Source organism: Mesocryomonas lacus (assembly GCF_055730135.2).
In genome coordinates, this window is the sequence record NZ_JBUZWE020000011.1 from 162,471 (window position 1) to 213,793 (window position 51,323).

54 protein-coding genes, 1 tRNA gene and 1 pseudogene (1 of these 56 only partly in view) are annotated in these 51,323 nt (G+C 66.8%); 27 read left to right on the forward strand and 29 right to left on the reverse strand.

Features of this window, described 5'->3' with window-relative positions:
* A protein-coding gene (locus tag ACZLZY_RS17805) for an addiction module antidote protein (RefSeq protein WP_472935543.1) crosses the window boundary here: on the forward strand, nt 1–195 show its 3' portion. The gene continues 144 nt to the left of window position 1, outside the view; the window shows 195 of its 339 coding nt (coding positions 145–339); its start codon lies beyond the left edge, outside the window; the stop codon is at nt 193–195.
* A gap of 9 nt (nt 196–204) precedes the next feature.
* Here ACZLZY_RS17805 and ftsY read toward each other — a convergent pair whose 3' ends face one another.
* The 6 genes and pseudogenes from ftsY to ACZLZY_RS17835 form a co-directional block, all read right to left on the reverse strand.
* Complete coding sequence (gene ftsY / locus ACZLZY_RS17810) at nt 205–1,995, reverse strand: signal recognition particle-docking protein FtsY (RefSeq protein WP_472935544.1); 1,791 nt, start codon at nt 1,993–1,995, stop codon at nt 205–207.
* A gap of 102 nt (nt 1,996–2,097) precedes the next feature.
* Complete coding sequence (gene mtaB, locus ACZLZY_RS17815; RefSeq protein WP_472935545.1) at nt 2,098–3,354, reverse strand: tRNA (N(6)-L-threonylcarbamoyladenosine(37)-C(2))-methylthiotransferase MtaB; 1,257 nt, start codon at nt 3,352–3,354, stop codon at nt 2,098–2,100.
* Between the two features lie 16 nt (nt 3,355–3,370).
* Nucleotides 3,371–4,273: a diaminopimelate epimerase gene (gene dapF, locus ACZLZY_RS17820; RefSeq protein ID WP_472935546.1), complete on the reverse strand. Its 903-nt coding sequence runs from the start codon at nt 4,271–4,273 to the stop codon at nt 3,371–3,373.
* 78 nt (nt 4,274–4,351) lie between these two features.
* Nucleotides 4,352–4,597, reverse strand: coding sequence for a BrnA antitoxin family protein (locus tag ACZLZY_RS17825; protein WP_472935547.1), 246 nt, complete (start codon nt 4,595–4,597; stop codon nt 4,352–4,354).
* 96 nt (nt 4,598–4,693) lie between these two features.
* Nucleotides 4,694–5,797, reverse strand: a pseudogene (locus ACZLZY_RS17830) (MBL fold metallo-hydrolase).
* A 50-nt stretch (nt 5,798–5,847) separates the two neighbouring features.
* Nucleotides 5,848–6,072, reverse strand: a complete 225-nt coding sequence (locus ACZLZY_RS17835) for a hypothetical protein (protein ID WP_472935548.1) — start codon at nt 6,070–6,072, stop codon at nt 5,848–5,850.
* A 106-nt stretch (nt 6,073–6,178) separates the two neighbouring features.
* Here ACZLZY_RS17835 and ACZLZY_RS17840 point away from each other — a divergent pair, with 106 nt between their 5' ends.
* Nucleotides 6,179–7,048: a LysR family transcriptional regulator gene (locus tag ACZLZY_RS17840; protein WP_472935549.1), complete on the forward strand. Its 870-nt coding sequence runs from the start codon at nt 6,179–6,181 to the stop codon at nt 7,046–7,048.
* 47 nt (nt 7,049–7,095) lie between these two features.
* Here the strand turns inward: ACZLZY_RS17840 and ACZLZY_RS17845 are convergent, their stop codons facing one another.
* Nucleotides 7,096–7,413: a type II toxin-antitoxin system RelB family anti-toxin transcriptional regulator gene (locus ACZLZY_RS17845; protein WP_472935550.1), complete on the reverse strand. Its 318-nt coding sequence runs from the start codon at nt 7,411–7,413 to the stop codon at nt 7,096–7,098.
* Entirely contained in the window at nt 7,397–7,762 is a 366-nt protein-coding gene (locus ACZLZY_RS17850; protein ID WP_472935608.1) for a type II toxin-antitoxin system RelE/ParE family toxin, read from the reverse strand. The genes ACZLZY_RS17845 and ACZLZY_RS17850 overlap by 17 nt, the downstream gene beginning before the upstream one ends.
* 314 nt (nt 7,763–8,076) lie before the next feature.
* On the opposite strand from ACZLZY_RS17850, the gene ffh reads away from it, so the two are divergent.
* Together ffh and rpsP are read left to right on the forward strand one after the other, a co-directional pair.
* Entirely contained in the window at nt 8,077–9,636 is a 1,560-nt protein-coding gene (gene ffh, locus ACZLZY_RS17855) for a signal recognition particle protein (protein ID WP_472935551.1), read from the forward strand.
* Between the two features lie 60 nt (nt 9,637–9,696).
* Entirely contained in the window at nt 9,697–10,164 is a 468-nt protein-coding gene (gene rpsP / locus ACZLZY_RS17860; RefSeq protein ID WP_472935552.1) for a 30S ribosomal protein S16, read from the forward strand.
* A 79-nt stretch (nt 10,165–10,243) separates the two neighbouring features.
* On the opposite strand, the gene ACZLZY_RS17865 is transcribed toward rpsP, so the two are convergent.
* Nucleotides 10,244–10,552, reverse strand: a complete 309-nt coding sequence (locus ACZLZY_RS17865) for a BrnA antitoxin family protein (protein WP_472935553.1) — start codon at nt 10,550–10,552, stop codon at nt 10,244–10,246.
* Nucleotides 10,553–10,748: 196 nt separating this feature from the next.
* Between ACZLZY_RS17865 and rimM the strand changes: the two genes are divergently transcribed.
* The 4 genes from rimM to ACZLZY_RS17885 all read left to right on the forward strand — a co-directional run bounded on the left by rimM (nt 10,749) and on the right by ACZLZY_RS17885 (nt 13,913).
* Nucleotides 10,749–11,324, forward strand: coding sequence for a ribosome maturation factor RimM (gene rimM / locus ACZLZY_RS17870; protein ID WP_472935554.1), 576 nt, complete (start codon nt 10,749–10,751; stop codon nt 11,322–11,324).
* Complete coding sequence (trmD, locus tag ACZLZY_RS17875; RefSeq protein ID WP_472935555.1) at nt 11,321–12,004, forward strand: tRNA (guanosine(37)-N1)-methyltransferase TrmD; 684 nt, start codon at nt 11,321–11,323, stop codon at nt 12,002–12,004. The genes rimM and trmD overlap by 4 nt, the downstream gene beginning before the upstream one ends.
* A gap of 472 nt (nt 12,005–12,476) precedes the next feature.
* Nucleotides 12,477–13,013, forward strand: coding sequence for a 50S ribosomal protein L19 (gene rplS / locus ACZLZY_RS17880; protein ID WP_472935556.1), 537 nt, complete (start codon nt 12,477–12,479; stop codon nt 13,011–13,013).
* A gap of 78 nt (nt 13,014–13,091) precedes the next feature.
* Nucleotides 13,092–13,913 (forward strand): class I SAM-dependent methyltransferase, encoded by an 822-nt coding sequence (locus ACZLZY_RS17885; protein ID WP_472935557.1) that lies wholly within the window; start codon nt 13,092–13,094, stop codon nt 13,911–13,913.
* A gap of 344 nt (nt 13,914–14,257) precedes the next feature.
* Here ACZLZY_RS17885 and ACZLZY_RS17890 read toward each other — a convergent pair whose 3' ends face one another.
* Nucleotides 14,258–15,184 (reverse strand): manganese catalase family protein, encoded by a 927-nt coding sequence (locus ACZLZY_RS17890; protein ID WP_472935558.1) that lies wholly within the window; start codon nt 15,182–15,184, stop codon nt 14,258–14,260.
* Between the two features lie 225 nt (nt 15,185–15,409).
* Nucleotides 15,410–15,802 (reverse strand): GFA family protein, encoded by a 393-nt coding sequence (locus ACZLZY_RS17895; RefSeq protein WP_472935559.1) that lies wholly within the window; start codon nt 15,800–15,802, stop codon nt 15,410–15,412.
* A gap of 320 nt (nt 15,803–16,122) precedes the next feature.
* On the opposite strand from ACZLZY_RS17895, the gene leuC reads away from it, so the two are divergent.
* The 5 genes from leuC (at nt 16,123) to sdhA (ending at nt 21,046) form a co-directional block, all read left to right on the forward strand.
* Entirely contained in the window at nt 16,123–17,532 is a 1,410-nt protein-coding gene (gene leuC / locus ACZLZY_RS17900) for a 3-isopropylmalate dehydratase large subunit (RefSeq protein ID WP_472935561.1), read from the forward strand.
* A gap of 184 nt (nt 17,533–17,716) precedes the next feature.
* On the forward strand, nt 17,717–18,184 hold the full coding sequence (locus tag ACZLZY_RS17905) for a GNAT family N-acetyltransferase (RefSeq protein ID WP_472935562.1): 468 nt from the start codon (nt 17,717–17,719) through the stop codon (nt 18,182–18,184).
* Between the two features lie 214 nt (nt 18,185–18,398).
* Complete coding sequence (gene sdhC / locus ACZLZY_RS17910; protein WP_472935563.1) at nt 18,399–18,788, forward strand: succinate dehydrogenase, cytochrome b556 subunit; 390 nt, start codon at nt 18,399–18,401, stop codon at nt 18,786–18,788.
* Nucleotides 18,789–18,799: 11 nt separating this feature from the next.
* On the forward strand, nt 18,800–19,177 hold the full coding sequence (gene sdhD, locus ACZLZY_RS17915; RefSeq protein WP_472935564.1) for a succinate dehydrogenase, hydrophobic membrane anchor protein: 378 nt from the start codon (nt 18,800–18,802) through the stop codon (nt 19,175–19,177).
* A 3-nt stretch (nt 19,178–19,180) separates the two neighbouring features.
* Nucleotides 19,181–21,046 (forward strand): succinate dehydrogenase flavoprotein subunit, encoded by a 1,866-nt coding sequence (sdhA, locus tag ACZLZY_RS17920; protein ID WP_472935565.1) that lies wholly within the window; start codon nt 19,181–19,183, stop codon nt 21,044–21,046.
* A gap of 90 nt (nt 21,047–21,136) precedes the next feature.
* Here the strand turns inward: sdhA and ACZLZY_RS17925 are convergent, their stop codons facing one another.
* Complete coding sequence (locus ACZLZY_RS17925; protein WP_472935566.1) at nt 21,137–21,991, reverse strand: cycloisomerase; 855 nt, start codon at nt 21,989–21,991, stop codon at nt 21,137–21,139.
* 209 nt (nt 21,992–22,200) lie between these two features.
* Between ACZLZY_RS17925 and ACZLZY_RS17930 the strand changes: the two genes are divergently transcribed.
* The 4 genes from ACZLZY_RS17930 to ACZLZY_RS17945 all read left to right on the forward strand — a co-directional run bounded on the left by ACZLZY_RS17930 (nt 22,201) and on the right by ACZLZY_RS17945 (nt 25,649).
* Nucleotides 22,201–22,788: a hypothetical protein gene (locus tag ACZLZY_RS17930; protein ID WP_472935567.1), complete on the forward strand. Its 588-nt coding sequence runs from the start codon at nt 22,201–22,203 to the stop codon at nt 22,786–22,788.
* Between the two features lie 167 nt (nt 22,789–22,955).
* Nucleotides 22,956–23,735, forward strand: a complete 780-nt coding sequence (locus tag ACZLZY_RS17935) for a succinate dehydrogenase iron-sulfur subunit (RefSeq protein ID WP_472935568.1) — start codon at nt 22,956–22,958, stop codon at nt 23,733–23,735.
* A gap of 192 nt (nt 23,736–23,927) precedes the next feature.
* Nucleotides 23,928–24,449, forward strand: coding sequence for a DNA starvation/stationary phase protection protein Dps (gene dps / locus ACZLZY_RS17940; RefSeq protein ID WP_472935569.1), 522 nt, complete (start codon nt 23,928–23,930; stop codon nt 24,447–24,449).
* 90 nt (nt 24,450–24,539) lie between these two features.
* Entirely contained in the window at nt 24,540–25,649 is a 1,110-nt protein-coding gene (locus tag ACZLZY_RS17945; protein ID WP_472935570.1) for an FAD-dependent oxidoreductase, read from the forward strand.
* 71 nt (nt 25,650–25,720) lie between these two features.
* Here the strand turns inward: ACZLZY_RS17945 and fsa are convergent, their stop codons facing one another.
* The gene (gene fsa, locus ACZLZY_RS17950; RefSeq protein ID WP_472935571.1) at nt 25,721–26,371 is read right to left on the reverse strand and encodes a fructose-6-phosphate aldolase; all 651 of its coding nucleotides are present in this window, start codon (nt 26,369–26,371) and stop codon (nt 25,721–25,723) included.
* Between the two features lie 191 nt (nt 26,372–26,562).
* Here fsa and ACZLZY_RS17955 point away from each other — a divergent pair, with 191 nt between their 5' ends.
* The 8 genes from ACZLZY_RS17955 to ACZLZY_RS17990 all read left to right on the forward strand — a co-directional run bounded on the left by ACZLZY_RS17955 (nt 26,563) and on the right by ACZLZY_RS17990 (nt 34,672).
* On the forward strand, nt 26,563–28,773 hold the full coding sequence (locus ACZLZY_RS17955) for a primosomal protein N' (protein ID WP_472935572.1): 2,211 nt from the start codon (nt 26,563–26,565) through the stop codon (nt 28,771–28,773).
* 148 nt (nt 28,774–28,921) lie between these two features.
* The gene (locus tag ACZLZY_RS17960; RefSeq protein WP_472935573.1) at nt 28,922–29,323 is read left to right on the forward strand and encodes an AGROH133_08824 family phage infection protein; all 402 of its coding nucleotides are present in this window, start codon (nt 28,922–28,924) and stop codon (nt 29,321–29,323) included.
* A 244-nt stretch (nt 29,324–29,567) separates the two neighbouring features.
* Nucleotides 29,568–30,128, forward strand: a complete 561-nt coding sequence (locus ACZLZY_RS17965) for a F0F1 ATP synthase subunit delta (RefSeq protein WP_472935574.1) — start codon at nt 29,568–29,570, stop codon at nt 30,126–30,128.
* Nucleotides 30,128–31,657: a F0F1 ATP synthase subunit alpha gene (gene atpA, locus ACZLZY_RS17970; RefSeq protein WP_472935575.1), complete on the forward strand. Its 1,530-nt coding sequence runs from the start codon at nt 30,128–30,130 to the stop codon at nt 31,655–31,657. Before ACZLZY_RS17965 ends, atpA begins: the two co-directional genes overlap by 1 nt.
* A 44-nt stretch (nt 31,658–31,701) precedes the next feature.
* Nucleotides 31,702–32,580 (forward strand): F0F1 ATP synthase subunit gamma, encoded by an 879-nt coding sequence (locus tag ACZLZY_RS17975; RefSeq protein ID WP_472935576.1) that lies wholly within the window; start codon nt 31,702–31,704, stop codon nt 32,578–32,580.
* 28 nt (nt 32,581–32,608) lie between these two features.
* A complete protein-coding gene (atpD, locus tag ACZLZY_RS17980) occupies nt 32,609–34,066 on the forward strand; it encodes a F0F1 ATP synthase subunit beta (RefSeq protein WP_472935577.1) in 1,458 nt (485 codons plus the stop codon).
* A 2-nt stretch (nt 34,067–34,068) separates the two neighbouring features.
* On the forward strand, nt 34,069–34,275 hold the full coding sequence (locus ACZLZY_RS17985) for a glutathione S-transferase (protein WP_472935609.1): 207 nt from the start codon (nt 34,069–34,071) through the stop codon (nt 34,273–34,275).
* On the forward strand, nt 34,268–34,672 hold the full coding sequence (locus ACZLZY_RS17990) for a F0F1 ATP synthase subunit epsilon (RefSeq protein WP_472935578.1): 405 nt from the start codon (nt 34,268–34,270) through the stop codon (nt 34,670–34,672). Before ACZLZY_RS17985 ends, ACZLZY_RS17990 begins: the two co-directional genes overlap by 8 nt.
* A 109-nt stretch (nt 34,673–34,781) precedes the next feature.
* On the opposite strand, the gene ACZLZY_RS17995 is transcribed toward ACZLZY_RS17990, so the two are convergent.
* The 14 genes from ACZLZY_RS17995 to rplU all read right to left on the reverse strand — a co-directional run bounded on the left by ACZLZY_RS17995 (nt 34,782) and on the right by rplU (nt 47,454).
* A complete protein-coding gene (locus ACZLZY_RS17995) occupies nt 34,782–35,297 on the reverse strand; it encodes an RNA pyrophosphohydrolase (RefSeq protein ID WP_472935579.1) in 516 nt (171 codons plus the stop codon).
* 72 nt (nt 35,298–35,369) lie between these two features.
* A complete protein-coding gene (locus tag ACZLZY_RS18000; protein ID WP_472935580.1) occupies nt 35,370–36,551 on the reverse strand; it encodes a divergent polysaccharide deacetylase family protein in 1,182 nt (393 codons plus the stop codon).
* Nucleotides 36,552–36,699: 148 nt separating this feature from the next.
* On the reverse strand, nt 36,700–38,043 hold the full coding sequence (locus ACZLZY_RS18005; RefSeq protein ID WP_472935581.1) for a S41 family peptidase: 1,344 nt from the start codon (nt 38,041–38,043) through the stop codon (nt 36,700–36,702).
* Nucleotides 38,033–39,589: a murein hydrolase activator EnvC family protein gene (locus tag ACZLZY_RS18010; protein ID WP_472935582.1), complete on the reverse strand. Its 1,557-nt coding sequence runs from the start codon at nt 39,587–39,589 to the stop codon at nt 38,033–38,035. The genes ACZLZY_RS18005 and ACZLZY_RS18010 overlap by 11 nt, the downstream gene beginning before the upstream one ends.
* 262 nt (nt 39,590–39,851) lie before the next feature.
* A complete protein-coding gene (gene rlmH, locus ACZLZY_RS18015) occupies nt 39,852–40,334 on the reverse strand; it encodes a 23S rRNA (pseudouridine(1915)-N(3))-methyltransferase RlmH (RefSeq protein WP_472935583.1) in 483 nt (160 codons plus the stop codon).
* Between the two features lie 107 nt (nt 40,335–40,441).
* Nucleotides 40,442–40,897 carry a ribosome silencing factor gene (gene rsfS / locus ACZLZY_RS18020; protein ID WP_472935584.1) on the reverse strand — a complete coding sequence of 152 codons (456 nt, stop codon included), beginning with the start codon at nt 40,895–40,897 and terminating at the stop codon, nt 40,442–40,444.
* Nucleotides 40,898–40,940: 43 nt separating this feature from the next.
* Complete coding sequence (locus tag ACZLZY_RS18025; protein ID WP_472935610.1) at nt 40,941–41,561, reverse strand: nicotinate-nucleotide adenylyltransferase; 621 nt, start codon at nt 41,559–41,561, stop codon at nt 40,941–40,943.
* Nucleotides 41,562–41,581: 20 nt separating this feature from the next.
* The gene (locus ACZLZY_RS18030) at nt 41,582–42,862 is read right to left on the reverse strand and encodes a glutamate-5-semialdehyde dehydrogenase (protein WP_472935585.1); all 1,281 of its coding nucleotides are present in this window, start codon (nt 42,860–42,862) and stop codon (nt 41,582–41,584) included.
* 10 nt (nt 42,863–42,872) lie between these two features.
* Complete coding sequence (gene proB, locus ACZLZY_RS18035) at nt 42,873–44,021, reverse strand: glutamate 5-kinase (RefSeq protein ID WP_472935586.1); 1,149 nt, start codon at nt 44,019–44,021, stop codon at nt 42,873–42,875.
* Nucleotides 44,018–45,073, reverse strand: a complete 1,056-nt coding sequence (gene obgE / locus ACZLZY_RS18040) for a GTPase ObgE (RefSeq protein ID WP_472935587.1) — start codon at nt 45,071–45,073, stop codon at nt 44,018–44,020. Before obgE ends, proB begins: the two co-directional genes overlap by 4 nt.
* Before the next feature lie 152 nt (nt 45,074–45,225).
* Nucleotides 45,226–45,810 carry a DUF3833 family protein gene (locus tag ACZLZY_RS18045; protein WP_472935588.1) on the reverse strand — a complete coding sequence of 195 codons (585 nt, stop codon included), beginning with the start codon at nt 45,808–45,810 and terminating at the stop codon, nt 45,226–45,228.
* Nucleotides 45,811–45,815: 5 nt separating this feature from the next.
* Nucleotides 45,816–46,388, reverse strand: a complete 573-nt coding sequence (locus ACZLZY_RS18050; RefSeq protein ID WP_472935589.1) for a GNAT family N-acetyltransferase — start codon at nt 46,386–46,388, stop codon at nt 45,816–45,818.
* A 130-nt stretch (nt 46,389–46,518) separates the two neighbouring features.
* Entirely contained in the window at nt 46,519–46,788 is a 270-nt protein-coding gene (gene rpmA, locus ACZLZY_RS18055) for a 50S ribosomal protein L27 (RefSeq protein ID WP_472935590.1), read from the reverse strand.
* 192 nt (nt 46,789–46,980) lie between these two features.
* Nucleotides 46,981–47,454: a 50S ribosomal protein L21 gene (rplU, locus tag ACZLZY_RS18060; RefSeq protein WP_472935591.1), complete on the reverse strand. Its 474-nt coding sequence runs from the start codon at nt 47,452–47,454 to the stop codon at nt 46,981–46,983.
* Nucleotides 47,455–47,808: 354 nt separating this feature from the next.
* Here rplU and ACZLZY_RS18065 point away from each other — a divergent pair.
* Nucleotides 47,809–47,898, forward strand: a tRNA-Ser gene (locus ACZLZY_RS18065).
* A 102-nt stretch (nt 47,899–48,000) separates the two neighbouring features.
* A complete protein-coding gene (locus ACZLZY_RS18070) occupies nt 48,001–49,515 on the forward strand; it encodes a DUF6538 domain-containing protein (RefSeq protein WP_472935592.1) in 1,515 nt (504 codons plus the stop codon).
* Between the two features lie 920 nt (nt 49,516–50,435).
* Here ACZLZY_RS18070 and ACZLZY_RS18075 read toward each other — a convergent pair.
* The gene (locus tag ACZLZY_RS18075; RefSeq protein ID WP_472935593.1) at nt 50,436–50,636 is read right to left on the reverse strand and encodes a hypothetical protein; all 201 of its coding nucleotides are present in this window, start codon (nt 50,634–50,636) and stop codon (nt 50,436–50,438) included.
* Between the two features lie 23 nt (nt 50,637–50,659).
* A partial coding sequence (locus ACZLZY_RS18080; protein WP_472935594.1) for a methyl-accepting chemotaxis protein occupies nt 50,660–51,323 on the reverse strand: 664 nt, incomplete at its 5' end.

Sequence of the window (51,323 nt, forward strand, 5' to 3'; positions counted from 1 at the left end):
GCCCGGGCGCGGGGCATGGCGCAGGTCGCCGACGACTGCGATATCAACCGCCAGAGCCTCTATGCGTCCCTCGGCAAGGACGGCAATCCCGCTTTCCAGACCATCCTGAAGGTGATCCGGTCACTTGGAATGACCTTGTCGGCTAAGACCAGCGACGCATCGGGTCCCGTTGAGGAAGACTTTGGCACGCGTTGACGCCCCTCGTCAGGCGGTCCGCCCCGCGATCGCCGTCGCGAAATCCCGCGCCTTGAACGGCTCGAGGTCGTCGATCCCCTCGCCGACGCCGATGAAGTAGACCGGCAGTTTGAACTTCGCCGCAATGGCGACGAGGATGCCGCCGCGGGCGGTGCCGTCGAGCTTGGTCATCACCAGCCCGTTGACGCCCGCGACATTGCGGAAGATCTCGACTTGGTTCAGGGCGTTCTGGCCAGTGGTGGCGTCGAGCGTCTGCAGCACGGTGTGCGGCGCGTCCGGCTCGCGCCGCTGCAGGACGCGGACGATCTTCTCGAGCTCTGCCATCAGCTCGGTGCGGTTCTGAAGGCGGCCGGCGGTGTCGATGATGAGGACGTCCGAGCCGTTCTCTACCGCCGCATCATAGGCCTCGAAGGCGAGGCCCGCAGCGTCCGCGCCGATCGCCTTGGCGATGACGGTCGAGCCGGTGCGCTCGCCCCAGATCTTCAACTGTTCCACCGCGGCCGCGCGGAACGTGTCGCCGGCGCAGAGCGTGACCTTCAGGCCACCGCGCGTCAGCTTGGCGGCGAGCTTGCCGATGGTCGTCGTCTTGCCGGTGCCGTTGACGCCGACCACCAGGATCACATGCGGCTTCTTCTCAAGGTCGAGCTCCAGCGGCACGGCGACCGGGCGCAGCGTCGCCTCGACCTCGTCGGCGAGAATCGAGCGAACCTCGTCGCCCGAAATCTCCTTGCCGAAGCGCCCCTCTGAAAGACGATCAGTGATGCGCAGTGCCGTCTCGACGCCGAGATCGGCCTGGATCAGCACGTCCTCGAAATCCTGCAGCGTCTCCTCGTCGAGCCGGCGCTTGGTGAAGAGCGCGGTAATCGAGCCGGACAGCTGGCTCGACGAGCGCGCAAGGCCCTCGCGCAGCTTCTCGAACCAGGGAACGCGGACGGCTGGCGCGACGGGCGCGGGGGCCGCCGCCTCGCGCAGGCGGAAGCCGGCGTCCGGTGCCACCGCGCGGGCCGCCCCGGTGCCGATGGCGGCCGGCAGGGTGTCCTCGGGCGCATCCGGCAGGGGAGCATCGGGCTCGAGCCAGGAAAAGTCGGCCTCTTCTTCGACTTCCGGCAGCGGCGCATCCGGCGCGAGGAAGGAGAAATCCTCATCCGAAGACGGTGCCGGTTGGGCTGCCATTAGATCCCCGGCGATCTCGCTCGCGGTCTCCGGTGCCGTGCCAAGGGCGGACTCGCCGGCGAGGGTGCTGGCGGCGGGAATGTCCTCCGCCGTCGCTCGGCCGTCGACATCCAAGACCGCGGGGGCGGCGGCGGCGACATCCGTCCCGGCTTCAGGGGCGCTCGCATCGGGATCGACCAGGGGCGCGTCGGCATCGAGCCAGGAAAAATCCGCTTCCGGCTCCGGCGCATCGGCCGACAGCCATTCCGGCTCGTCCGCCGGGAGAACGACGGCCTCGTCCGCCTCGGCGGCCGAAATGGGCGCCGCGGCCGGCACGGGCTCGGCGATCTCGTTCGGCGCGCGGCTTGCAGCGGTCTCGGAGGCTGGCTCAGGTGTCAGTTCAGGCGCCGGCGTTGCGGCCTGCGCTGCCGCCGGCAGCATGTCCGAGGCGGACCGCGGCGTGTCACCCTCGCTTGCCGGTTCAAGAGCCGTGGTCGGGACAGCCTCCGTCGGCGCCAGCCCGTCCGGCAGACGGCCCGATGCTTCCTCGGCGGCGGGGACCGGCGCCGGGGCGGCGGCCGCCCCCGCCCGATCGGCCTCGCTGCCGAAGGAGAAGACGCGCCGGAAGAAGCCTTTTTTCTCTAGCATATCGTCTCGAAGTCCCATCCTGCGCCCGGGGGCGCGCTGGCGGTCGATGTCACCGCTGCTGTGCCGAACGCACTACAGCATGCCGGCCGGCTTGGCAGCCCTTCAGGCCGGCAGCGCCGTCAGGCGAACACCGTCATGCGCCATGAATTTGGCTGCGACGATCTCGCCGGGGGTGCCGAAGTCGAGGCTGCAGGGGGTGAAGTCCGGCAGCCGCCCCCTGTTCCCGCGCTCCACCAGAACGCTGCCGTTCTGCCCGACCTTGGCGTCGAGGTGCGTGTTGAGCGCGGCCGTTCCCAAGGCTCGAAGCCGCGCAGCGCGCTCGGCGACCACCGTCTGCGGCAGCTGCGGCATGCGCGCGGCGGGCGTGCCCTCGCGCGGCGAGAACGGGAAGATGTGGAGATAGGTCAGTCCGCACTCGGCCACCAGCGCCAGCGAGTTCTCGAACATCGCCTCGGTCTCGGTCGGGAAGCCGGCGATGATGTCGGCGCCGAAGACGATGTCCGGCCGGCTCGCGCGAATATCCGTGCAGAAGCCGATGGCGTCGGCGCGGGTGTGCCGGCGCTTCATCCGCTTCAAAATCATGTCGTCGCCCGCCTGCAGCGAGAGATGGAGATGCGGCATCAGCCGGGTCTCGCTGCCGATCGCCTCGACGAGTTCCGGGTCCGCCTCGACGCTGTCGATCGACGACAGCCGCAGCCGCGCGAGATCCGGCACCCGCTTCAGGAGGGCGGCGACGAGCGTTCCGAGCCGCGGCGCGCCCGGCAGGTCGGCGCCATAGCTGGTGAGGTCGACGCCCGACAGCACCACTTCGTTCGTGCCGGCATCGACCAGCCGCCGGACCTGGTCGACCACCGCGCCCATCGGTACCGAGCGCGAATTGCCGCGGCCGAAGGGGATGATGCAGAAGGTGCAGCGGTGGTCGCAGCCGTTCTGCACCTCGACGATCGCCCGCGCCCGGCCCTCGATCGCATCGACCATATGGCCGGCGGTCTCCGTCACGCTCATGATGTCGTTGACGCGGATCTTCTCCGACGCCGACACGCCGAAATCGGGGAGGGCGGCATAGCTCGTGCGCTGCAGCTTCTCGGCATTGCCGAGGACGGCGTCGACCTCGGCCATCCCGGCGAAACCTGCCGGATCGGTTTGCGCCGCGCAGCCGGTGACGACGATGCGCGCTTCCGGCCGCTCGCGGCGGATCTTGCGGATCGCCTTTTTCGCCTGCCGCACCGCCTCGGACGTGACGGCGCAGGTGTTCATCAGAATGGTGTCTGTCGCGCCGGCAGCCACCGCCTCGCGGCGCATGACCTCGCCCTCATAGGTGTTGAGCCGGCAGCCGAAGGAGTGGACCTCGACGCTCATGACCGCCCGCCAAGGCTCACGCCGGAACGGTCTCGGCGTCGCGCGCGAAGGCGCCGGTCGCAGGGTCGAGGCGGCCGCACCATTCCCACTCTGCGGGCCCGGTCATCACCACGCGGTCGTCGTCGCGCCAGTCGATCAGCAGATCGCCGCCCGGGACCGTGACGGTGACCCGGCGCCCCGTCCGGCCGGTACGGGCGCTGGAAACTGCGGCGGCGCACGCGGCCGAGCCACAGGCGCGGGTCAGCCCGACGCCGCGCTCCCAGGTGCGGATGGTCATCGCATCAGGGGCGGTGACCTCGGCGATCGAGATGTTGGCACGTTCGGGAAAGATCGGATGGTTCTCGAGGATCGGCCCGAAACGGTCGAGCGCATAGGACCAGACGTCATCGGTTACCCAGAAGATCGCATGCGGATTGCCCATCGACGCGACGGAGGGCGAGTGCAGGATCGGCGCGTCGATCGGTCCGATCTGCAACTCGATCGCGCGGGTATCATGAAACTCCTCCGCGAGCGGAATGTCATGCCAGCCGAATTTCGGCGTGCCCATGTCGACGGAGATCTGCCCGTCGGCATGTTCTTCCGCAAACAGGATGCCGGCCTTGGTCTCGAAGGTGAATGTCGGCTTCCCGAGCTCGGCCGCCATCGCCTGCACCACGCAGCGCATGCCGTTGCCGCAGGCGCCGGCTTCCGAGCCGTCGGCATTGATGATCCGCACGAGGGCATCGGTGCCGTCGGTGACGGGATCGTGGATCGCCATGATCTGGTCGAACTTTGTCTCCGCCCGGCCCGCCAGCGCGATCGCGGCCGCCGGCACGATCCGTGCACTGCGCCCACGCAGGTCGGCGACCAGGATCTCGTTGCCGAGCCCGTTCATGCGCGCGAAGGGGACCGAGGTCCCGGGATCAGAGGCGTCTGTCATGCCGGCTATATGGCGGAAACGGCGGCCGATTACCAGACGACCGGCGCTGGCCGGCCTTGTGCCCGTCGGTCTCGGAGATCAGATTTCAGCCTTCTTGAGGATCTCGTTGATCCTGGACTGCCAGCCTTTGCCCGTTACCTTGAACTTGGCGATGACGTCCGGCTCGAGGCGCAGCGAGATCTGTTGACGTGGCTTGGCGATCGCCGGACGCCCCCGGTTCCGAGCGATGCTTTGCATCAGATCGGGAAAGATTTCGGCAAACGGCCTCGCGCCGGCCAACTCCTCGTCCGTCGCTTCCGGCGCGTCCGGATCGCCGGCGATCATCTCCTAGATTCTCGCCTCCTCGGCATCACTGATGATTTCCGTCAAAGCAGGCTCCTGTTTTTCCGGTCGTTTCGGCTCGCCTGGGGCATTTGCCAATCATAGTACGGCATTGCCAAAATCCGTCGGCGTCATGGTCGCCTCGTTGGCGGCCAGCGGCGTGGGCATCGACGATACCAGCCCATGCGGTAGTTGCACGACGAGACCCGGCCACCCCGCGACGAACCGGTCCGGCGGCAGATCCCACCGCGCCAGCGCCCGGGAGAGGCGCAGCACCGGGTCCTCCTCCGCCTCGTCGGTCAGCTGGAACGTGCCGAAATGGCTGCCGAGCGTCAGCTCAGCCTCGAGAAAGCGCGCCGCCCGCACGGCCTCGTCCGGGTCCTGGTGCTGGGGGCGCATCACGGTGCGCGGCTTGTAGGCGCCGATCGGCAGCACCGCGAGCGCCGGCGGCCCGAACTTTTGCCGCGCGGCGCGGTAGTTGATCCCGCCATGGAAGCCGCTGTCGCCGACGCAGTAGATCAGCCCGGCCGGGGTCTCGAAGGCGAAGGAGGCTCAGAGCGTCATCCGCCGGTCGAGCGCCCCGCGCGCCGACCAGTGGTGCGTCGGGTCGAGCGTCACCGCGACCGCGTCGTTCAGCACCACGCGGTCGTGCCAGTCGTGCGCCGAGACGTCGGCGCCCCGCCGAAAGCCGCGGATCAGCGTGTCGCAGCCGAGCGGCGCGATGAAGCGCGGCCGGTAGACGTCGTGGAGCCGCTGCAGCGTCGCCCTGTCCATGTGGTCGTAGTGCGAATGCGAGACGCAGACGACGTCGATCTCCGGCAGGTCCTCGAAGCGGACCGCCGGCGGGTTGAACCGCTTCGGCCCAAAGGGCGCTGCGCAGCGCTCTGACCAGACGGGGTCGATGAGGATGTTCAGCCCACCGACCTGCAGGAGGAAACTCGCATGCCCCACCGCCACCATCCGCGCCGCTTCGCCCTCGACCCGCGCCGGCGGCACGTCGAGCGGCAGCGGGCTCGGCACGCGCGAAGGCCAGCGCTCCCGCTGCCCCGAGCGCTGCCATTCCCAGATCGCCCTCAGCGAGGCCGGCATCTCGCCGCCGGGGTTGAAGAAGCGGGTGCCGTCGAAATGGTCGGAGACCGGGCCGCGGCAGTAGGGATTGGCGAAGGGTTTCATGGAGGGCCTTAGGGATCGCCTGCTGAACATCGTGCGAGACGTCTAAAGATGGTGCCGCGCGGTGCGATCCGCAGGCGGCTTCAGATTTGCCACCGATCCCATTCGCGCACGGCCCTTCGTTTCGGTCGGCTTCGATGCCGCTCGAGTTCGGCGCGATCAAGGCCGACATCGATCAGCAGGCGGTCATCGAGCTTGTCGAGAACGTCCTCCAAAGCTCGCGCCTCGGCATCTAATCGCCAAAACCGTGCGTCGCGCCAATGCGCCACCCGCCGCCGCAATCCAAAAATGCTGCTGTACCATGCCATCGTCGATCCTCCGGCCGTCACCCTCGGAGCCGTGAAGGCATTTGACCAACGAGTTCCAGGCGGTCTAGTCATGACGAATACGAATACCGGGGGAGGGATACGACAGATGGCCAACGGACTCGACAGCGACCTCCTGCGCACCTTCGTCGCGGTTGCCGACACGTTGAACTTCACCCGTGCCGGCGAGATCGTTGGGCGGAGCCAGTCTGCCGTCAGTTTGCAGATCAAGCGGCTGGAAGATGTCGTGGGGTCCGTGCTGTTCGATCGCGGACCCCGAGGTGTGGCGCTGACGGCGCAAGCCGAAATGCTGCTCGCCAATGCGCGGCGGATCATTGCCCTGATCGACGAGACCGCTGCGGCGATGCCGCTTCGGCCGCTGAACGGCCCCGTTCGGATCGGGGTCCCGGAAGAGTACAGTCACACCCTCCTACCGAAGGCGCTTGGCGTGTTTGCCAAGCTGCATCCACTGGTCGAGGTGACGGTCAAGTACGGCCAGTCTGCGGCCCACCGGCTGGCTTTCGAGGCGGGCGATCTCGATCTTGCCGTGGTGTTCGAGCCCTCAGGCAGCGTCATGGCCGAGCCGTTGATGATCGACCCTACCGTCTGGGTGACGTCATCGGTGCATTGTATCCACGAGAACCGCCCCTTGCCTGTGGCTCTCAACGACACGCAAGGCTGGTGCCGGGCTGCGGCGCTCGCCTCGCTGCAGAAGTTGGCGGTGCCGTTCCGCATCGCCTACACCGCCGACACCAGTGGTGCACTGCAGGCTGCCGCGACCTGCGGCTTGGCGATCGCACCGCTGTCACGAAGTCATATTCCGCATCAGTGCCGCGAGTTGACGCTGGAGGAGGGGTTCGACGTCATTGATGCATCGAGTGTCGGCCTGCTGCAGAATGCCAACTCTCGCGCTTCTGCCGTCTCTGGCATGGCCGACGCAGTCCGCGATGCGTTTACTTTGAAGCTGGGGCTGTCCTAAGGTCCACGCGTGGGCAAGTTTGCCCAATGCGGCCGCGAGGGTATTGGTCAGGCTAGCAGCTGTAACCCATGCTTCTGCACGATCGCCAAGAGCTTGACCGCCGGGCCGCTTGGCTTCTTGGCACCGTTCTCCCATTTCTGGACCGTCGACGTGCTGGTGTTGAGGTAGCGCGCGAAGATCGGTTGGCTGACGTTCTGGCTTTCCCGAAGCGCCTTGATCTCGTCCGGCTCGAAGGTCGGGGGCACATCGATGCAAGTGGCGTCAAAGCTGCGAAGCGTGGCCTTGTCCATGGCCCCGACCGCATGCAGCGCCGTGGCGGACGCATGGATGGCCTCGAAGGCGTCCGACTTAAACTTCGTGGCCATTTTCGATTTCCTTCCAGTGACCGCTGTCGATCAGTTGCTGAACCTGAAGGGGAGCCAGGTTGCCATACGCCTTGGCCAGCGTGCGGAACGCTTGCAACTCTTCGCTGTCGATGTTCGCGCGATCGCTCTTCGCAAACAGATATTCAAAGACCCAGGATTCGCCCGCCCTTGCGAGGATGATGGCGCGAAGATGGTTGTCGTTCAGCCGCTTCTTGAAGACGCCGCCGCCCAGATCAACCGCTCGACCGCATGCGACCTCAGCGATCGCGCTTCCGAGCGCAGCGTCGGATACCCCTGCCTTGCGAGCAGCCTTGGCAAACCACTTCGTTTTAAAGATGCGCGGCCCCATAGAGTTGTATAGCACTGCGTCCTATGGAGGCCAAGATGTTGCCGTACCCCGCCCGCGCTTTTCTTGACCCTTCCGCCCAACCGTGCTTTACGTCTCCCAAATCCGCGACTGTCCGTCCGCGAGCCGCCGACCGTGCCCCTCCCGTCGACCCCGACGAGCCGCACGGAGGTCACCATCCGCCAGCGAGTGTCGCCCGCGGATGACGCTTTGCTTTGGGCTGTCGCGGGCGTTGCGGTTGCTGGTCCGTCACCACATTTCGCAAGCATTACCGGCTCCCCAGGATGCCGGCTTGCGAAGAGGACGGAAGGGAAGACATGTTCGACTCATTGCAGAACCGGCTCGGTTCGATCCTGAACGGCCTCACCGGCCGCGGCGCCTTGTCCAACGACGACGTGTCGGCGGCGCTGCGCGAGGTGCGCCGGGCGCTGCTCGAGGCCGACGTCGCGCTCGAAGTGGTCCGCTCCTTCACCGACAAGGTGCGCGAGAAGGCCGTCGGCGCGGAAATCCTGAAGTCGATCAAGCCCGGGCAGATGGTCGTCAAAATCGTCCATGACGAGCTGATCGCGATGCTCGGCCAGGACCAGGTCCCGGTGGATCTCAATGCGCCGTCGCCGGTGACGATCATGATGGTCGGCCTGCAGGGCTCGGGCAAGACCACGACGTCCGGCAAGCTCGCCAAGCGCCTGACCGAGAAGCAGCGCAAGAAGGTGCTGATGGCCTCGCTCGACACGCGGCGCCCCGCCGCGCAGGAGCAGCTGCGCATCCTCGGCGAGCAGACCGGCGTTGCGACGCTGCCGATCATCGCCGGCCAGGACCCGGTCGAGATCGCCAGCCGCGCCGCGCAGGCCGCGCGCCTCGGCGGCTACGACGTCCTGATCCTCGACACCGCCGGCCGCACCCATATCGACGAGCCGCTGATGCTCGAAATGGCCGAGATCAAGGCCCGTTCGGCGCCGCACGAGATCCTGCTCGTCGCCGACAGCCTGACCGGCCAGGACGCGGTGAACCTTGCGCGTTCCTTCGACGAGCGCGTCGGCATCACCGGCATCGTCCTCACCCGCATCGACGGCGATGGCCGCGGCGGTGCGGCGCTGTCGATGCGCGCAGTCACCGGCAAGCCGATCAAGCTGATCGGCACCGGCGAGAAGATGGACGCGCTGGAGGATTTCCATCCCTCCCGCATCGCTGACCGCATCCTCGGCATGGGCGACATCGTCTCCCTCGTCGAGCGCGCGGCCGAGAACATCGACGCGGAAAAGGCCGCGGCGATGGCCAAGAAGATGCAGTCGGGCAAGTTCGACCTGAACGACCTCGCCGACCAGATCCGCCAGATGCAGAAGATGGGCGGCATGGGCGGCATGATGGGCCTGATGCCCGGCATGGGAAAGATCAAGGACCAGGTCGCCGCCGCCGGCATCGACGACAAGCTGCTGAAGCGCCAGCTGGCGATCATCTCGTCGATGACCGCGGCCGAGCGCGGCAATCCCGATCTTCTGAAGCACAGCCGCAAGAAGCGCATCGCGGCCGGCTCCGGCACCTCCTCCGCCGACATCAACAAGCTTCTCAAGATGCACCGGCAGATGGCCGACGTCATGAAGTCGATGAACAAGGGCAAGGGCGGCATGATGGGCCAGCTGATGGGCGGCCTCGGCGCCAAGCTTGGCCTCGGCGGTGGTGCCGGCGGCATGGGCGGCATGCCGGACCTGTCCAAGATGGACCCGAAACAGCTCGAAGCCATGGCCAAGATGGCCCAGTCGGGCGGGATGCCCGGCATGCCGAAGGGCCTGCCGCCGGGTCTCGGCGGCGGCGGCGGATTGCCGGGCCTGCCCAGCGGCTTCCCAGGACTTCCGGGCCTTCCCGGCAAGAAGAAATAGCCGGTCTTTCCCGGTTTGCAGAACCTCTGAACCTAAAGAACTCAACGCAAGGAACCTAAAATGCCCCTGAAGATGCGTCTCGCCCGTGCCGGCTCCAAGAAGCGTCCCTACTACCACATCGTCGTCGCCGACGCCCGCTCGCCGCGCGACGGCCGCTTCGTCGAGACCCTCGGCTCGTGGAACCCGATGCTGCCGAAGGACGCCGCCCGCGTCACCCTGAAGGAAGACCGCATCAAGCATTGGCTCGGCGAGGGTGCCCAGCCGACCGACCGCGTGCTGCGCTTCCTCGACCAGGCGGGCATCGCCAACCGTCCCGAGCGCAAGAACGAGACCAAGGGCCTGCCGGGCAAGAAGGCGCAGGAGCGCATTGCCGAGCGCGAGCAGAAGGTGATCGACGCCCGCGAGCAGGCCGAGGCTGACGCCGCCGCCGCTGCCGAGGCTGCTGCTGCCGCGGCCGCTGCCGCCGAGGAAGCCAAGAACGCCCCGGCCGAAGAGGCCGCTGCCGAGGACGAGACCCCGGCGGCCTGATCGGCTTTGCCGGAAGGTTCTTTCGGCTGAAGGAAAAGTACGTGAGCGGCGCCTTCGGGCGCCGTTTGCTTTTGGAAGCTCAGTCGCCCGAGGACGCGGCATCCATCCGTGCGGCCAGCCGCAGGATCTCGTTCACCCGCTCTTCCCAGTCCGGGCTCTCCGCGAGATGATCGAGCAGATCGATGTCGAGGGCGAGTTCCACGCGCCGCTTGGGGCGTGCGAGGCGGATGTCGCGGCTCTCGTTGAATTCCATCGGCGGGTTGTCGGGGTCCGTCAGCGCCACGACGGTGATGCCGAGATCTTCCGCCCAGCTGATCTCGCCCAGCTGCCGGCTTGCCGTCTGCCGCGCCCGTGCGCGGGCATCAGCGTGACGCGAGGTCGTCGACATAGCGCCTTTTCTCCCTGGCATTGGCCTTGCGCAACGAAATGATCCTCGTCTGCCCGGCGCGGCCGGCGCAGCCAAGGCAGCACGATCATGCCGATTTCCGGCCCTCGGTGGCAACGCCGACTTGACGAGCCGGACAACTCCTCGCAGACGTTCGCTCTCGCCTTACAAGCCCCGTCATCCTCGATCGGATTGCCCCGTGCCAGACGCCAAGTTCCCGAAAAACCCCATCCTGCTCGGCGTCGTCGGCGGGGCGCACGGGATCAAGGGGGAGGTGCGGATCAAGTCCTTCACCGAGAACCCGGTCGACATCAAGGCCTATGGGCCGCTCGTCGACGCGAAGGGCAACACCTATACGATCCGCTCCGCGCGCATCCAGAAGAACGTCGTGGTGGTGACGATCAACGAGATCTCCGACCGCAACGGCGCTGAACTCCTGAACGGCACCGAGCTCTTCGTCGACCGCAGCGCGCTGCCGGAGGACGATGCGGATGCCTTCTACCAGTCCGACATGGTCGGCATGACCGTCGAGACGACGGACGGGCAGCCGGTCGGCACCGTCATCGCATTCCATGATTTCGGTGCCGGCGAGGTGGTCGAAATCAAGCCAGAGCGCGGCTCCTCGGTGATGATCCCGTTCTCGGAGGCCGCCGTGCCCGAGATCGACGTCGAGCGCCGGGTGATGATCGTCGAGCCGCTGGCGGCCGGCCTCGTCTCGACCCCGGACGAGGACGAGGCGGAGGCGCGCGCCGCGGCGGAGCAGGAGGAGAAGTGAGCTTTCGCGCCACCGTCCTGACGCTCTACCCCGAGATGTTTCCGGGGCCGCTCGGCGTGTCGCTCGCGGGGCGAGCGCTGGAGCGCGGCGACGTGACGCTCGACACCGTGCAGATCCGCGACTTCTCGGTCGGCCGCAACCGCATGGTCGACGACACGCCGTCCGGCGGCGGCGCCGGCATGGTGCTGCGCGCCGACGTGCTCGGCAAGGCGATCGACCACGCCACCCCCGAGGGTGACACGCGCCCGCGCCTCCTCATGAGCCCGCGCGGCCGGCCGCTCACGCAAGGTTTTGTCCGTGAGCTCTCCGCCGGCCCCGGCGTGGTGATCGTCTGCGGCCGCTTCGAGGGCGTCGACGAGCGGGTGATCGAGGGGCGGGGCCTCCTGGAGGTGTCGATCGGCGACTACATCCTCTCCGGCGGCGAACTCGGCGCGCTGGTGCTGCTCGATGCCGTGGTGCGGTTGCTGCCGGGCGTCATGGGCAATGCCCAGTCCGGCGAGACCGAAAGTTTCGAGACTGGCATGCTGGAGCACCCCCACTACACCCGCCCGGCGGAATGGGAGGGGCGCAGTATTCCCGCGGTGCTGACCTCGGGCGACCACGGCGCGGTCGAGCGCTGGCGGCGTGCGGAGGCCGAGCAGCTGACGCGGGCGCGGCGGCCGGATCTGTTGGAGGGCTGAGGCGGCTTGAGGGCGGTGGCGGTCGGGCGGTCAGCCTGCGCTCAGGGGCCATGCCTTTGCGCTATATGACTGGCAGCCGGGCGCTCCTGTCCGCGCTTGACGGCGCCCCCCTCTGGCCTGCCGGCCATCTCCCCCACAAGGAGGGAGATCGGCAGCTGCGACGCCGGCGACCATCCGATCTCCCCACCCGTGGGGGAGATGGCCGGCAGGCCAGAGGGGGGCACGCTGCCGCAACGCCGGACGAACGCCGCCGCACTGTTGGCCGAACCCCGCCGAACCACCGGACCAACCCCGCCGCACCGCTCCATCCCACCCATCCTCCCCCCGCCGCAACGGCGCGAGATTTCCCGTCCCGCCCAACTCGACAAACCGCCCCCTTCCGTGTAAGGCACCCGCGTTCCTCAGAATAACTTGACCGTATCGACGGCCATGACCGGGACACCCGGCATGAAACAAAGAGAGGCTCACGCCCATGAACATCATTGCTGAACTGGAAGCTGCTGAGGTCGCGCGCATTGCGGCAGTCCGCACCATCCCGACCTTCTCCCCTGGCGACACGCTGCGCGTCAACGTCCGCGTCACCGAAGGCACCCGCACCCGCGTGCAGGCCTATGAGGGCGTCTGCATCGGCCGCGCCGGCGCCGGCATCCAGGAAAACTTCACCGTCCGCAAGATCTCCTACGGCGAGGGCGTCGAGCGCGTCTTCCCGATGTACTCGCCGATGCTCGAGAGCGTCGAAGTGGTCCGCCGCGGCCGCGTCCGCCGCGCCAAGCTCTATTACCTGCGCGATCGCCGCGGCAAGTCGGCCCGTATCGTCGAGGCCACCAACGTGCGCGCGCGCAAGCTGAACGATGACGCCCGCCAGATCGTCATCAACGAGAAGGCCAAGGCCGACGCCGTGAAGGCCGAAGCCCGCCAGGCGACGCTCGATGCGGCTGCCGCCGAGGCCAACGCCAAGGAAGCCGCTGCCGCCGAGGCCGCTGCCGCCAAGGACAGCGCCGCCGAGTAAGATCGGCACCGTTCGAAACGACCTTGAAAAGCGGCCTCCGGGCCGCTTTTTTTATGCCGGGTTTTGGGGAGGATCGACATGGATGCGTTTGCTGCGGCCAATCTCAGGAACTGGGACGAGCGGGCGGGACTCCACGCCAGCGACACCACCGGCTCCTACCGCATACCCGCGGTGCTGGCCGGCGGGTCGAGCCTCCACGCCATCGAGGCGTCCGAGATCGGCGATCTCGCAAACCGCGACGTCGTCCACCTGCAATGCCATATCGGCCTCGACACGCTGTCGCTGAAGCATCTTGGCGCCGCCTCCGTCACCGATCTCGACTTCTCGCCGGCCGCGATCGCCGCCGCCCGCGATTTTGCCGCGCGGGCGGGTACGCAGGCCCGGTTCGTCGAGGCATCGGTCGATGCGGCGGTCGAGGTCCTGGGCGCCGCCCAATACGACATCGCCTTCGTCACCTGGGGCGCCATCAACTGGCTGCCTGATCTCGGTACGTGGGCGCGCGTCGTTTCGGCCGTGCTGCGGCCGGGCGGCAAACTCTATCTGCTGGAGAGCCATCCGGTGATGAACCAGATGGTGGCCGAAGACGGGCGGTTGTACGTCGGCTTCGACTGGCAGACGCCGCCGTCGGCGCCGCTCGCCTTTGACGAAGCGACCACCTACACCGGCGACACGCGGCCAATCCAGAACACCCGCAACTATGAATGGCTGCACCCCATCAGCGAGGTCGTTGGCAGCGTGCTCGGCGCGGGCCTTCGGCTGGATTTCCTGCACGAGCACGACCAGATCGCCTGGCGCGCCTTCCCCGGCATGGTCGAGACCGGCGAGGACCTCTTCAGCCTCCCCGACGGCATGCCGAAAATCCCGCTCGCCTTCTCGCTGCAGGCGACAAAGCCCGCCTGAAGCACCGTAAGACCGGCGGGTTTCGGCAGCGGGCTGATGCCCGACGGCTGCCGCGCCGAGCGTTGCAATCCTCAACCCTCGTCATCCTCGGCCGCAGGCCGGGGATCCATGCCGCCGCGCTATCGGCTCCGCTTCGGACGAGGAAGAACTTTCCTTCACCGCCGAACCCTCTTTCAGGCCCCGGCATGCGTCCCCGCGCTTCGCGCGAGGATGACGAATTTGGGAGGCCGCGACCGCGTCCGCTGCGCTTCGACCCGCTCCAGTTCACCAGATTATCGAAGTGTCCGGCGTGAAAAAAACCGGCCGCCTTTCGGCGACCGGTCTCTGTTGTACTTGAAGCGAAGTTAGCGCGACTTCTTGTAGAGCTTTGACGCGATTTCGAACATTTCCTCCGGCGCGTAGTCCGGGGTGAAGGCCGAGGGGACGCCGGTCAGCTGGTGGATCTTGCCGCCTTCCGGATGGCCCTCGACGACCTCGAGCTCGCCCTGGGGGTCGCCCGGCAGCGCCATTTCGCCATTTCCCCAGATGCCCGCCATGTCCTTGTAGTCGTTCGGCGAGAACGTGTAGAGGCGGCGGTGCGAGCCCTCGTCGAGGTACTTCTGGCATTCTGGGATCTTCGACAGGTCGATGTTCGGCGTCGGCAGGAAGTCCTTGATTTTCACGCCGGTGATCTTCTCCAGCGCCAGCGCGTAGGCATGCGCGTGTACCGAGCCGCGCACCAGGAGATAGCCGCAGACTTCGCGGCCGGTCGGGTCGGTCAGCGTCTCGTAGACCCGCAGCTTGTGCAGCCGCGCGCCGCATTCGAGGTGGAAGTTGTGCAGCAGATCGACCACCACATTGCCGGTGGTGGTGATGAAGTCGTTGTTCCACGACGCACCGTTCGAGTTAACGGGCATCGCGCCGCCGGCGCCAGAGAGGAAGGCGGCGGCCAGCCGGATGTCCTTCATGTCTTCGAAGGGCGCGCCGGAGATGTCGCCGCCATCGCCCATGTCGCCGTCCTTCTTGTCCGGCCCGTTGTTCAGCATGGCGACACCGTTCGAGACGAGCTCAACATGGCCGAGCTCTTCGGCGGTGATCGAGGCGACGAGGCTGTAGAACGGCTTCAGCTTGTCTTTGGAGCGGAAGTTGAAGCTCTGGAACATGTAGTTGCCGAGCGTCGACATCTCGCCGTACTTGCCGCCGAGCAGTTCCTGCAGCGCTGCCGCCGCATTCGGATCCGCCCGCTTCGGCGCCGGCAGTTCGGCCTGTAGCTTATCGATGCGCATGAACATGGGAGATCTCCAGGTGGGGAATGACTGAGGTCAATCCCGGCTTGGAGCGGCCGTTCCCAAATAACGGCGCGGTTCAGACTAACGAGCGTTATCGCACAAAGTATCTCATCCGTTGTTGTGCTTGAGTTTGTCTGAGATCGCGACCGCATCGCGTCGCGATGACATGACCATCTCCGTAGTCGGTGCCGAGTAACATTTGTTGTCGGAAGCGTTCGCTCGCTCGATTTACGTTTCGCACCGCGCGGTTGATTCCCTGTCCATGTCATACGCATGCAGGCTCGTGAAAGCCGGTAGCCATCCCTCCCGCCTGATCATCCAAAGCTCATATGTCGGCGCGAACTGGTCCGTCTCATTCAGTGCTCCAAGACTGACCTCGACCTCGTCGCCGCTGCGCCCGAACACGGACGAGCCGCATTCCGGGCAGAACGACCGTCCTTTGAACGCCCGCGTTTCGCCCGTGATGGTCACCGCGTCCGCCGGGAAGATGGCCGAGGCGTTGAACAGCGAGCCGGACTGCTTGCGGCAGTCGAGGCAGTGGCAAACGCCGACGCGATACGGCTCTCCCGTCGCGGTAATGCGGACGTTGCCGCAGAGACATCCGCCGGTGACCTGATTCATGCTGCGTTTCCTCCCGCCACCACCATCGGTACCACAATTAAGCCAGCCACCTTGCCCGGCCAGCTTTGGAATGGCTCCATTGTCTTGGACCCCGCAGATTGCTATTTTGGCGCCATGCATCCGGTCCGCTCCACTTCCGCTGTTCTGCCGACGACGCTGGGCTTTTCCCCGCTCGACGACCGCACGCGGCTGCCCGGCCGGTTCTTCTATCGGTTGATCGACGGCATCGGCCTACGGGTCTGAACGCGTCCCGCGGGCGTCAAAGCCCGCGTCTTCACCCGATAGGCCCTGCCGGCGCGCCGGCTCTCCAGGATATTTCCATGACCGCCAAACCCCGCACCCTCTATGACAAGATCTGGGACGACCACCTCGTCGACGAGCGCGACGGCAGCGCGCTGATCTACATCGACCGCCATCTCGTGCACGAGGTGACGAGCCCGCAGGCCTTCGAGGGCCTGCGCATGACCGGGCGCAAGGTCCGCCATCCCGAGAAGACGCTGGCCGTGGTCGACCACAACGTCTCGACCGCCCCCGACCGCTCGCTCGGCATCAAGAACCCCGAGAGCCGGCTGCAGGTCGAGACGCTGGCGATGAACACCGAGGCCTTCGGGATCGAGTATTACGCGCAGACCGACAGGCGGCAGGGCATTGTCCACATCATCGGTCCCGAGCAAGGTTTTACGCTGCCCGGCATGACCATCGTCTGCGGCGACAGCCATACCTCGACGCACGGCGCTTTCGGGGCGCTGGCGCATGGCATCGGTACGTCCGAGGTGGAGCACGTGCTGGCCACCCAGACGCTGATCCAGGCGAAGGCGAAGAACATGCAGGTGGTCGTCGACGGCGTGCTGCCGCCCGGCGTCACGGCCAAGGACATCATCCTCGCCATCATCGGCCAGATCGGCACCGCCGGCGGCACCGGCTACGTCATCGAATATGCCGGCGAGGCGATCCGCGCGCTGTCGATGGAAGGGCGGATGACCATCTGCAACATGTCGATCGAGGCGGGCGCCCGCGCCGGCCTGATCGCGCCGGACCAGACGACGTTCGACTACGTGGAAGGCCGTCCGCGCGCGCCGAAGGGCGAGAACTGGACGAAGGCCGTGGAGTACTGGAAGACGCTCGCGAGCGACGAGGGCGCGCATTTCGATGCCGTCGTCCGTCTCGATGCGGCGAACCTGCCGCCGATCGTCTCCTGGGGCTCCTCGCCCGAGGACGTCGTCAGCGTCGATGGCGTGGTGCCCGATCCCGAGGCCATCGAGGACGAGAACAAGCGCGCCTCCAAGCACCGCGCGCTGGAGTATATGGGCCTGACGCCCGGCACGAAGATGACCGACATCGCCGTCGACCGCGTCTTCATCGGTTCCTGCACCAATGGCCGCATCGAGGACTTGCGGGCCGTCGCCGGCATCGTCGAGGGCCGCACCGTGGCCTCGACCGTCTCGGCGATGATCGTGCCGGGCTCGGGCCTCGTGAAGGAGCAAGCGGAGAAGGAAGGTCTCGACCGGATCTTCATCGCCGCCGGCTTCGACTGGCGCGAGCCGGGCTGCTCGATGTGCCTCGGGATGAACGAGGACCGCCTCTCGCCGGAGGAGCGCTGCGCCTCGACCTCGAACCGCAACTTCGAGGGCCGCCAGGGCTTCAAGGGCCGCACCCACCTCGTCTCGCCCGCCATGGCGGCGGCGGCGGCGATCGCCGGTCACTTCGTCGACGTGCGCGGCTGGAAGTAGCCGATCCCGGTGGTGGCGCACCAGCGCCGCCGCCCCTGACGGCCTTTACGGCGGCGCACCAGCGCCGCCACCTCTTACGGCCTCTACGGCGGCGCCAGCGCCGCCACCTTTCCGGCGCTGCTTCGATGCGGCCGATCGACGCTTCGCGCTTGACCCTCAAGGCGATCCGGGCGAGATCGCTCGCATGGAAACCTTGCCGCTCCCGGACATCGACATCCAGCTCCTCCGCCTGAAGGATGCGCGCGATCTCGCGCCACTGCTCGCGGACTATGTGCAGGCGGTGTTTCGCGGCGCGCCCGGCGCGCCCGACAAGGTCTATGCCGAGCAGCTGCTGCAGGACCGGACGGCGGAGATTCTCGGCGCGCGGCTCGACGGCGAGCTCGTCGGCTTTCTCGTGTTCTACGACCTGCCGGACCCCTGGACCGGCATGCGCTCCGGCCTTGCCGACCACATCTTCGTCCACCACAAGCACCGCCGGAAGGGCATCGCCAAGGCGATGGTCGATCTCCTCGCCGAGGCCTCGGACACCCGCGGCTGGTCGAAGCTCGTGCTGCACGCGCCGCGCAACCCGGAAAACGGCCGCCAGCTCTACGAACGCATCGCCGAGCCGGCGGACTGGTCGAGCTACGTCATCCGCTTCGACGACCGCTGACGGCCGGCGCCGGCAGGCGACATCTTGACGCCCTCCCAGACGGGAAGGCAGCCCAAAGGCGGGTAAATCGATTCAGGTCGATACCGCCGGCATTCTTGATTAGAATGGCTCTTGCTTTCGCAAGTGCGATACGCCTTTTACGACCTATACATTACCGGCGCCCGGGACATTGTTTCACGTGAGACACCGACGGGCTACCGGACAGGAGGCAGATTTGTCCGAGTTGAAATCCGCAAGGCCGCTGTCGCCGCATCTGTCGATCTACCGGTTCCGGCCGACCATGGCGATGTCGATATTGCACCGCATCACCGGCGCCGCGCTCTATGTCGGCACGCTGCTGGTGGTCTGGTGGCTGGTCGCGGCCGCGAGCGGTCCGGAACATTTCGCCACGGCCTCCTGGTTCTTCGGCTCCTTCCTCGGCCGTCTTATCCTCTTCGGCTACAGCTGGGCGCTGCTGCAGCACATGGCCGGCGGCATCCGCCACTTCATCTGGGATACCGGCCACGGTCTCGACAAGGAAACCTCGACCAAGCTCGCGCTGGCGACGCTCGGTTTCTCCCTCGTCCTCACCGCGATCCTCTGGATCGCCGTCATCGTTATCTGAGGGGTACACCGATGAAAATGCGCACCGATCTCGGCCGCGTCCGCGGCCTCGGCTCCGCCAAGGAAGGCACCGGGCATTTCTTCACCCAGCGCCTGACCGGCATCGCCAACCTCTTCCTCATCACCGCTTTCGTCATCTTGCTGATCGCCTTGCACAACGGCACCTATGCCGACGTGCGCATCGCCTTCACCAACCCGCTGGTCGGGCTGATCATGGCGCTGGTCGTCGTCTCCGGTGCCGTGCACATGCGCATCGGCATGCAGGTGATCATCGAGGACTACGTGCATGGCGGCTTGCGCGTCATTCTGCAGATCCTCAACACCTTCTTCGCGATCCTCGTGGCGGCCGCCAGCCTGTTCGCGATCGTCAAGCTGAGCTTTGGAGCCTGACCCATGGCCGAGACCCACAAGAACGCCCCCGCCCCAGAAGGCCAGCCGCACCGCGGTGCCGGCCCAGGCATCAACGGTAAGGCCTACACCTTCACCGACCACAGCTTCGACGTCGTCGTCGTCGGCGCCGGTGGCGCGGGCCTGCGCGCGACACTCGGCGCCGCCCAAGCCGGGCTGAAGACTGCTTGCATCACCAAGGTGTTCCCGACCCGCTCGCACACCGTCGCGGCCCAGGGCGGAGTCGCCGCCTCGCTCGGCAACATGGGCGCCGACAACTGGCGCTGGCACATGTACGACACCGTCAAGGGCTCGGACTGGCTGGGCGACCAGGACGCGATCGAATACTTGGTGCGGGAAGCGCCGAAGGCGGTCTACGAGCTCGAGCATTTCGGCGTGCCGTTCTCGCGCACCGAAGACGGCAAGATCTACCAGCGGCCTTTCGGCGGCATGACCACCGATTTCGGCAACGGCCCGCCGGCCCAGCGCACCTGCGCTGCCGCCGACCGGACCGGCCACGCGATCCTCCACACGCTTTACGGCCAGTCGCTGCGCTATTCCTCGGAATTCTTCATCGAGTATTTTGCGATCGACCTGATCATGGACGAGGAAGGCGCCTGCGTCGGCGTCGTCGCGCTCTGCCTCGACGACGGCACGCTGCACCGCTTCCGCGCCAAGAAGACGATCCTCGCCACCGGCGGCTACGGCCGCGCCTACTTCTCGGCGACCTCCGCCCATACGTGCACCGGCGACGGCAACGCCATGGTGCTGCGCGCCGGCCTGCCGCTGCAGGACATGGAGTTCGTGCAGTTCCACCCGACCGGCATCTACGGCGCCGGCTGCCTGATCACCGAGGGCGCACGCGGCGAGGGCGGCTACCTCACCAATTCCGAAGGCGAGCGCTTCATGGAGCGCTACGCCCCCTCCGCCAAGGACCTTGCCTCGCGCGACGTCGTCTCCCGCTCGATGACGATGGAAATCCGCGACGGCCGCGGCGTCGGCAAGAACAAGGACCACATCTTCCTGCATCTCGACCATCTCGATCCGAAGATCCTGCACGAGCGCCTGCCGGGCATCTCGGAATCGGCACGGATCTTCGCCGGTGTCGACGTCACCAAGGAGCCGATCCCGGTGCTGCCGACCGTCCACTACAACATGGGCGGCATCCCGACGAACTATCACGGCGAGGTCCTGACTAAGAAGGACGGCAATGCCGATACCGTGGTGCAGGGCCTGATGGCGGTGGGCGAGGCGGCTTGCGTCTCGGTGCACGGCGCCAACCGGCTCGGCTCCAATTCGCTGATCGACCTCGTGGTGTTCGGCCGCGCGGCGGGCCTGCGCTGCGCCGAGACCGTGCAGGCCGGCGCCTCCCAGGCGCCGCTGCCGGCCAATGCCGGCGAGAACTCGCTCGCCCGGCTCGACCGCTTCCGCTACGCCAAGGGCTCGACCTCGACGGCGGACCTCCGCGACGAGATGCAGCGCACGATGCAGTCGAACTGCGCCGTGTTCCGCACCGGCGAGATCCTCGAAGAGGGCCACCAGAAGATCCACCAGGTCTGGAATGCCTCCGACGACGTCAAGATCACCGACCGCTCGCTGATCTGGAACACCGACCTCATCGAGACCATGGAATACGACAACCTGATCAGCCAGGCGGTCGTCACCATGGACTCGGCCCTTGCCCGCCAGGAATCGCGCGGCGCCCATGCCCGCGAGGATTTCCCGGACCGCGACGACGCCAACTGGATGAAGCACACGCTGTCGTTCTGCGACACCGAGGCGAAGACCGTCTCGCTGGAAGACCGGCCGGTGCATACCTACACGATGTCGAACGAGATCGAGTACATCCAGCCGAAGAAGCGGGTTTACTAAGCGCCCAGCCAAGGGCAGCACAGGACGGGTGAAAAGTGCGGGGCGATTGTACACAATGATTGTGTGCAATCGCCCTTTGCGTTTCAGGCCTTACGGGACCGCGTCGAACAGCACGCGGTTGACGGTCACACGGTTCGGCTCGTCGCCCTTGCCGCGGATGATGGCGTAGATCACGTCCTTCTGCGACCGGTCCCAGGCAATGCCCTGGCCGTGGTTGTCGAGCGGGACGGTGCCGACCCAGTCGAGCACCGGACCCATTTCCGGCAGCTGCATGACATAGGCTTCCGCGGGGTCGTGGCCGGAGAGGTAGAGCTTGCCGTCCGGGCCCCACGAGCCGCCGGAGTTCGACATGTCCTCGAACTTCTCGACGACGGCCTCGGGGATCGTCCACTGCTCCACCGGCTGCCAGTCGGCGTCGAAGCGGACGATCTGGGTGTTGTACTTGTTGCCGTAGGCGATCGGGCTCTTGTCGAAGACGCGGTTGTAGTTGGCAAAGCCGCCGTACCATTGGCCATCCGGTCCCTTGTCGACCCAGGTGAACGAGCCGATCTGGATGCCGAAGGAATGGGTCGCGACGTGGGTCAAGGTCGCGGCGTCGAAGATCTCGAGCGAACTCGCCATCGGCCATTCCGGATAGTTGGAATGGGCGAGGTAGATCCGGCCGTCGACCACCGCTGCGCTGTCGAAATGCTGGATCGGGCCGCCTTTCGGTCGTTCCCAGGTCTTCACCAGCTTCTGCGTCCGCTTGTCGTATTTGGCGATCGTGCGGTTGTCGATCGCATAGAAGAAGTCGGCGTCGACGGCGACCGCCTGGTTGGCTTCCGGCACGGCGTAGGAGGCGATGCTTTCCGAACGCATCTGCGGCGGTTCGTCGGCGGCGAAGGCCGTGCCGGTGAGGGCGACAAGGCCGACACAGGCAAGGGTGCGAAGGCAAGCGGGGGTCATGTCGGCACTCCGGGGCGGGATCGGTAAGCCTGACTGTCTAGGCCTACGCGATGAAGCGCCCGTGACAGGCAGCGCGGTATGCCGCAGTCTTCAGGGCGCGGGACCTATACGTGGGACCTCGCCAAGCCGCTGCCATGGCGCTAGGTCTCGTGACGGGACACCGGCCAAACGGCTCTTCAAGCAGCCGACGATATCCTTGGGAGAATTTCATGCCTTCATTCATCCGCGCCGGACTGCCGGCCCTCTTCGCGCTCGGGCTGGCCATGCCGGCCCTGGCGCAGACCGCTCCGACGGCACCGATGGCGCCAGCCGCCGCGCCCGCGACCCCCGGCGCCGCGCCGGTGACCCCAGGCGCTGCGGCGGCGACACCAGGCGCTGCGCCAGCGACTCCAGGCGCCGCGCCGGCAAAGCAGTTCGAGATCCCGCGGGCGGGCGACAAAGCGACGCAGATCGAGCTGATCACCGGGCTGTGCGGCATCCAGATGAAGGAGATGTCGAAGGAGGCCTGCCACTGCCTCGCCGAGCAGACGCTGACCGGACTGTCCGATCCGCAGCGCGACTATCTCATCGCCACCGTCGTCGCGCCGCCGGTCGCCGACCGCATGCTGGCGGATGGCCGCGTCGGCCAGCCGGACCAGGGCGTGATCTTCGACTTTATCAGCAAGACGGCCGATTCCTGCGCCACCGGCAAGTTCGTCGCCAAGCCGGATGCGGCCGCCAAGCCCGCGATGCCGGCGGCGCCAGCCGTGCCGATGACGCCGGCAACCCCGGCCGTCCCCGTCAAACCCGCGCCGTAACGGGGAGGCAATCGGCCGCCCCCGATTAAATCGGTTCGCACGCGGATCGCGCCATGGGCTCCGGAAAAGCCCATGGCCGTAAGGGCCTTACAGCGGATTCCTCGCTGGTGTTTTGCAGTGCACGCTCTTATATCTGCATCGATTCCAAACTGGCACCGGATCCCGTCATGGTCGAGCTCACCCTCCCGAAGAATTCCCGGATCTCCAAGGGCAAGGTCTGGCCGAAACCGGAAGGGACGAAGAACGTCCGCGAGTTCGGCATCTACCGCTGGTCGCCCGACGACGGCGAGAACCCGCGGCTCGATACGTTCTACGTCGATCTCGACGATTGCGGCCCGATGGTGCTCGACGCGCTCTTGTGGATCAAGAACAAGGTCGACTCGACGCTGACGCTGCGCCGCTCCTGCCGCGAGGGCATTTGCGGCTCCTGCGCCATGAACATCGACGGCTCCAACACGCTCGCCTGCACCAAGGGCATGGACGAGGTGAAGGGCGCCATCAAGGTCTACCCGCTGCCGCACATGCCGGTGATCAAGGACCTCGTGCCGGATCTCTCGGTGCCCTATGCCCAGCTGCGCTCTATCGAGCCCTGGCTGCAGACCGAGACGCCGGAGCCGGAGAAGGAGTGGAAGCAGAGCCACGACGACCGCGCCAAGCTCGACGGTCTCTACGAGTGCATCCTCTGCTTCTGCTGCCAGACCTCGTGCCCGTCCTACTGGTGGAACGGCGAGCGCTATCTCGGCCCGGCCGTGCTGCTGCAGGCCTATCGCTGGCTGATCGACAGCCGCGACGAGGCGACGGGCGCCCGGCTCGACGAGCTGGAGGACCCGTTCCGGCTCTACCGCTGCCACACCATCATGAACTGCACGCAGTCCTGCCCGAAGGGGCTGAACCCGGCGAAGGCCATCGCCGAGATCAAGAAGATGATGGTCGAGCGCCGCGTCTGATCGCCGCGGCGAGCGTCCCGTTCCCGAGGGAGAGCGGGGTGCATCTGGCACGAGGGGAGGCGGCTTTGCATGGCTGGCTCCCGGGTGGGTGAGGAACCAGCAGGGGGTTGATCGGTTTAGCGGGGGAAGGCGCCCGCCATCGGCAAGACCGACGGCACTGGCGCTCAGATCCATCATCCGAGAGGACCCACCGTGGCCAAGTCTCCCACCGTCATGCTTCACCCGACCAAGAATCCGCAGAAAGAAAACGTCCGGGGCGCCATGGTCGCGCTGCTGCAGAAGCACCTTGGCACCGCGATCGACCTGTCCTACCAGGCCAAGCAGGCGCACTGGAACGTGAAGGGCATGAACTTCATCGCCGTACACAAGCTGTTCGACGAACAGCATGAGGCGGTCGAAGCCTATGTCGACCTCATCGCCGAGCGCCTCACCGGCATGGGCGGCCAGGCCCAGGGCACCGTGCAGGCTGCAGCCGGCAACACGATCCTGCCGCCCTATGCGCTGGACATCGTGAAGTCGGAAGATCACCTGCGTCGCCTGTCGGATTCCTACGCTGCCTGGAGCGCGGCGCTGCAGGAAGGCATCAGCGAGGCAGACGAGGCCGGCGACGACCTGACCGCCGACCTCCTCACTGAGATTGGCCGCGGCATCAACACGGGGCTCTACTTCCTGGAAAGCCACTTCCAGGTCGAGGATGCCGGTCATTCGACCTGAGGCTTTCGGCAGTCTAGCTTTGAGAGGGCGGCGCGACAGCGTCGCCCTTTCTGCGTTTGAGGGGGATGCGATGACCGGCAGCAGGGGCGTATGACGCGAATTGTTCTCGTCGGCTGTGGCCATGCCCATCTCGCTGTCCTTGGCTACGCAAAGGCCTTCAGGGCGCTTGGGATCGAGCTGGTGCTGATCGATCCCGGCCGGTTCTGGTACTCCGGCCGCGGCAGCGGCATCCTCGGCGGGCGTTTCGACGCGGAAGCCGCGAGCCTCGATCCTTTCCGCCTGGCAAAGGCTTGTGGGGCGGACCTCATCGCGGACCGCGTCGTCGGGCTCGATCGTGCGGCCCGGACGTTGCTTCTAGCGGCCTCTCCGCCCGTCCCCTACGACTTCGTTTCCTTCGCCATCGGCAGCACGGTCCGTAAACCCCAGCCCTTCGAGGGCGTCGCCACTGCCGCAGTGAAGCCGATCGGCGGCCTGCCGGCGTTGCGCGAGGAGATTGCGGCAACATCAGGTGCGTCGCGGGTGCTCATGGTGGGCGGGGGCGCGACCGGCTGCGAGATCGCCGGCAACCTTCTCCACCTCGCCGCCACCCGTGGGATCAGGCTGTCGGTGACGCTGGTCACGGCAGAGGCGAGCCTCCTGCCGCAGGCGCCAGGCTTTCTCGGTCGGGCGGCGCTGGCGAGCCTCGAGAGGCGGGGGGCCGTCGTCCATCGCGGCAGCGCCGTCGCAGAGGCGTCGGCGGGATCGCTGCGCCTTGCTTCGGGCGTGGTGCTCGGCTTCGATCGGCTGATCCTGGCGACAGGGCTCGTCGCGCATCCTCTGACGGGAATGCTGGGCCTTCCCGTGGGCGATGGCCTTCTGGTCGAACCGACGCTGCAGTCGGTCGGCGACCCCCGAATTTTTGCCGCCGGTGACTGTGCCGGGATCGTCGGCTGTCCCTTGCCGAAGCTCGGCGTCTACGGCGTGCGCGCCGGGGCCGTGCTGGCGGAAAACCTCCTCGCCGCCGCCGAAGGCAAGGCGCTCTCGCGCTACCGGCCGCAGCGACGGGCGCTGTCGATCGTCGATCTGGCGGACGGCCAGGGGCTGGCGATGCGGGGTGGCCTCGGATGGCGCGGACGGTCTGCGCTGTCGCTGAAGCACTGGCTGGACCAGCGCTTCCTCGACCGCTACCGCCGGCTCTACGAAAGCGCGAGCCCGACGTAAAAAGCCTCAGCATGAAAAAGGCCCGACCGTCGCCGGCCGGGCCTTTGTGTCTGACGTGAGAGCAGGGCGCCTCAGATGGTCTGGCCGGTCTTCTTCCAGTCGGCGACGAAGGTCTCGAGGCCCTTGTCGGTCAGCGGATGCTTGACCAGCGCCTTCAGCGTCGAGGTCGGCACGGTCGCGACGTCGGCACCGATCAGCGCGGCTTCGCGGACATGGTTCAGCGTCCGGATCGAGGCGGCGAGGATCTGCGTGTCGAAGTCGTAATTGTCGAAGATGCGCCGGATGTCGGCGATCAGCTCCATGCCGTTGATGTTGATGTCGTCGAGCCGGCCGATGAACGGCGAGACGTAGGTCGCACCGGCCTTGGCTGCGAGCAGCGCCTGAGTGGCGGAGAAGCAGAGCGTGACGTTGGTCTCAAAACCTTCGTCGGTCAGGTGCTTGCAGGCCTTCAGGCCGTCGAGCGTCAGCGGCAGCTTGATGCAGACATTGTTGGCGATGCCCGCGAGGATCTTGCCTTCGCGGATCATTTCGTCGGCGGTGAGGGCCGATACCTCGGCGGAAACCGGCCCGTCGACGGCGTCGCAGATCTCGGCGATGAGGTCCATCATCGGCCGACCGGCCTTCAGCACCAAAGAGGGGTTGGTGGTCACGCCATCGATCAGGCCAGCTTCGTTCATTTCCCGGATTTCGCCGATGTCGGCCGTGTCCACGAAGAATTTCATCGCTTTTGTCCTTCCTTGCGCCGGCGGTGCCCCGCCTCTGGCGTGGTGATATCGCAACTCGGGGACCGGGTCACCACGTAAGGCTTTCCATTGCCCGGCTTCCGGCCCGTGGGCCCGCCCATGGCCAGCGCCTGCTACCGCCTTCGGCGCGACCCGTCTATGTCAGAACCCCACCCAGCCGAATCGGATCCATGTCCCGAGTGAGTTCCCCCCTGACCGGCCAGCTGTTTGACATCCGGTCGGTGCCGGTTCTGGTGCCGCTGCCGACGCCGCGGCCCTATTCCTACGCCGTGCCGGAGGGAATGCTGGTGGTGCCGGGCTCGATCGTGCAGGTGCCGCTCGGGCCGCGGCAGGTCGCCGGGATCGTCTGGGACGACGCGCCAGATTCGTCGACCCTCGACCCCGGCAAGCTCAGGGCGATCACCCACGTCTTCGACTGCCCGCCGCTCGATGCCGCCATGCGCCAGTTCATCGACTGGGTGGCGGACTACACGCTGTCACCGCCGGGGCTGGTGGCACGCATGGCGCTGCGGGCGCCGGCGGCCTTCGACCCGGAGCCGTGGATCGAGGGCATGGCCCTGACCGGCACCGTGCCGGAGCGGATGACCGGCGCCCGCCAGCGGGTGCTGGATGCGGCCGGGGACGCGCCGGCCTGGTCGCGCTCAGGGCTTGCGCATGCCGCCGGCGTCTCGGTCTCGGTCGTCGAGGGGCTGATGAAGCTCGGGGCGTTCGAAACCGTCCGACTGCCGCCGCCCCCGGCGGTGGCCGAACCGGACCTTGGCTTCGGCCGTGCCGATCTCGGCGGCGACCAGATTGAGGCGGCCAGGACGCTGGTCGAGACCGTCAAGGCAGGCGGCTTCTCCGCCACGCTGCTCGAGGGCGTCACCGGCTCGGGCAAGACCGAGGTCTATTTCGAGGCGGTGGCCGAGGCGTTGGCGGCGGGGCGGCAGGTGCTGATTCTCCTGCCCGAGATCGCGCTGACGCAGAGCTTCATCGACCGCTTCCACGCCCGTTTCGGCGCGCCGCCGGCGGAATGGCATTCCGACGTCACCCCGCGCATGCGCGAAAAGGTCTGGCGGCAGGTGGCGGAGGGCCGGGTGAAGGTGGTGGCGGGGGCGCGCTCGTCGCTGTTCCTGCCGTTCCAGGATCTTGGGCTCGTCATCGTCGACGAGGAGCACGACCCCGCCTACAAGCAGGAGGAGCGCACCTTCTACCACGCCCGCGACATGGCGGTGGTGCGCGCCTCGATCGGCAAGTTCCCGGTGATCCTCGCCTCGGCGACGCCCTCGATCGAGAGCCGGGTGAACGCGGCGACGCAGCGCTACGGCCATGTCGTGCTGTCGGCCCGCTACCGCGAGGCGGCGCTGCCGACGCTGCAGCTCGTCGACATGAAGCGCCATCCGCCGGCGCGGGGCCGCTTCGTCTCGCCGGTGCTGCTGAAGGCGATCGAGGAGACCGTGGCACGCGGCGAGCAGGCGCTGCTCTTCCTCAACCGGCGGGGTTATGCGCCGCTGACGCTCTGCCGCGCCTGCGGCCACCGCTTCCAGTGCCCGGACTGCTCGACCTGGCTGGTCGACCACCGGCTGCGCGGGCAGCTGCAATGCCATCACTGCGGCTTCACCCGGCCGCGGCCGGAATCCTGTCCGGAATGCGGCGTGTTCGACCATCTCGTGCCTTGCGGCCCGGGCGTCGAGCGGATCGCGGAAGAAATGCTCGGCGCCTTTCCGGACGCGCGCACCATCCTCCTCTCCTCCGACCTTGCCGGCGGCCCGCGGCGGCTGCGGAGAGAGCTCGATGCCATTGCGGAAGGGGAGGCGGACATCATCATCGGCACGCAGCTCGTCGCCAAGGGGCATCATTTTCCGCTGATGACACTGGTGGGCGCCGTCGACGCCGATCTCGGCCTCGCCAATGGCGATCCGCGCGCCGCCGAGCGGACCTTCCAGCTGTTGCACCAGGTGACCGGACGGGCCGGGCGGAGCGGGCGGGCGAGCCGCGGGCTGATCCAGACCTATCAGCCGGAGCACCCGGTGATGCAGGCGATCGCCTCGGGCACCGCCGAGCGCTTCTACGACCGCGAGATCGGCGAGCGCGAGCGGGCGGGCTTGCCGCCTTTCGGCCGGCTGGCGAGCGTCATCATCTCCGCCGAGACGCGCAAGGCTGCCGAGGATCATGGCCGAGAGCTGCGGCGCGCCGCGCCCGAGGATGATTCGATCGAGGTGCTGGGCCCTGCCGAGGCGCCGCTCGCGGTGCTGCGCGGCCGCCACCGCTTCCGGCTGCTGTTGCAAGGCGGGCGCCGCGCACCGTTGCAGGACTATCTCCGGGCGATGATCGAGCGGGCGCCGAAGCCGCGGGGCACGGTGCAGGTGCAGATCGACGTCGATCCGCAGAGCTTTCTCTGAACATCGTCAACGGCGACCGGTAACCGGCGACCGGTGACCGGCGGCGATGGCGCTCGCGATGGCTCCCGTCCTTGCCGCCGCCGGCGCGAGCCGGTAGCACTCCGCTACCGCGCCGTGCCGAGGCGCCGCGTTTGCCGAGGATGTCCCAGTGGAACTCGCTTTTCCCTTGCCACAGACCAATGCCGACCTGATGACCTACGGCGTCGGCGTCTTTACTGCGCTTTTCGGCCTGTTCGCGCTGTTCGCGCCGGTGACGCTGCTGCGGGCCTTGCGGCTGACGACGCACCACGCCTACCCGGAGGCGGTGTCGGAGGCGCGCTCGACGATCGGCGGCTTCTATCTCGGCATTGGGCTGATGGTGCTGATGTTCTTCGAGCAGTGGACCATGCCGCTGATGCTCGGCGTCGCCTGGCTGTTTGCAGCCTTCGGCCGGCTGGTCTCGATCCTCTCGGACAAGGGATCGACCTTCTACAACCTCGCCTTCCTTCTGCTCGATCTCGTCCTCGCCGGCCTGCCGCTGGCGGCTGCCTTCGGCCTCGTCCAGAGCTGAGCTGGTCGCCGGCTGGGCAAAGCCCGTAGCCTCTGTCCCAAAAAGCAGCAAAACTCGGGCGCTGAGTCCGGTTCCGGCGTTGTCGATGGCAAATCGCTATGCTAGACGGTCCTTGCCTCCTTCGGGCCAGCGGCGTCAAGATGTCGCTCCGATGGAAATAATCTAACGGTTCTAAGTGTTTGGGGCGTTCTCGCTGCCGAGAATGCCCAACACGCTTGAACCCCAGGAAGAGAAACGGTCGTCCGTGGCAACATCATCCTCTCCCGTCTCGGGAGTCGCAGAACGCTACGCTCTGTCCTTGTTCGAGCTTGCTCGTGAGGAGGGTTCGATCTCGGTGGTCGAGTCCGAACTGAACGAGTTCCAAGGCCTGATCGACCAGAATGCCGACTTCCGGCGTCTGGTGAAGAGCCCGGCCTTCACTTCCGACGAACAGCTCGCCGCCATCTCCGCGATCGTCGCGGATGTGAGGGCAAGCCAGCTCACTGCCAATTTCCTGAAAGTGGTCGCCTCGAACCGCCGGCTCTTCGTGCTGCCGGGCATCGTTCGCAGCTTCCGCGCCATGGCGGCAGACGAGCGCGGCGAAGTCGAAGCGGAGGTGATCAGTGCGCATCCCCTCGGCGACGACCAGCGCCGCGAACTGTCGCAGACGCTCGGCGCCTATGCCGGCAAGACGGTGACGATGCACGAGAGCGTCGATCCGTCGATCCTCGGTGGGTTGATCGTGAAGATCGGCTCCCGCCAGATCGACACGTCGCTTCGCACCAAACTCAATTCGCTTAAGCTAGCGCTGAAAGAGGTCGGCTGATGGACATCCGCGCCGCGGAAATTTCCGCAATCCTGAAAAACCAGATCAAGAACTTCGGCAACGAGGCGGAAGTCTCGGAAGTCGGCCAGGTTCTGTCCGTCGGTGACGGTATCGCCCGCGTCTACGGCCTCGACAATTGCCAGGCCGGCGAGATGGTCGAATTCCCGGGCGGCGTGCGCGGCATGGCGCTGAACCTTGAAAGCGACAATGTCGGCGTCGTGCTCTTCGGCTCCGACCGCGACATCAAGGAAGGCGACGTCGTCAAGCGCACCGGCGCCATCGTGGACGTTCCCGTCGGCATGGGCCTGCTCGGCCGCGTCGTGGACGGTCTCGGCAACCCGATCGACGGCAAGGGCCCGATCGAGCACACCGAGCGCCGCCGCGTCGACGTCAAGGCGCCCGGCATCATGCCCCGCAAGTCCGTGCACGAGCCGATGTCGACCGGCCTCAAGGCCATCGACGCGCTGATCCCGGTCGGCCGCGGCCAGCGCGAGCTGGTCATCGGCGATCGCCAGACCGGCAAGACCGCGATCCTGCTCGACACCTTCCTGAACCAGAAGCCGGGCCACGATGCCGGCGTGGAGAAGGACAAGCTCTACTGCGTCTACGTCGCGATCGGCCAGAAGCGCTCGACCGTCGCGCAGTTCGTGCGCGTGCTCGAAGAGCGCGGCGCCATGCAGTACTCGATCGTCATCGCGGCGACCGCTTCCGACCCGGCCCCGATGCAGTACATCGCGCCGTTCGCCGGTTGCGCCATGGGCGAGTATTTTCGCGACAACGGCATGCACGCCGTGATCGGTTATGACGATCTGTCCAAGCAGGCCGTCGCCTACCGCCAGATGTCGCTGCTGCTGCGCCGTCCGCCGGGCCGCGAAGCCTATCCGGGCGACGTGTTCTACCTGCACTCGCGCCTGCTCGAGCGTGCGGCGAAGCTGAACGAAGCCAATGGCTCGGGCTCGCTCACCGCGCTGCCGGTCATCGAGACCCAGGCGAACGACGTTTCCGCCTACATCCCGACCAACGTGATCTCGATCACCGACGGCCAGATCTTCCTCGAGACCAACCTGTTCTACCAGGGCATCCGCCCGGCGGTGAACGTCGGCCTCTCCGTCAGCCGCGTCGGCTCGTCGGCGCAGATCAAGGCGATGAAGCAGGTCGCAGGTTCGATCAAGGGCGAGCTCGCGCAGTACCGCGAAATGGCGGCGTTCGCGCAGTTCGGCTCCGACCTCGACGCTTCGACCCAGCGCCTCCTGAACCGCGGCGCGCGCCTGACCGAGCTTCTGAAGCAGCAGCAGTTCTCGCCGCTGAAGACGGAAGAGCAGGTCGTGGTGATCTTCGCCGGTACCCAGGGCTATCTCGACAAGCTCAAGGTTTCCGACGTCGGTCCGTTCGAAGAGGGCCTGCTCTCCTCGATGCGCACCGAGCACAAGGCCGTTCTCGACGCCATTCGCGACGACAAGCAGATCACGGACGATACCCGTGGAAAGCTGAAGGCGGCACTCGACCAGTTCTCTAAGAGCTTCGCTTAAAGCCTCGGGAATAACGGTAAGGTAGCGGGAGACGGTTTCGGACAATGGCTTCGCTGAAAGACCTGCGTAATCGCATCGCCTCGGTCAAGGCAACGCAGAAGATCACCAAGGCCATGCAGATGGTCGCGGCGGCGAAGCTTCGCCGTGCGCAGGAGGCTGCCGAGGCTGCCCGCCCCTATTCGGAGCGGATGGCCGCGGTGCTCGCCAACATCGCCAATGCGATGGAAGGCGACGCGCCGGCCCTGATGACCGGGACGGGCAAGGAGGACACGCACCTCCTCGTCGTGTTCGCCTCCGACCGTGGTCTCGCCGGCGGCTTCAACGCGCAGATCGTGCGGCTGGTTCGCCAGCACGTCCGCGAGCTCGACGCCGAAGGCAAGACGGTCAAGATCATCGCCGTCGGCAAGAAGGGCTACGACGCGATGCGCCGTGACCTCGGCAGCCGCATCGTCGACCGGATCGAACTGCGCGACGTCAAGCAGCTCGGCTTCTCCAATGCGGAGTCGATCGGCGACAAGGTGCTCGGCATGTTCGAGGCCGGCGAGTTCGATGTCTGCACGATCTTCTTCTCCGAGTTCCAGAACGTCATCACCCAGGTTCCGACGGCGCGCCGGGTTATCCCGGCCGCGGTCGAGAAGGACGGTGCCCAGCTCACCGCCGCCGGCGGTGGCGTCTACGAATACGAACCCGATCCGGCCGACATCCTCGCCGACCTCATCCCGCGCAACATCAAGGTCCAGATCTTCCGGGCCTTGCTGGAGAACGCCGCGTCCGAGCAGGGCGCGCGCATGACGGCGATGGACAACGCGACGCGCAATGCCGGTGACATGATCAAGAAGCTGACGCTCGTCTACAACCGCCAGCGTCAGGCCAAGATCACGACCGAACTGATCGAAATCATCGCGGGCGCCGAAGCGCTCTGACGACCTTTTGACGACCTTTAAGAGAAGGATGCCATCGATGGCTGACATCACAGGACAGGCCACCGGGCGCGTCGCGCAGGTCATCGGCGCCGTCGTCGACGTTTCGTTCGACGGACCGCTGCCGGCCATTCTGAACGCGCTCGAGACCACCAACAACGGCAACCGTCTGGTGCTGGAAGTGGCCCAGCACCTCGGCGAGAACACCGTTCGCACCATCGCGATGGATCTGACCGAGGGCCTCGTGCGCGGCCAGCCCGTGACCGACACCGGCGAGCCGATCCAGGTTCCGGTCGGCGCTGGCACGCTCGGCCGCATCATGAACGTCATCGGCGAGCCGATCGACGACGCCGGCCCGATCCCGTTCGAGTCGAAGCGCGGCATCCACCAGCCGGCCCCGGCCTATGTCGACCAGTCGCCAGAGAGCCAGATCCTCGTCACCGGCATCAAGGTCATCGACCTGCTCGCGCCTTATGCCCGCGGCGGCAAGATCGGCCTGTTCGGCGGCGCCGGCGTCGGCAAGACCGTTCTGATCCAGGAATTGATCAACAACATCGCCCGCGCCCACGGCGGTTACTCGGTGTTCGCCGGCGTCGGCGAGCGCACCCGCGAGGGCAACGATCTCTACTACGAGATGATCGAGTCCGGCGTGAACAAGGACCCGGCCGAGAACAACGGCAACACCGAGGGCTCCAAGGCCGCCCTCGTCTACGGCCAGATGAACGAGCCGCCGGGCGCACGTGCCCGCGTCGCGCTGACCGGCCTCACCATCGCCGAGCATTTCCGCGACCAGGGCCAGGACGTTCTGTTCTTCGTCGACAACATCTTCCGCTTCACCCAGGCCGGCTCGGAAGTGTCGGCTCTCCTCGGCCGTATCCCGTCGGCGGTGGGTTACCAGCCGACGCTCGCGACCGACATGGGCGCGATGCAGGAGCGCATCACCACGACGACCAAGGGTTCGATCACCTCGGTGCAGGCGATCTACGTTCCCGCGGACGATCTGACCGACCCGGCGCCGGCGACCTCCTTCGCGCATCTTGATGCGACGACGGTTCTGAACCGCGCGATCTCCGAGAAGGGCATCTATCCCGCGGTGGATCCGCTGGACTCGACCTCGCGCATGCTGTCGCCGATGATCCTTGGCGAAGAGCACTACACCGTTGCCCGCCAGGTGCAGGAGACGCTGCAGCGCTACAAGTCGCTGCAGGACATCATCGCCATTCTCGGCATGGACGAGCTGTCCGAAGAGGACAAGGTTGCGGTTGCCCGCGCCCGCAAGATCGAGCGCTTCCTGTCGCAGCCCTTCTTCGTGGCGCAGGTCTTCACCGGTGCACCGGGCCAGCTGGTGCCGCTGGAAGACACGATCCGTTCGTTCAAGGGCCTCGTCAACGGCGAGTACGATCACCTGCCGGAAGCCGCCTTCTACATGGTCGGCTCGATCGACATGGCCATCGAGAAGGCCCAGCGTCTGGCGGCTGAAGCCGCCTGATGATGACGGGCAGCGCTCCGTCCGCACTGCGGATCGAGGATGCCGTAAACGAGACATGCCCCTGGTCGGGGGATCCGGTTTCGCCGGATTCCCTGACGATGTACAAGGGTGCGGTGGTCGGGTTCTGCAACACCGGCTGCCGAGACAAATTCGACAAGGCCGTCCTCGCTTTCGAGGCAGCCCTCAACAAGCAGGCTGACCATGGCTGAGAGCTTCCAGTTCGAACTCGTTTCCCCGGAGCGTCTCCTGGTGTCGGAAGTCGTCACCGCGGTTCTGGCCCCGGGCACCGATGGCTACATGACCATCATGAGCGGCCATGCGCCGGCGATGACGACGCTGAAGCCGGGCGTCGTGACCGTGACGACCGCGGGCGGCGCCGACCAGCGCTTCTACGTGCAGGGCGGCTTTGCCGACATCACCAATGATTCGATGATCCTGCTGGCCGAGCACGCGTTGCCGGTTGCCGAGCTGAACGCTGCCGACCTCGACAGCAAGATCCGCAATGCCGAGGAAGACGTCGCCGACGCCAAGACCCCGGACGCCCGCTCCAAGGCCGAGCAGCAACTCTCCGCGCTGAAGGATGCTCGGTCGGCGCTCGGTATGTAGGCTTCGCGCCTTCTCAATGACGAAAGCCGGCGCGAGCCGGCTTTTTTTATGTCTGGGGCCGAGATGGCCGGCCAACGGGAAGGACGAGCGCTCGGCGCTCGCTATTCGCCTACACCAGCTCGAAATTGCGAAAACCCGCCACGACCTGATCGTAGACACCGCGCTTGAAGGGCACCACGAGCGACAGCACCTCGTCCATCGGCTTCCACGCCCATTCGTCAAACTCGGCGGAGTGGCCGCCGGGCGGCGGGTTGATCGCGATTTCGCTCTCCTCGCCGGTGAAGCGGAAGGCGAACCATTTCTGCGTCTGGCCGCGGTAGCGGCCCTTGAGGGCGATACCGACGAGGGCGGGCGGCAAGTCGTAGTCGATCCAGCCCTCGGACTCGCCGAGCAGTTCGGCCGAGCGGATCCCGGTTTCCTCGTAGAGCTCGCGGCGCGCCGCATCGAGCGGCTCCTCGCCCTCGTCGATGCCGCCTTGCGGCATCTGCCAGAGCGCGGTGGCGCCTTCCATCTCCCCTTGGTCCTCGACCAGGCGGCGGCCGACCCAGACGTGGCCGGCAGCGTTCAGCACCATGATGCCGACGCAAGGGCGATAGGGCAGGTTGTGGAAGTCGATCGGCTTCATGTCAGCGCTCCGGCAGAGATCTCTGACCGGGTTATCGGGCGCAGGGCTGATGAGGCAAGGGGAAACCGAGCCTCATCGCCTCTCGGGGTCGACAGCGAGGGCCGAGAGCGGGACGATCCGGACGCCGCGGGTCTCGGCTTCCGCGATCCAGGCCGCGATCGCCGCGGTCGAGACGTCGAAGGCCGAGGCGATGCCGATGGCGCTGCCGTCGGCACGGGCGATGCGCTCAAGGGCGGCAAGCTGCTTCTCGACGGCACCCCGCTGCTGCACGGCGTCGAGGAGAATGCTGGCCGCGGCGAACGGCGTACCGGCTTCGCGGGCGGCGTCCTTGGCGAGACTGCGGGGCGAGCTCGCGTCGTCGAGATACATCAGGCCGCGGCGGGAGAGTTCGCCGAGCAGCCCGCTGATGGCGGCGGGATCGGCGCTGAGGCGGGCGCCCATGTAGTTCATCACGCCGACATAGTTGGTGGTGCGCCCGAGCGACCAGAGCAGCGCGTCGAAGTGACCGGCGCTGGCGTCCTCGGCGGTGACGGTATGCGGGCCGGGCGTCGTCTGGGGATAGCCGAAAGGCTCCATCGGCACCTGCAGGACCAGCTCGTGGCCGCCGCGGCGCGCATCCTGCATCCAGCGGTTAAGACTGTTGCCGGCCGCGGCAAAGCCGAAAGTGACGCCCGCGGGCAGCGTTCGGATGGCGGCCTGGGTGCCGGTCTGACTAATGCCGAGCCCGCCGACGACGAGGGCGATGCGCACGCCGACGTCGCTGCTGGGAGTGGCGGCATAGACGTCGAAGGGCCGCCGTCCGTCGGGTCCCCGCACCGGCAGGGGGCCGGCATCGCTCGGCTCGAGGAGCGCGTCGTCGGGGTTCGCCGCCATGGTCGCCGGCTGGCGCAGCGAGCCTGCCGCATCGACGGTGATCAGCTGGCCGGCCATGCCGGTTTCATCCGGCGGATAGGTGATGGTCGGCAAGGTGGGATCGGCGAGGGGTGCGGCAATGATCTTCGGCGTGCGCGGCAGCGCGATCAGCGGCGCCGGGGCGGCGGTGGCGAGGCGCTCGGCCTCGGCCGCTTGCCGCGCTTCGCGCTCGGCGAAGACGTCGACCTGGCGCAGCCGCGGCTGGGTGAGGACGGTGGCGGCCGAGGCGCCGGCGAGGAGGAGGAACCCGGCGGCGCAGAGAACCGTGCGCCGGGCAGGGCGCCTCAATGTCTTGCGCGGAGGCCTGTCGCGCCCGAGCGGCCGGTCGAGATCGTCGAACATAGCTGGACCTAGCGCGGCAAGCTGGACCGGGGCTCGCTTGGCCCCGCGGGCGGGCGGGCCGCGGGGGAGGTGGGCGGCCGGCCAGGCAAAGAAAAACCCCGGCGCCTAGAGCGCCGGGGTGGGTCTAGTCGCCGGGTGGAAGCGGGCGCTACTTGGCGGCGCGCTTGTCGCCCTTCGGCGGGAAGTTGGCGTCGGTCTTGGTGCCGCGCAGCAGCTCGTAGGCGTAGTTCAGCTGCAGGTCGTCCTTGGCCTCCGGCGGGACGTAGTCGAGCGAGCCGGAGCCCTCGGCGTTTTCCTCGTTGCCGGTGATGTGGCCGCGCAGGCCGGACTCGCCGCGCACGACCTCGTCCTCGGTGTCGAGGCCCATCTGCTTCTTGATGTCGTCCGGCAGGGGCTGGGCGACGGTGATGTCAGGGTCGATGCCGCGACCCTGGATGGAGCGGCCCGACGGCGTGTAGTAGAGCGCCGTCGTCAGGCGCAGCGCGCCGTTGGCGCCGAGCGGGATGATAGTCTGCACGGAGCCCTTGCCGAACGAGCGCGAGCCGACGACGGTGGCGCGGCGCTGATCCTGCAGCGCGCCGGCGACGATCTCGGACGCCGAGGCGGAACCGCCATTGACGAGAACGACCAGCGGCTTGCCCTTGATGTCGTCACCGCCGCGCGCGTTGTAGCGGCGGGTTTCCTCCGCGTTGCGGCCGCGGGTGGAGACGATCTCGCCATTCTCGAGGAAGGCGTCGGAGACGCTGACCGCCTCGTCGAGCAGGCCGCCCGGGTTGCGGCGCAGGTCGAGCACGAAGCCCTTCAGCTTGTCGGCGGGGATCTTCGCCTCGATGTCGGCGATCGCCTCTTCCATGCCGACCGTGGTCTGCTCGTTGAACTTCAGGAGCTTGATGTAGCCAACGTCGTTCTCGACGGTGTGGCGGACCGAGGGAACCTTGATCTCGTCACGCTTGATCGACAGGCGGACGGGCTTGGCCGCGCCTTCGCGCACGATGGTGAGGGCGACGGAGGTGCCGATATCGCCCTTCATCTTCTCGACCGCCTGGGCGAGCGTCAGGCCGCGCACCTGCTCGCCGTTGATCTCGGCGATCAGGTCGCCCGCAAGAACGCCGGCCTTGTCGGCGGGCGTGCCCTCGAACGGCGAGACGACCTTGACCAGCTCGTTCTCCATGGTGACCTCGATGCCGAGGCCGCCGAACTGGCCGCGCGTCTCGGTGCGCATGTCAGCCGCTTCCTTGGCGTTCATGTAGCTCGAATGCGGGTCGAGCTGGGTCAGCATGCCGTTGATGGCGGTCTCGATCAGCTTCTGGTCGTCGGGAACGTCGACATACTGGGCGCGGACGCGCTCGAACACGTCACCGAAGATCGCCAGCTGGCGATAGGTATCCGAGCCCGCCGCATTGGCGACACCCGACTGCTGGCCGACGAACACGGTCATCGCGGTCGCACCCATGAGCGCGCCGGCGAAGAGTATCGAGAGCTTACGAATCATTCCTCGTCCTTCCAGAAGGTCCCACCGTCCACCAAGGAGTCGGATCGACCGGTTTCCCGTTCTTGCGAAATTCCACATAGAGCGCCGGCTCTTCTGCGCCGAACTCCGCTCCGGCCGCACTGGCCAGTCTTCGCGCACCCATGACCGCGACGGGCTCTCCCGATAGCACGAATTGGCCGACTTCGACGTCGATCTCGTTCATGCCCGCAAGGACAACATGATAGCCATCGCCAGCGTCAAGTATCAAGAGCTGTCCATAGGACCGGAAGGGTCCGGAATAGAGCACGCGGCCATCCGCAGGGGCAGTTACGAGGTCACCCGGACGCGCCGAGAAGGAGACCCCCGACGAAGGCCGTCCGATGCCGTCGCTGCCGCCATAGGCCACCTGCAGGGCACCGGATACAGGTGCTGTCAGACGGCCTTTCATTGTCGAAAATGCGGCGACCGGTTCGATGTGCGCCATGTCACGGCGAAGTGACGCTATGTCATAGCTCTTCTCGGCTTCCGGCATGGAAGTCGGCGTCTGTTCGGCCACGGCAGGAGCCGGCGGGGTAGCGGCTGGCTGGTCCGGCTGGGCGGGTCCGTCGGTCTCGGGGACGGCGCGGGCGGCTTCGCGCACGGCCCTCTCGCGCTCCACCTCGGCGATGCGGGCGGCCTCCGCCTCAGCGGCGCGCTTGGCGGCCGCCACCTTCTGGGCCGCCGCCTCCGCCGCGCGGGCGCTCGCCGTCTCGTTCTCCAGCGAGGCGATCAGTTCCTGCAGGCTGTTCGCCTTGGCGGCCAGCTCGGCCGCATGGGCGCGTTCGGCCTCGCGCCGGCTGCGGTTGTCGGTTTCCAGCCGCTGCTTCTCCTCGAACAGTCGGGCGAGCCGCGCCTCTTCTTCCTTCTGCCGGGTGCGGCCATCGACGAAGCGCTGCTTCTCGGTGGCGATGTCGCGCTTGACGGCGGCCAGCTGCTTCAGGTCGCCGGCAAGCTTCTCGGTCTCCTTGCGGATGCCCGGCACGACGGCGCCGAGGAGGATCGCGCTGCGCACGGAGCCCAGCGCATCGTCCGGCTTGACCAGCAGCGCCGGCGGCGGCTTGCGGCCCATCCGCTCCAGCGCGCCGAGGACTTCCGCCAGAAGGCCGCGGCGCTCGCGCAGCGAGGCTTTGAGGCTCGCCTCGTCGCCGGCCAGGGCGTCGATGCGCTTCTCAGTGGCGGCGATTTCCTTCTCGATCGCTTGCTGCTCAGCTGCGGCGGCGATCATGGCGTCGCGGATCCGGCCGCGGTCCTCCGCCAGGGCGGCGATCTCGGCGTCGAGCGACTGCACGCTCTGCTCGCTCAGCTGGATGCTGTTGGAAATGCCGGCGAGCTCCTCGGCATTGCGCTTGCGCTCGCCTTCGAGGATCAGCACGCGGCTGATGCTGCCGACGATGTCGCCCGTCGGCGCCGGCGGCTCGCTCTCGGCAAGGCTCAGCCCCGGCGCGACCAGCGTCAGGCAAAGCGCCGCGGCGGCCAGAAGCCGGCGGGATGCATGCGGTCGCCTGTCGTGTGCGGCTTTGGCCTGCAAGAGCGTCCTTGATCGCCTGAGAGACTGCGTGGACCGGCACGGCCGGGGTCGGCATCCTCGACCTTTCGGCCAGAGGACGCGGCACGATAGCGCCGCCTCCTTAACAATGCATCAACCATGGCGAGGTCGCCCTGTCCGTGCAGAGGCTCACCCCCGACCACGGCAAGGTCGTGGCGGACAAACGTCTCAACGCGAATAAATGCCAGGCTATCAATTTCTGCCAAGCGTTGTTGCCGATATGTCGCGGGAATGGCGGACCGGATCAGGACCGGTGGTAGGGGTGTCCGGCGAGGATCGTCGTGGCGCGGTAGATCTGCTCGGCGAGGAGCATGCGCGCGATCTGGTGTGGCCAGGTCATCCGGCCGAGCGACAGGACGAGCCGCGCGCGGCCGCGCAAGTCGGGGTCGAGCCCGTCCGGTCCGCCGATCAGAAGGGCTATATCGCGGATCCCCTCGTCCCGCAGCCGTCCGAGTTCGGCCGCGAACTCTTCCGACGACAGCGCCTTGCCGGTCTCGTCGAGCGCGATCAGGACGGTCTTGTCGGGCAAGGGCGCGATAAGCCGAGCGGCCTCGTCGCGCTTGCGCTCGGCGACCCCTGCGGCCCGCGATTCCGCATGCTCGCCAAGGCCGGCATAGTCGAGCCCCAGCGGCGCGCCGCTCTTGGCGAGGCGCTCGAGATAACGGTTCGCGAGTTCGCGTTCCGGTCCGGATTTCATCCGGCCGATCGCCGCGATCGTCAGGCGCACGGCAGCAACCGCCAGGTTGGCGGGCTTGAATAGTTGAACGCGTTCAATGGTCTACGCCTTGCCGGCTGGCCGCGGCCAGCGATCGGCACGGAGCGCTTCTGCGACGGTCAATGGACCGTCGCATCTCCGGCATCGCCGACCGACCACATCTTTTCGAGATTGTAGAAGGCACGCACTTCCGGGCGGAAGATGTGGACGATGATGTCGCCGGCGTCGATCAGGACCCAGTCGCCATTCTGCAGGCCTTCGACCTTGCACATGCCGTGGCCGGCCTCTTTCAGGTCGCGCAGCACGTGGTCGGCGACGGCCGAGACGTGGCGGTTCGAGCGACCGGAAACGATCACCAGATGGTCGGCGAGGGCGGACTTGCCCTTCAGGTCGATGCTCAGGATGTTCTCGCCCTTCGAGTCCTCAAGGCTCGAAATCACGACGTCGATGGCGGTCCGGCCGAGCTTGGTTTCGCTCGTGGCAGCCTCGGCAGGAGCGCTCGCGAGGGCGTCCTCCGTCTTTGGGGCAGGTGTCAGCGTCGTTGTTCCTTTGTCTGGGCGGGGAGGGGACGTCATGTCCCGGCGCCTCTTTGAAGATAGGCAGGGTTCGGTGGCAGTTTCAAGACGCAGGTCCCCCGGCGCGGAGCGCGCTGGAGGACAGCGACGAGCGTGGGCCATGAAGGAAGACCCAGGCTGGAGCCTCGCAGAAGGGCAGCGCGGCGGCGTTCTCCTCGGCCAGCCGCATCGGCGCGAAGGTCTTCGCCATCGGCGAGGAGAGGAGCGCCAGCGTCGCGCCGGGACGGTCGACCACGGCGATCGGATAGGTCGCGGCGATCCGCCGCCAGGCCTGCCAGCGGTGGAAGGAGGCAAGGCTGTCGGCGCCCATGATCCAGACGAAGCGCACGCCCGGTTTCAGCCGGCGGACCAGCGCGAGCGTATCGGCGGTATAGCGCAGATGGTGGGCGGCCTCGAAGGCGGTGACGTCGATCCGAGGATCGCGCGCCAGCCGCTCCGAGGCGGCGATGCGGTCGGCCAGGGGTTTCAGGATGCCTGGATGCTTCAGCGGATTGCCGGGGGTGACGATCCACCAGAGACGGTCGAGCTTCAGGCGGCGCATCGCGGTTTCCGCCACCAGGAGGTGACCGTCATGCGGGGGGTTGAACGAACCGCCGAACAGGCCGACCCGCATGCCGCGCTCGGTGTGCGGCAGGCGCAGCGCCGCGGGCGGCACCGCCGGCATGCCGGCCTCCTCGTCGAAGCTCACGGCCTGATCTGGCCGGTACCGGAGACGCGGTAGTTGAAGCTCGTCAGCTGCTCGACCCCGACCGGGCCGCGCGCGTGCATCTTGCCGGTGGCGATGCCGATCTCCGCGCCCATGCCGAACTCGCCTCCATCGGCGAACTGGGTCGAGGCGTTGTGCAGGAGGATCGCCGAATCGAGGCTGGAGAGGAAGCGCGCCGCCGTCGCCGCGTCGTCGGTGACGATCGCCTCGGTGTGGTGCGAGGAATGGCGCTCGATATGGGCGATGGCGTCGTCGATGCCGTCGACGAGGGCGACCGTGATGATCGCGTCGAGATATTCGGTGTCCCAGTCCTCGGCGGTCGCCGGGCGGGCGGCCGGGAACAGCGCCCGCGCGGCCTCGTCGGCGCGGATCTCGCAGCCGGCCGCAGTGAGCGCCGTCAGCAGTGGCACGAGGTGGGTCGAGGCGACGGCGCGGTCGACGAGCAGCGTCTCGGCCGAGCCACAGACGCCGGTGCGGCGCATCTTGGCGTTGACGACGATTGCCTCGGCCATGGCAAGGTCGGCCGCGCCGTCGACGTAGACGTGGCAGAGGCCCTCGAGATGGGCGAAGACCGGCACGCGCGCGTCTTTCTGGACGCGGGCGACGAGCGAACGGCCGCCGCGGGGCACGATGACGTCGATGGCGCCGTCAAGGCCCGTCAGCATTTCGCCGACCGCCGCCCGGTCGGGCGTCGGCACGATCTGGATGGCGTCGGCGGGAAGGTCGGCAGCTGCGAGGCCCTCGACGAGGGCGGCGTGGATCGCCGCGGACGACGCCGCGGAGTCCGAGCCGCCGCGCAGGATGACGGCATTGCCGGCCTTCAGGCAGAGCGCGCCGGCATCGGCGGTGACGTTCGGGCGGCTCTCGTAGATGACGCCGATGACGCCGAGCGGGGTGCGCACGCGGGAAATGTGCAGGCCGTTCGGCCGCTCCCATTCGGCGATCACTGCGCCGACGGGATCGGCGAGCGCCGCGATGTCGCGGATCGCGCTGGCAATGCCGGCGACGCGGGCGGCGTCGAGCGTCAGCCGGTCGACCAGCGCGCCGCTCATGCCGGCCGCTTCCGCTCTCGCCAAATCCTGCGCATTGGCCGCAAGGATCGCGTCGGCGCGGGCTTCCACCGCCTTTGCCATCGCGTCGAGTGCGGCGTTCTTCTGCGCAGTCGGGGCGAGCGCGAGCGTGCGCGCGGCCCGGCGGGCCCGCGCGCCGATGTCCAGCATCAGCGTCTCGATGTCGTTGGAATGGACCGTGTCCAGCATGTCTTCTTCCTCAGGCGATTTCGCCGGCGTCGCGGAACTGGCGTTCCAGGACGAGATCGTCGCGGTGGATCATCGCCGTTCGCGGGGCGTAGCCGAGCGCCGCCTCGATCGCCGAGGACCGGAGCCCCGCCACGAGGCGCGCCTCGGCGCCGTCATAGGCGACGAGGCCGCGTGCGACCTCGCTGCCGTCCTCGGCCGCCACGACGATGGTATCGCCGCGGCCGAAATCACCCTCGACCGCCTTGACGCCCGCCGGCAGCAGGCTCTTGCCCGACATCAGCGCGCGGACGGCGCCGTCGTCGACGATCAGCCGGCCGGAGGTATTGAGATGCCCGGCGATCCAGCGCTTGCGGGCGGTGACGGGGTTGGCGGTCGGCAGGAACAGCGTCGCCGGCTCGCCGCGGGCAATGGCGGCCAGCGGATTCAGCCTATCGCCGGCGGTGATGATCATCGCAGCCCCCGCGGCGGTCGCGATCTTGCCGGCGTCGATCTTGGTCTTCATGCCGCCGCGCGAGTATTCCGATGCGGCGACCCCGGCCATCGCCTCGATCGCCGGCGTGATGCGCTCGACCAGCGGGATGTGCCGGGCGTGGGGGTCCAGGGCGGGGGGCGCGGTGTAGAGCCCGTCAATGTCGGAAAGGAGCACCAGGAGATCGGCGGACATCATGGTGGCGACGCGCGCCGCCAGCCTGTCGTTGTCGCCATAGCGGATCTCGGCGGTCGCCACCGTGTCGTTCTCGTTGATCACCGGCACGGCGCCGAACTGCAGCAGCGTGCCGACGGTCGCGCGCGCGTTGAGGTAGCGGCGCCGCTCCTCAGTATCGCCGAGCGTCAGGAGGATCTGTCCGGCCTCGAGCCCGTGGTCGCCGAGCCGCTCGGCATAGGCCCGCGCGAGCGCGATCTGCCCGACGGCCGCCGCCGCCTGGCTCTCTTCGAGCTTCAGCGTGCCCGGCGGTAGCTTCAGGATCTTGCGGCCGAGCGCGATGGCGCCGGACGAGACGATCAGCACCTCACGCCCGCCCGCGGCAAGCGCCGCGACGTCGGCGACGAGCGCCGTCAGCCAATCCTGCCGCAGGCCCGTCTGGCGGTCGACGAGGAGGGCCGAGCCAATCTTGACGACGAGCCGGCGGGAAGCATCGAGCGTTAAGGCAGCGGTCATCTGGGGTCGGCGCCCTCGGGCAGGCTGTCCCAGCGGGTCTCGTCGACCTCTTCTTCTTCATCGTCCATGCCGACGATCTCGCGCCGCAGCTGGCGCAGCACCTCGGTCATGCCCTCGCGGCTGACGGCGGAGATCTGCAGCGGCGGACGGCCGCAGGCCTTGGCCAGCTGCTTCAGCTTGGCCTTCTTGTCCTCGGGCGTCAGCGCGTCGATCTTCGACAGCGCGACAATCTCCGGCTTGTCGGTGAGGCCGCCGCCATAGGCCTCGAGCTCGGCGCGGACGGTCTTGTAGGCGTAGCCGACATCGTCCTCGGTCGCCGAGACGAGGTGCAAGAGCACGCGGGTGCGCTCGACATGGCTGAGGAAGCGGTCGCCGATGCCGACGCCCTCATGCGCGCCCTCGATCAGGCCGGGAATATCGGCGAGGATGAACTCGGCGCCGTCGACGGTGGCGACGCCGAGGTTCGGGTGGAGCGTCGTGAACGGATAGTCGGCGATCTTCGGCCGGGCGGCGGTGACGCTGGCGAGGAAGGTCGACTTGCCGGCATTCGGCAGGCCGACGACGCCGGCATCGGCGATCAGCTTCAGCTTCAGCCAGATCGTCAGTTCCTCGCCCTCGATGCCGGGATTGGCGCGGCGGGGCGCCTGGTTCACCGAGGTCTTGAAATAGGCATTGCCGAAGCCGCCATTGCCGCCGGCGGCGATGCGGTGCTTCTGGCCAATGAAGGTGAGGTCGCAGAGCAGCGTCTCGCCGTCCTCGGCGAAGACCTGGGTGCCGATCGGCACCTTCAGCGTCACGCTGTCGCCCTTGCCGCCGGCGCGGTCGCGGCCCATGCCGTGGACGCCGGTCTTCGCCCGGAAATGCTGTTGGTAGCGATAGTCGATGAGCGTGTTGAGCCCGGAGACGGCCTCGACGAAGACGTCGCCGCCTTTGCCGCCATCGCCGCCGTCCGGCCCGCCGAACTCGATGAACTTCTCGCGCTTGAACGAGACCGCGCCGGCGCCGCCGTCGCCCGATCGGATGTAGACCTTGGCCTGGTCGAGGAACTTCATGGCATGTCTTTCCGCGCGTCCCGGCAGGGGTGAGGTCACCAGGCCGGCTTTATTCTACTGAAAACGAGGGCCGGCGCGAAGGCCCGTCCTCATGAAACTGGTATTGGCACCCCGCGATCTACGCAGTGCACCGACCGGCGTCGGCCCGCCGATCAGGGCGCGGTCGGCGGCTTGGAGAAGACGACGCGGGCGCCGGCGACCGGGATCCCGGCCTTCGACACCTGCACCCTGTTCAGCACCGTGCCGTCCGGCTGCGCCTGCATGACGTGCCGGAAATGCAGGACGAGCGATCCGCCGCCTGGCGCGTAGCCGTCATAGTCCAGCACGACGCCGTCCGCCGTTTTGTAGCCGCTGACCGGCACCGGCGGGCCCAAGACACCCTTGCCGCTCTCGGTCTCGACCGTTCCCTCATAGCGGCCGCCGGGCCGGACGGCGAGCGTCCAGCGCTGCAGCCGGTCGCCCTTGGCGAAATGGAACCGCTCGTCGAGGGCGAGGCTCTCTTCCGTCGCGGTGCCGGTAAAGTCCGCGGTGAACGTCTCGGCCGAGACATAGGCGGTATCGATCTCGCCTTGGCTCTGGCTCGATCCGTCGAAAAACCGATCGAGGGCAAAGCTGCCGCCGGCATCGGCCGCAGGCGGCTCGGCGAAGGCGCCGCCGGCCACGGCCTTCAGCCCAAGCCAGCCGAGCCCGAGCACCACCAGCACCAGCAGCGATTTCGCCAGGCGATTGCGTCTCATTGCCGTCATGCCCGTCCCCATGCCTTCAAGGCCTTCCACGCCCGGCGATCGAGGTGGAAATCCTCGCTCGCCACCCGCCCGGCCGAGACCGAGACAAAGGTGCCGGTGCCGCGGTGCTGGAAGCCGCATTTCTCCAGCACCCGCCGGGATGCAAGGTTGATGACCCGGCAGTCGGCGCACACCTGATCGATATCGAGCCGGGTGAAGGCAAGGTCCACCATCGCCTGGACGGCCTCGGTGCAGAAGCCCTGGCCCCAGTGCGGCTGGCCGATCCAGTAGCCGAGGTCGACCGCGCGCAGCCGCCGCGTCGGCCGGAGGCCGCAGAGGCCGAGGAAGGCGCCGGTCGCGCCGTCGGTGACCGCGAACACCATCTCGCCCGACACGTTCTCCAGAAAGGCGTGCGCATGCTCGATCGTATAGGGATGCGGCAGCCGCGCCATCATGCGCGCCAGCGCCGGATCGTCGGCGAGCCGCGCCATCTCGGGCGCATCCGCCATCACCGGGCGGCGCAGCAGCAGACGCCAGGTGACGATCGGTTCGAGGGGTTCTTCCAGCAGGCTGTCCAGCGGGTGGTCCACGGCATCGGTCCTTGCGAACGAAAAAAGGGAAGATGGCGGCCCATCTCCCCTGATCTCGCTAGGACCCTCGACCGTCAAGGTCGGATCGCAGCGCCGGGGTCGTGGGACACCGGCGCGCGATCGGCTCCGGTCATTCTGCGGCGATGGCTTTCGGCATGACCGAAATATAGGCGCGGCCTTGGGCCTTGGTCTGGAAGGTGACGATGCCGTCGACGGTCGCGAAGATCGTGTGGTCGCGGCCGATGCCGACGCCGGCGCCCGGGTGCCACTGGGTGCCGCGCTGACGCACGATGATGTTGCCCGGGATGACCGCCTGGCCACCGGACTTCTTCACGCCGAGGCGCTTCGACTCGGAATCGCGACCGTTGCGGGACGAGCCGCCTGCTTTCTTATGTGCCATGGAATCTCTCCTATCGCCTTCCGCCGCCGCTTCGGGCTGCTCGGGCTCTCTGTTCTAGTCTTGCACGGTGCCGGCCCGAAAGTCTTCAGGCTTTTGCCACCCCTCGAGGGGCCGTGCGACGATCAATCCGCCGGCCCCGATGATCCGCCGGCGTGGCCATGCCACGGCGCGAACCAAAGGGGCCGATCGGGACTATTCGGCCGAGGTGTCCTCGGCGGCCTTCTTGGCGCGCGGCTTGGCGGGGGCCTTAACCTTCTTCGGCGCCTCGGCGGTCTCGTCGCCGGTCGCTGCGGTCTCGGCCTGGGCAGGCTTTTCCGACGAGACCTGCGTCTCGGCGCGGGCCGGCTTTTCCGAGGCGGTCTGGCCCGCGGCGAGGATCTCACCGATGCGGATCAGCGTCAGGTCCTGGCGGTGGCCGCGGGTGCGCTTGGAGTTCTGGCGACGGCGCTTCTTGAACGAGATGACCTTCGGGCCGCGCGTCTGCTCGACGATCTCGCCGGTGACGGTGGCGCCGGCCACGAAAGGCGCGCCGATCGTCGTGCCGAGCATGAGCACCTCGGCAAAGGTGACGGAATCACCGGCGACGCCGGGGACGCGCTCGATCTCGAATTCGTCGTTGGCGACGACGCGGTACTGCTTGCCGCCGGTCTTGATCACTGCGAACATGGATTTTCCTTCTGCGATCGAGCCTCGGACGCTGCCGGGCCGTCTTCTTGTTGTTCTTGGGTCGTGCCGGTCGTTGGGCCGGGTCTGTCCGGCGATGCCGTGGCCGAAGCCGGACATGCCGCCGAGAGAGCGTGGTAACCCACGTCCATCGGGCGCGTCCTTAGACGAGGAGGGGCAAAACGTCAAGGCGGCAGGGTCGGGTCTGCCTTTCCGGAGGCGGCACCAACCGGACCGCAAAGTCCTTGCCGACAGGCGATCTGCATCGTCACGGTGCGAGGCGGCGGCAAAAAACCTGCACACCGCGCGATAAAATCCCTAGACAAGCCGCCCGCTTTCCACGATATGGTCCGCCCCGGAGAGGTGGCAGAGTGGTCGAATGCACCGCACTCGAAATGCGGCATACGGGTGACCGTATCGGGGGTTCGAATCCCCCCTTCTCCGCCAGTAGCCCCTTAGACCCACTGTCCTGCCTGGAAAGTGCTGCGCAGTAAGGCTTTCGTCATCGCCCGGTGGTACACAAGGGTGGTACACACGATGGTGCTGAAAATGGCGCAACCCTACCCTCATCCTAAGACCGGCGTCTTCTATTTCCGGCAACGGGTTCCCTCCGATCTCGCGAAGATCTTCGGGCGCGAAGTGGAGAAGATCTCGCTCCGTACGAAAGACCGGGCCGAAGCGCGCCAGCGGTTCCTGGCGCATGCCTCGAAGGTCCAGGAGCGCTGGCGGATTCTCCGGTCCGGATACAGATCGCTGTCGTTCACCGACTACACCGCGATCGCCGGCCACTTCTATCGGGCCCACGTCGCCCGGTACCGCGCCGGACGGATCTCGCCGTTCGGCCTGTTCCATCCCTCCATCACGCGGTTCGTCGAGGACTCCGCGAACCGCGATCCCTCGACCCATGCCGATTTCCAGCTGGCCTTCGGGAAAGAGATCCAGACGTTCCTGGACGAACGGGGAATGCTGCTCGACGCCGACACGAGGCGTGTTCTCGATTACAAGATCGCCCAGGCGATGCGGCAGGCGGAAGAGCAGGCCGGCAAGTACCTCGGAGGCGACTTCAGTCCGGATCCCCTTGCCGATCGCTTCCCTCCGATCGAGGAGCTCAAGCCGACGTCCGCGGTCGTCAGCCTGTCGATCCTCGAATCGTTCGAGACCTATGCCGAGAAGTCGAAGCTGGCGCCGTCCACACGGAAACGGTGGCGTCCGGTCTTCGGTCACCTGGTCGCCTTCGTCGACCATGACGACGTGCGCCTCCTGACGCGGCAGTCGCTGGCGGACTGGAGAGACGAGCTGTCGAAGACGCGGAGCGACATCACCGTCAAGGATGTCTATCTCGCTTCGTTGAAAGCCGTCCTGAACTGGTTGGTCGACGAGGGAAAGCTTTCCGTCAATCCGGCGGTGGGCGTGAAGGTGAAGGTGGTGAAGGGGGACAAGAACAGGTCGAAGTCGCTTTCAGACACCGAGGCCAGTACGATTCTCTCGGCTGCTCTTCTTCCATATCCCCGTCTCGAGAGAGCCCATTCCGCGGCGCGCCGCTGGGTGCCGTGGATCTGCGCCTACACCGGGGCCCGCGTCAACGAAATCACCCAGCTTCGGCGTCAGGATATAAAGAGGGAAGGCGACATCTGGTATTTCCGGATCACTCCGGAGGCCGGCACCGTCAAATCCCGAGAGTTCCGCAACGTCCCGATCCACCCACACCTCATCGAACAGGGGTTTCTGAAGTTCGTGGAAAGCAGGGGGCCGCAGGAGATGTTCTACAATCCTCGCGCCAGCCCTGTGAAGGAAGACCCGCATCCTCCGTTCAAGAAGATCGCGGAGCGCCTCGCCGCATGGGTCCGGGAGCTTGGCGTAACGGACGAGGACGTCAGTCCGTCACACGGCTGGCGTCATCGCTTCAAGACCGAGGGTCGCGAGGCTTCGGCCGATCCTCTGGTACTGGATGCCATCCAGGGGCATGCGGCGGCGAGCGAGGGGACAAAGTACGGCGAGTTCTCGCTCGCCGTCATGCTCCGTGAAATGTTGAAGATGCCACGATACGAGGTGGGAACGGCGTGACCTTGACGCAGGGGCTCCAGGCTAAGTAGGCCGGCGTGATTGCGGATACCCACATACACTGCCGGTTCCGCATGGAAATGCGCAAGGCGGACGTCTCGGACTTTGTCCTCGATGCCTTCAAGGCCATGAACCGGCAGCTGGCACGAATTCAGGCCAAGGCTAGGGGACCCGGTTTGAAGCCGTGTTGCCGGGCTGCGGTCGCTAGCGCTGCGGCGACGAGAAGCAGGATGGTCCAAGGAAACGTGCCGGCGCCTCCATGCTCGAGCATCAGGCCGCTCACGATGCCGCCCGCGGCAACTGATAGGCTTCCTTTCTGGGCGACGTCGAACACGCGCCCCAGCCCAGCATGCACCCGAAACAACGGCTATCGTCATACCGGTCACTTGAAGAACGCGTCGAAGACGTACGGCAGCGCTCAGTCGGCCTCGCGATGCTCTGACTGTAGATACCGGACGCATGAGATCGACCAGTGTCTGATCATCTCAGTTGCGCCCAACACGGTCTCTCAATGATGCACTTTAGGGGTCGGAAAGCGGACGTTACAAAAGTTGGACGAGACTTCTCCCAATGAGTTTCGGGCCACGGATCTACCCAGAAACGAACGTGGGCTGATCCGTTTTGCGTAATTCCGATGCCGTCCGCCTTTAGAAATCGCTACAGCATATTCAGCAGATGGAATGACCTTCGACGCGATTGAGCCTCCGATGTGCAACAGATTCTCGAAGGTGAGAAATATAAACGTGGATTAGGGTCTTATCCCAGAAGGCATGAGTAGGTTCATGTGACTGAACCTCGAAAATCGGACGATCGCCGTTCTCAGAATCCCTGGAACAAATAACGGTTAATTGATTCTGGTTCATACTCAGTATTAAATTAAAATAAAGCAGGCTCGTAACGATCGTCACGAGCCTGATAGTTGATTATCGTTGCGCTTCCATAATGACAGGCAACGGAAATTCGAGGCCAGTTAGCAGCTCATCGATAGCCATTGGATGAACGATCATTGCAACAGCGTCACCTGATCCGCTTACGCCCACCACGGAGAGCGAACCATTTGCCATCAGTTGAACGCTTTCCAGCTGAGCCAGCGAAAAGCTGCGGAAACGTCTGTTCTTGGTCATGACGACCTACCCTCCCTGTGCGCTCAGAATTCGGCCCAGTCATTCGCCGCCTGATCATGAGCAGCGCCGCCTTTGCTTCTAACTGTGCGCATCTGGACGACAGGACGATGCGCCGCCGAATGGGACTTCGCCGATGGTCGGTTCGATTGGCTATCAGCTTGTGTTCGGAACCGGCCGATCAGGATCGCAAGCTCTTCTGTCTCGCTTGATAGAGTATGCGCCGCGGCGGTTGTCTCTTCGACCATCGCGGCATTCTGTTGGGTCACCTTGTCCATATTGTCCGCAGCCATCGAGACTTCCTTCAAGCTGTGTGCCTGTTCGGCTGCGCTAGCGGCGATTGCTGCGACGACAGTGGTCATTTCTCCGACCTGATCGACGATCTCTTTCAGTGAGCCGCCAGATGCCGATACAAGCTCCACGCCCTTGGCTACCTGTGCGCTAGAGGTGGAGATCAGGTTTTTGATCTCCTTAGCCGCTTCCGCGGATCGTTGCGCCAGACCACGCACTTCTTGCGCAACCACGGCAAAACCCCGACCAGCTTCACCCGCCCGTGCGGCTTCCACGCCGGCATTAAGCGCGAGGAGGTTCGTCTGGAACGCGATCTCGTCGATCACACCGATGATCTTACCGATCTGGTCAGATGATTGTTCGATCTCAGACATCGCATCGATTGCCCGACCAACAATC

Bases quoted from the DNA above. Each gene is read 5' to 3' on its own strand.
- rplU (WP_472935591.1), bottom strand. From the start codon at position 47,454: ATGTTCGCAGTGATCAAGACCGGCGGCAAGCAGTACCGCGTCGTCGCC.
- sdhD (WP_472935564.1), top strand. From the start codon at position 18,800: ATGAAAATGCGCACCGATCTCGGCCGCGTCCGCGGCCTCGGCTCCGCC.
- ACZLZY_RS17975 (WP_472935576.1), top strand. From the start codon at position 31,702: ATGGCTTCGCTGAAAGACCTGCGTAATCGCATCGCCTCGGTCAAGGCA.
- ACZLZY_RS17995 (WP_472935579.1), bottom strand. From the start codon at position 35,297: ATGAAGCCGATCGACTTCCACAACCTGCCCTATCGCCCTTGCGTCGGC.
- mtaB (WP_472935545.1), bottom strand. From the start codon at position 3,354: ATGAGCGTCGAGGTCCACTCCTTCGGCTGCCGGCTCAACACCTATGAG.
- ACZLZY_RS17885 (WP_472935557.1), top strand. From the start codon at position 13,092: ATGGATGCGTTTGCTGCGGCCAATCTCAGGAACTGGGACGAGCGGGCG.
- ACZLZY_RS17825 (WP_472935547.1), bottom strand. From the start codon at position 4,597: ATGATCGCCGGCGATCCGGACGCGCCGGAAGCGACGGACGAGGAGTTG.
- dapF (WP_472935546.1), bottom strand. From the start codon at position 4,273: ATGACAGACGCCTCTGATCCCGGGACCTCGGTCCCCTTCGCGCGCATG.
- ACZLZY_RS17905 (WP_472935562.1), top strand. From the start codon at position 17,717: ATGGAAACCTTGCCGCTCCCGGACATCGACATCCAGCTCCTCCGCCTG.
- rpmA (WP_472935590.1), bottom strand. From the start codon at position 46,788: ATGGCACATAAGAAAGCAGGCGGCTCGTCCCGCAACGGTCGCGATTCC.
- rpsP (WP_472935552.1), top strand. From the start codon at position 9,697: ATGCCCCTGAAGATGCGTCTCGCCCGTGCCGGCTCCAAGAAGCGTCCC.
- obgE (WP_472935587.1), bottom strand. From the start codon at position 45,073: ATGAAGTTCCTCGACCAGGCCAAGGTCTACATCCGATCGGGCGACGGC.
- ACZLZY_RS18070 (WP_472935592.1), top strand. From the start codon at position 48,001: ATGGCGCAACCCTACCCTCATCCTAAGACCGGCGTCTTCTATTTCCGG.
- ACZLZY_RS17935 (WP_472935568.1), top strand. From the start codon at position 22,956: ATGGTCGAGCTCACCCTCCCGAAGAATTCCCGGATCTCCAAGGGCAAG.
- ACZLZY_RS17985 (WP_472935609.1), top strand. From the start codon at position 34,069: ATGACGGGCAGCGCTCCGTCCGCACTGCGGATCGAGGATGCCGTAAAC.
- ACZLZY_RS17835 (WP_472935548.1), bottom strand. From the start codon at position 6,072: ATGGCATGGTACAGCAGCATTTTTGGATTGCGGCGGCGGGTGGCGCAT.
- ACZLZY_RS17955 (WP_472935572.1), top strand. From the start codon at position 26,563: ATGTCCCGAGTGAGTTCCCCCCTGACCGGCCAGCTGTTTGACATCCGG.
- ACZLZY_RS17895 (WP_472935559.1), bottom strand. From the start codon at position 15,802: ATGAATCAGGTCACCGGCGGATGTCTCTGCGGCAACGTCCGCATTACC.
- ACZLZY_RS18030 (WP_472935585.1), bottom strand. From the start codon at position 42,862: ATGCTGGACACGGTCCATTCCAACGACATCGAGACGCTGATGCTGGAC.
- ACZLZY_RS18000 (WP_472935580.1), bottom strand. From the start codon at position 36,551: ATGTTCGACGATCTCGACCGGCCGCTCGGGCGCGACAGGCCTCCGCGC.
- rplS (WP_472935556.1), top strand. From the start codon at position 12,477: ATGAACATCATTGCTGAACTGGAAGCTGCTGAGGTCGCGCGCATTGCG.
- ACZLZY_RS17990 (WP_472935578.1), top strand. From the start codon at position 34,268: ATGGCTGAGAGCTTCCAGTTCGAACTCGTTTCCCCGGAGCGTCTCCTG.
- ACZLZY_RS17865 (WP_472935553.1), bottom strand. From the start codon at position 10,552: ATGTCGACGACCTCGCGTCACGCTGATGCCCGCGCACGGGCGCGGCAG.
- proB (WP_472935586.1), bottom strand. From the start codon at position 44,021: ATGACCGCTGCCTTAACGCTCGATGCTTCCCGCCGGCTCGTCGTCAAG.
- atpD (WP_472935577.1), top strand. From the start codon at position 32,609: ATGCCATCGATGGCTGACATCACAGGACAGGCCACCGGGCGCGTCGCG.
- ftsY (WP_472935544.1), bottom strand. From the start codon at position 1,995: ATGCTAGAGAAAAAAGGCTTCTTCCGGCGCGTCTTCTCCTTCGGCAGC.
- ACZLZY_RS18045 (WP_472935588.1), bottom strand. From the start codon at position 45,810: ATGAGACGCAATCGCCTGGCGAAATCGCTGCTGGTGCTGGTGGTGCTC.
- ACZLZY_RS17925 (WP_472935566.1), bottom strand. From the start codon at position 21,991: ATGACCCCCGCTTGCCTTCGCACCCTTGCCTGTGTCGGCCTTGTCGCC.
- ffh (WP_472935551.1), top strand. From the start codon at position 8,077: ATGTTCGACTCATTGCAGAACCGGCTCGGTTCGATCCTGAACGGCCTC.
- ACZLZY_RS17890 (WP_472935558.1), bottom strand. From the start codon at position 15,184: ATGTTCATGCGCATCGATAAGCTACAGGCCGAACTGCCGGCGCCGAAG.
- rsfS (WP_472935584.1), bottom strand. From the start codon at position 40,897: ATGACGTCCCCTCCCCGCCCAGACAAAGGAACAACGACGCTGACACCT.
- fsa (WP_472935571.1), bottom strand. From the start codon at position 26,371: ATGAAATTCTTCGTGGACACGGCCGACATCGGCGAAATCCGGGAAATG.
- ACZLZY_RS18075 (WP_472935593.1), bottom strand. From the start codon at position 50,636: ATGACCAAGAACAGACGTTTCCGCAGCTTTTCGCTGGCTCAGCTGGAA.
- ACZLZY_RS17845 (WP_472935550.1), bottom strand. From the start codon at position 7,413: ATGGCCACGAAGTTTAAGTCGGACGCCTTCGAGGCCATCCATGCGTCC.
- leuC (WP_472935561.1), top strand. From the start codon at position 16,123: ATGACCGCCAAACCCCGCACCCTCTATGACAAGATCTGGGACGACCAC.
- ACZLZY_RS17850 (WP_472935608.1), bottom strand. From the start codon at position 7,762: ATGGGGCCGCGCATCTTTAAAACGAAGTGGTTTGCCAAGGCTGCTCGC.
- ACZLZY_RS17840 (WP_472935549.1), top strand. From the start codon at position 6,179: ATGGCCAACGGACTCGACAGCGACCTCCTGCGCACCTTCGTCGCGGTT.
- sdhA (WP_472935565.1), top strand. From the start codon at position 19,181: ATGGCCGAGACCCACAAGAACGCCCCCGCCCCAGAAGGCCAGCCGCAC.
- ACZLZY_RS17930 (WP_472935567.1), top strand. From the start codon at position 22,201: ATGCCTTCATTCATCCGCGCCGGACTGCCGGCCCTCTTCGCGCTCGGG.
- ACZLZY_RS18005 (WP_472935581.1), bottom strand. From the start codon at position 38,043: ATGATTCGTAAGCTCTCGATACTCTTCGCCGGCGCGCTCATGGGTGCG.
- ACZLZY_RS17945 (WP_472935570.1), top strand. From the start codon at position 24,540: ATGACGCGAATTGTTCTCGTCGGCTGTGGCCATGCCCATCTCGCTGTC.
- ACZLZY_RS18025 (WP_472935610.1), bottom strand. From the start codon at position 41,561: ATGCCGGCGGTGCCGCCCGCGGCGCTGCGCCTGCCGCACACCGAGCGC.
- atpA (WP_472935575.1), top strand. From the start codon at position 30,128: ATGGACATCCGCGCCGCGGAAATTTCCGCAATCCTGAAAAACCAGATC.